Source organism: Mycobacterium sp. NGS56 (assembly GCF_059812425.1).
This window is the reverse complement of the sequence record NZ_JCALCQ010000012.1, coordinates 1-57,671: the sequence shown is the minus strand read 5'-3', so window position 1 is coordinate 57,671 and position 57,671 is coordinate 1. Positions and strand designations below refer to the sequence as shown.

Here is a 57,671-nt window from a genome sequence, read left to right as displayed (position 1 = left end):
CCCCCGAGCGGGTCACCTATCGTCCCGAGCTCGGGGTGCTCTACCCGTCCCACTTGGCCACCGGGATGCGGATCTACGTCGAGTACAACAAGAACGATCCGAACCTGGTGCGCGTGCAGCATCGCAATGCCGGGCTGGCGATCATCCCCGCCGGATCCATCGCGGTGGTCGGCTGGCTCGCCGGGGCGGCGATGCTGATCGCGCTGGCGCTGCTGGACAAGTGGCTCGACCGTCGCGACGTGCCGCCGGACGCGGCCGAAAACCAGGTAGCTAAAAGCGCCGGACCTGCAGATTTCGCGTGACGTATGCCCGCAGGCAACCTTATCGACAGCCGAGACTGACACGGTGGTGCCGTGCGCGTTGCCATCGTCGCGGAATCGTTTTACCCCGAGGTCAACGGTGTCAGCAACTCGGTGATCCGGGTGCTCGAGCATCTGCGCCGGACGGGTCACGAGGCCCTCGTCATCGCGCCCGACACGCCTCCTGGCCAGCGCAGGGCGGATCGCATCTACGACGGGATCCGCGTTCACCGGGTCCCGTCCCGGATGTTTCCCAAGGTGAGCACCCTGCCGCTCGGTGTGCCCACGCCCCGGCTGGTGAAGGTGTTGCGCGGGTTCGATCCCCATGTGGTGCATCTGGCTTCGCCGGCGCTGCTGGGCTATGGCGCGGTGCGGGCGGCCCGCTGGCTGGGGGTGCCGACGGTCGCGGTGTACCAAACCGACGTTCCTGGGTTCGCGGCGAGCTACGGCATTCCGATGACCGCGCGGGCCGCCTGGGCGTGGTTTCGTCATCTGCACGGGCTCGCCGACCGTACCCTGGCACCGTCCAGCGTGACCATGGAAGCGCTTGTCGCTCATCGGTTTCCGCGGGTGCACCGATGGGCGCGCGGTGTCGACGTGCTGCGGTTCGCCCCGTCCGCGCGTAGCGAGGCGCTGCGACGACGGTGGTCGCCGCAGGGCAAGCCCATCGTCGGGTTCGTCGGTCGCCTCGCACCCGAGAAACACGTCGAGCGTCTCATCGGGCTTGCCGCCGACGACGCGGTTCGGCTCGTCATCGTGGGCGACGGTGTCGACCGCAACAAGCTGCGATCGGCAATGCCGACAGCGGTTTTCACGGGTGCGCTATACGGCGACGAACTCGCCGCGGCGTACGCCAGCATGGACGTGTTCGTGCATCCCGGTGAGCACGAGACGTTTTGTCAGGTCGTGCAAGAAGCGCTGGCGTCGGGGTTGCCGGTGATCGCCCCCGACGCCGGCGGCCCGCGTGACCTCGTCACACCCTGGCGTACCGGCTTGTTGCTGGGTGTCGATGAGTTCGAGGCGAGGCTGCCCGCGGCCGTCACCCATTTGATCGACGAACGCCATCGCTACGCGCCGGCGGCCAGGCGCAGCGTGCTCGGCCGTAGTTGGCCGGTCATCTGTGACGAGCTGCTCGGCCACTACGAGGCGGTGCTGTCGCCGTCGGCTCGACGGCAGGTGATCGCCGGACGGTATGCGCAGGGCCAGTGAACGAGCGGTCGGCGCCTACCGTCCCGCGTCGAATTCGATTGGCAGCGTAGCCGGTCCGCTGATTGCGGTGAGCGGCTTCCACGGGGCGGGGCCGGTGCGACGGACATTGGGCATGCGGCGCGCCATGACCGTCAGGGCTTCGGCGAGCTCCAGTCGGGCCAGGTTGGCACCGAGGCAGTAGTGCATGCCGGCGCCGAACGTCTGCATCGGCAGGGGGTCGTCGCGGGTGATGTCCAGGCGGTCGGGGTCGTCGTAGACGGCGGGATCGCGGTTTGCGGCGGCGGTGTTGGCGATCACCAGCGTGCCGGCCGGGATCATGAATCCGGCGATCTCGACGTCCTCGAGGGCAACGCGGAGGGTGAGGCCTGCAATCGGCGAATGGCGCATTGTCTCTTCGACGGCGTTCGCCGCGAGTTCGGGACGTTCGGCCAGCAGCGCCCACTGGTCGGGGTGATCGCACAGCACCTGCACCGAGGCGGCCAACTGGTTGCGCGTTGTGTCCGTGCCGGCCATCAACAGGCCCGCTACCAGCATCCGCAGCTCTTCGGCGTTGAGGCGATCGCCGTCATCCTCGGCGCGGATCAGATCCGAGAGCAGGTCGTCGGTCAACGTGAGCCGGCGCTGAGCGACCATGTCGTCGATGTAGGCGTCGAGCTCATCCCATGCCGCCAAGATGGTCCGCTCATGCGTGGCGACCTCCCAGCTGAAGGCCTTGAAGATGTCGTCCGTCCATTCCGAGAACAGCTTCCAATCCTCGGCCGGGGCGCCCAGAAGCGCACAGATGATCGGGATCGGATATTGCCGGGCGATGTCACTGACCACGTCGCAGCGCCCGGTTGCGCTGTGTTCGTCCACCAGTTCGTTGATCACCTCGACGATCGTGGTGCTCAGCCGCGCGGTGGCTCGCGGTGTGAAGGCCTTGGATACAAGGCGGCGCAGCCGCTGGTGCGCGGGCCCGTCAAGGCTGATCAGGTTCGTTGCGACCCGCTCCCACAGCGGGCCACTGGTGATGCCTTGCGAGGCCAGGAACATGCCCTGGGGTACGCGGAATCGCGGGTCACGCAGGACGGTTCGAACCAGTTCGTAGGTCAGAAACTCCGGCCCATGGGGGCCGATGGCGATGGGCGCCTGTTGCCGCACCTGGCGGATGATCGTGTGTGCCTCTTCCAGGCTTTGGCAATGCTCATAGTCGATCGTCGGGAATCCGGCATCAAAGACGCTCGGGCAACTCGGCGCGTCAACTGTGATGGTCATGGTGGCCCCCAGAAGTCGTTGGTGCTTACCTTCATGTCCCAGCCTCGAGGTCTGGGCCGTCAAGCACACGCGTAGCCGACTACCTGTCTTGGGGTCCTGGTACTTATCTCACGCGATCACCGAGTGCGCACGGGGCAACCCGGCGTGAACCGAACCGGCATCGAATGGATGCCGTTGATCAAGGTCGACGCCATCCGTTCGACGGGACCGGCCGGCTCAAGGTTCTTCATCCGCGTCAACACCTCGGATATCAGCGCGCAAGCTTCCACTCGGGCCAAGTTCGCGCCGAGACAGAAGTGTGTGCCCCCCGCGCCGAATGCAAGGTGCCGGTTGGGGTTTCGGGTCAGATCGAGTCGGTCGGGATCGGCGAAGAGTTTCTCGTCCCGATTGGCCGACGGGTAGAACATCGCCACCCGATCGCCCTTCTTGACCGGCACCCCGCGCAGCTCGGTGTCCTCCATGGCCGTCCGGGTGAACGCTATCACCGGGCTGACGTAGCGCAACAGCTCCTCGACCGCCGTCGGCAGCAGTGACGGGTCGGCCTCCAGCTTGGCGCGCTGCTCGAGGTTCTCCATCAGCGCACACATGGCGCCGGCGACCAGGTTGCGGGTGGTGTCGCCGCCCGCGTTGATCAGCAGCATGAAGAAGGAGTTGAATTCCAGGTCGGTGAGGCATTGACCATCGACTTCGGCATGCAGCAGCGATGTGGCGATGTCATCCTCGGGATGCGCGCGCTTGCGGGCCATCAGGTCTGTGGAGTACGCCATCATTTCCATCGCTGCCTGGGTGGCGTGCTGGTCGCCGAGCAGCCCGGTATTCATGATTTCGGTCAGCTCGTAGAGTCGGTAACCGTCTATCAGTGGAATGCCGAGCAATTCGGCGATGACGTATGAGGGCAACGCCCCGGCGACCGCCTTGACGAAGTCGCACTCGCCTCGTTCGACGACGGTGTCGACCACGTCGCCCGCCATGTCCTCGATGCGCGCATTGAGTTTGGCGACCTGTCGCGGCGTGAACCCCTTGCTGACCAGGGTCCGCAGCGCGGTGTGGCGCGGCGGGTCCATCGTGATCATCATGACGCCCCGCGGGTCGAATAGGTCATCCGCACTGGGTGTTTCGAACCACACCGCCGTCGCCTCCGACGACCACGTGACGCTGTCGCGGGAGACGGCTAGAACCTCGTCGTAGCCGGTCAGGGCGAAAAACCCCGGTCCGTCCTGATACGGGTGCCATGCCACCGGCATGCGCTCGCGCAGCGCGCGGTACGCCTCGTGCGGTATGCCCGCCGCGTACGTGCGTGGGTCGGCGAGATCGACTCCACCAATGCTGATTGCGTCTTCGGTCACGGTCTACCTCCGGGCAGCTGTGCGCAATCTTCCTCCGAAGTTGACCGGATGACTCGGGTATTCGACTACCTGATACGGGTCAGTACCGCGGGAACGACCCAACCGCCTATCCTTTGAGGACTCTAAAAACCTTGGGGGCCCGATCGGCGGAGGGTCGAATGACGGCCATAGCGGCGTGCCAAACGTGTGGCACTGAGCCTCTGGAGAACGCTCGGTTCTGCCACGGCTGCGGCTCGCCAGTCAAAGGACCCGATACCCGCGCGGAGTACAAGCAGGTCACGGTCTTGTTCGCCGATGTAGTGCATTCGATGGACATCGCCGCGGCGGTGGGCGCGGAGCGGCTCCGAGAGATCATGGCGGATGTCGCCGACCTCTGCGCGGCGGTGGTGCAGCGATATGGCGGCACCGTGGACAAGTTCACCGGCGACGGCATCATGGCGGTGTTCGGCGCGCCGGTTGCGTTGGAGGACCATGCCGTTCGCGCCTGCTTGGCGGCGTTGGGGGTTCAGGAGGACACGACGCGGCTTGCCGTCGACGTCGGCGCCCGCGACGGGGTAGATCTGCGGTTACGGGTGGGGCTTAACTCCGGGCAGGTGATCGTCGGCGAAATCGGCTCGGGGCCTTTCGGTTACACCGCCATAGGCGAGCAAGTCGGCATGGCTCAGCGGATGGAATCGGCGGCTCCGCCGGGCGGGGTGATGCTCAGCGCGTCGACGGCCCGACTCGTCGAAGGCGCGGCGAACCTCGGTGCACCCGAGTTGGTTCACATCAAGGGTTCCGACACGCCAGTGCCGGCCCATCGGCTGCTGGGCATGGGCGACGAGCAGCGCGATGACTGGCATGCCGAGTCGAAGCTGGTCGGTAGGCGCGAGGAGATGTCGGCGGTCGAGGGTTTGCTGCAGCGCGCACTCGAGGGCGACGGCGCGGTGGTGGGCGTGGTGGGGCCACCGGGTATCGGCAAGAGCCGTCTGGCGCGTGACGTCTCCGCGATGGCAGCAGTTCGCGGCGTCGACGTGTTCGTCGCCTCCTGCGAATCACACACCAGCCAGATCCCCTTCCACGCCGTGGGGCGCCTGCTGCGCGCGGTCACGGGCATCAATGGTCTTGACCCGCCCGCCGCCCGGAAGCGGATCCGGTCTCAGGCTCGCGACGCGGAACAGGAGGACTTGCTGCTCTTGGACGACCTACTGGGCATCGCCGACCCCGACGTGGGACTGCCCAAGATCGATCCGGATGCGCGGAGGCGGCGGTTGACCGGGCTGGTCAACGCAGCGTCGCTGGCCCGCGAAACGCCGGCGCTTTACGTCATCGAAGACGCCCACTGGATCGATGAGGTCAGCGAGTCACTGCTGGCCGATTTCATCACCGTGATCCCGCAGACACGCACGCTGACATTGGTCACCTACCGTCCCGAATACCACGGTGCGTTGAGCCGGGTTGTTGGCGCCCGAACCATCGCCCTTCCGCCACTGAGTGATCCGGAAACCGCAGGATTGGTCTTGCAGCTGCTCGGAACACACCCGTCAGTCGGTGAGTTGGCCACCAGGATCACCGAGCGGGCCGCGGGAAACCCGTTCTTCGCCGAAGAAATGGTGCGAGAGCTTGCTGATCGCGGCGTGCTGCAGGGCACCTCGGGCGCGTACAGCTCGACGGCGGACGGGGCCGCGGTGCGCGTGCCCGCCACGCTGCAGGCCACCATCGCCGCGCGCATCGACCGGCTGGACGTGAAGGCAAAACGCACCCTGAGCGCGGCGGCGGTCATCGGCTCGAACTTCAACCGGGACCTGTTGGAGACGTTGGGCATCGAGCCCGCGCTCGAGGAGCTGGTGTCGGCCCAGCTCATCAATCGGATCGGGTCCGGCCAGCGATCGGAGTATGTGTTCTACCATCCGCTGATTCGGACGGTGGCCTACGAATCGCAGCTCAGGTCGGATCGCGCCGAGCTGCACCGGCGCATTGCGGCAGCGATCGAATCACGTGCTCCGGCCGTGGCCGATGAAAATGCCGCCTTGATAGCCGAACATTTGGAGGCCGCCGGTGACGAGCACGGCGCTTATGGCTGGCACATGCGGGCGGCGGCATGGGCGACCAACCGTGACATCGCCGCGGCCTGGCTGAGCTGGGAGCGCGCCCGAACGATCGCCGACGCGCTACCCGCGGACGATCCCAACCGATTGACCATGCGCATCGCACCCCGAACCATGTTGTGTGGCATCGCCTTCCGGGTCAACGAGCACGTGGCCGGTGAGCGCTTTGAGGAATTTCGCGAACTGTGCGCCGCCGCGGGAGACAAGGCCTCACTGGCCATTGGCATGGTAGGGCTGGTGATGGATCATGCGCTTGACGACCGGCTGCGGGAGGCATCGCGGCTGGCATCGGAGGCCATGGCTCTCATCGAGTCGATCGACGAGCCCACCCTGACAGTGGGGCTGTCCGTCGCGCCCATCTTCACCAAGGGTGAGAACGCCGAATATTCGGATGTATTGCGGTGGTCCCAGAGAGTCATCGACCTGGCCGCCGGTGATCCGGCGAAAGGCAACTTCATCATCGGATCTCCCCTTGCGCTCGCCTTGACGAACCGGGCGATCGGTCGTTATGCCCTCGGCCGCGGCGGATGGCGAGAAGGCCTGGAGCAGGGTCTGGCCATGGCCCGCAGCACCGACCCCATGTCCTACGTCACGGTCGTGGCATACGTATACTTCGCGGGAATAGCCTACGGCGCAATGAGATCCGACGACCGTGCGGTACGCGAGATCGAAAACTCATTAGTTATCGCCGAACGATCCGGTGATGATATGGCACTGGCAATCGCGCGGATGACGTTGGGTGTTGCGCTGGTGCACCGAGAGACGGCCAAGGAGCGGGACCGAGGGCGAAAGCTGCTAGCCGAGTCCAACAATGGGTCGGTACGCCGTAGATATCTCCTGTCGCAGTTATCGATCGTCGAGGTGTACTTGGCGCGGGAGAAGGTTCGCCGTGGAGACCGCGATGAGGCCATACCGCTCATGCTTGCCGCGGTCGACCATCTGTTCCGCAAGGGGCTGGGGCTGGGTTGGGGCCTTCCAGCCACGGGCGCTCTGGTGGAGACATTGCTCGATTGCGCACCCGTCGATCACGTGGCCGAAGCCGAGGCGGCAATCGAGCGGCTGGCGAACGAGCCGGCCGAAGAGTTCCTGGCGATACGTGAGGTCTGGGTACTACGACTGCGGGCGCTGCTGGCGCGAGCGCGCGGTGAGGACGCCTCCTATCAGGACTTCCGGGATCGGTATCGCGCCATGGCCGACGAACACGGGTACGAAGGCCACATCGCGCGGGCCGCGGCGATGCCATGACGGCGGCGAGAGACTCTAAAGACTTTGCCCAAAGGCGGTGCAGCGATATTGCAGACATCGTTGACCAGCGGTGACACGATACTGACGTGGATGACGGTAGTCGCGGTGCACTGCCAGCTGCGGGCCTGCAATGTGGGTCGTGCGGTACCGAACTGCCACTGAGTTCCAAGTTCTGTAACGAGTGCGGCGCGCCGGTCACAAAGGTCAGTCGATCGGCGGAGTACAAGCAGGTAACGGTGCTATTCGCCGACGTGGTGCATTCGATGGACATCGCGGCGGCGGTTGGTGCTGAGCGGCTGCGCGAGATCATGGCCGAGCTGGTGGACCGCTGCGTGGCGGTCGTGCAGCGCTACGGCGGCACCGTCGACAAGTTCACCGGCGACGGCATCATGGCCGTGTTCGGCGCTCCGGTGGCGATGGAGGATCACGCGACCCGGGCTTGTCTGGCGGCCTTGGGTGTCCAGGAGGAGACCAAGCGGCTTGCCGTCGAAATCCGGGACCGCGATGGCGTGGACCTCCAGTTGCGGGTAGGACTTAACTCCGGTCAGGTGATCGCGGGCGAGATCGGTTCGGGGTCTTTGGGTTACACCGCCGTCGGTGAGCAGGTCGGGATGGCTCAGCGGATGGAGTCGGTCGCCCCGCCGGGTGGGGTGATGCTCAGCGAGTCCACCGCCGGCCTCGTCGAGTACGATTTCGCCTTGGGCGCAAAGGAATTCGTCCGCATCAAGGGTTCCGTGGATGCCGTGCCAGCGCGTCGGCTATTGTCCGCGTCGGCCGAACGCCGGGTGGGTCGTCGGCGCTCTCGCCTCGTGGGCCGCGAGTCGGAGACGGTGGCGATCTCGGCGATCTTGGATAGGGCGCTCGATGGGGTCGGATCTGTGGTCACCGTCTCGGGGCCGCCGGGCATCGGCAAGACGCGATTGGTCCGCGAAGCCGTTTCTGCCGCGACAAGCCGTGGCTTCGAGGTGTTTTCCACCTACTGCGAATCGCATACCCGGGAGATCTCGTTCCACGTGATCTCACGACTGTTACGCGCAGTGTTCGGACTCGGCGGTCTCACACCACAAGCCGCCCGGATGCGGGTGCGCGCAGCCGTGCCGCATACCGACGCCGAGGACCTGCTGTTGCTCGATGAGCTGCTGGGCATCCGTGACACCGATATGCTGGCGCCCGACATAAGCCCGGACGCCCGGCGGCGGCGGCTCATCGAGCTCATCAACGCAGTTTCGCTGGGTCGGGCGAAGCCCGCCGTATATGTCATCGAAGACGCGCATTGGATAGACGGCGTCAGCGAATCAATGCTCACCGATTTCGGGGCCGCCTTCGTTCGAATGCGAGCCACGATGTTGATCACGTATCGCCCCGAGTATCAGGGGACCTTGTCGGAACTCACCGAAGCCGCGGCCATCGTGCTTGCACCGCTGAGTGATTCGTACATCGACGAGTTACTGGGTGAGCTGCTCGGTGGGGATTCGTCGGTTGGCAGGTTGTCCACGGTGGTGGCCGACCGCGCGGCGGGCATACCATTCTGCGCCGAAGAGATCGTGCGCGATCTGGCGGAGCGGGGTGAGATCGAGGGCGAGCCGGGTGCCTACGTGTGCCTAAGAGAAGTAGGCGACGTGCACGTACCTCCCACTTTGCAGGCCGCCATCGGTGACCGTATCGACCGGCTCACTCCCTTGGCGAAGCGGACGTTGAACGCCGCAGCGGTCATCGGCGCTCGATTTCGCGCCGAGCTATTGGAGCGATTGCTCGAGCGGACAGACCTGACGCCACTCATCGAAGCCGAGCTGGTCGACCAAGTCACCTACGGAGACGATGCCGAATACGCGTTCCACCATCCGCTCACTCAGAAGGTGGCATACGAATCACAGCTCAAGGCCGCGCGCTCGGACTTACACCGGCGCGTGGCGGCGATGATGCTGCAGACGAGCGCCGCAGCCACCGGCGAGGGGGCGGCCATGATCGCTGCTCAATATGAGTCCGGGGGTGAGCTGGCCGAGGCATATGATTGGTTTATGCGCGCCGCGACGGGTTATGGGCCGCGCGACATCCGTGCGGCACGCGGAAGCTGGGAACAGGCCGCACGGGTTGCCGACCAAATGTCCGACGATCGTCCAAACTGTTTGGCGATGCGGATCTCACCGCGGGCTTTCTTGTGCGGCAGCGCCTTTCGCGTGGGTGGGGTTCCAGAAACCACTGGCTTCGATGACTTGCGCGATATCACGGCCGCGGCTGGCGACAAGAAGTCACTGGCAGTGGGCATGGCGGGCTACCTCAACACGCTGACGTTCAATTCGCGCCACCGGGAAGCCGTGCATGCGGCGTCCGAGTTCGCCGTGCTGGTTGAGTCGATCGGAGAGCCAAATATGGTCGTGGGCCTCCTCTATGGGGCGGCCCAGGCGAATTGGGAAGCCGGTGAGGCGGCTGAAAGCCAGCGGCTGGCGCAGCGCATTATTGACCTCGCAGACGGTGACCCCGTCATGGGGAACTTCGTCATCGGATCTCCGCTCTCCTGGGCCATTACCTTGCGGGGCGCATCGGCGATGTTCTTGGGCCGCGCGGGGTGGCGGGCCGACATCAAACGAGGCATTGCGACCGCGCGGTCGTTTGACGCGACGACCCGAATTCTGGCGCAGGTGTACAAATTAGCGGTCGCGACGGGAAACGATGCCATAGTGCCCGACGCGGAGGACATCTCGTTGACATCGGAGTCACTGGAGATCGCGCTCCAGTCGGGGGACAACGCCGCCGTCAGCTTCGCATACCTGAATCGAGCGATGGCATTGCTGCACGGTCCCGAGGGTGACCACACGGCCGGCATTGAGGCATTGACCGCAGCGCGCGAAATGATCGTTCGCGAGAAACTCACCGCCACATTGCGGAGGCTGACCGATCTCGAGTTCGCTCGGGCAAGACTTCGGTCCGGCGAGTTCGACGGCGCCATCGCTTTGGCACGCCGGGTTCTCGACGAGCAGTTCGCCACCGACGAGATGGTCTTTCGTGGTCCTGCCACCGCGGTGCTGGGCGAGGCATTACTTGATCGCGGCACAGAATCCGACATCGATGAAGCCCAGGAAGCCGTGGACAGGCTGGCTGCCGTGCCGACTGAGCCGGGCTTCGTCCTGCACCAACTGCCCATTCTGAGGTTGCAGGCGCTCCTTGCCAGGAACAGCGGAGACAAGCTCGGCTACCAGAAGTTCTTGGCTCGCTTCCGGGAGAACGCCCTCGCTGCAGACTTCGAGGGATACGTGGCGCAGGCCGACGCGATGGCCTGAAACGCCGTCTCGAGATAGCCGCGAATTACCCCTGCGCGAGCTCCGCGACGGGCTGCCATTCCTCCCAGTTCGCGAGCCGGCTTTCGTAGTCGGCCTTGGCCGTCTCCAGGGGGGAAGCTCCGAAAAACACTCGCAGTGGCGGCTTTTCGGCGTCAACCACCTTGAGCAGCGCGGCCGCGGACGCCGACGGGTCACCCGGGCTGGCCCACCGGCGGCTGCGCTCCGCCTGTACGGCGGCGCGAACGTCGTCGTAGGCCGCCAGCGGCTCGGCGTGCCCGGCAGAGTCACCGGCCCAGTCGGTGTCGAAGCCACCCGGCTCGATCAACGTGACGTGCACACCGAACGGAGCGACCTCCTGCGCCAGCGCTTGCGAGAAGCCCTCCAGCGCCCACTTCGACGCGTGGTAGATACCCACCAACGGAAAGGCTGTGATGCCTCCGATCGAGGAAACCTGGATGATGTGCCCGCTGCCCTGCTCGCGCAGGTAGGGGAGTGCCGCCTGCGTGATCCACAATGCCCCAAAGACATTGGTCTCGATCTGGTTCCGCGCGTCCTGCTCGGAGAGCTCCTCGATGAACCCGAATTGACCGTAGCCGGCGTTGTTCACCACGATGTCCAGCCGGCCGAAGTGGTCGTGCGCCTGCCTGACCGCCGCGAAATCCGCCGCCCGGTCGGTCACGTCCAGACGGATGGGCAGCAGCGCGTCGCCGTACTTCTGCGCCAGGTCGTCCAGCGAGGCGGTGTTGCGCGCCGTGGCGGCGACCTTGTCACCGCGCTCTAGCGCCGCGATCGTCCACGCCCGTCCGAAACCTCGCGATGTACCGGTGATAAACCAAACTTTTTCCGTCACGCAGTCATACAACGCCTACCGCGCGACCGCATTCCCCTAACGGGTAGCGTTTCTCGCGTGAGTCGTGCGGAGTTGGACAAGGATCCCCGCGATGTCGCGTCGATGTTCGACGGCGTCGCCCGCCGGTACGACGTGACCAACACGGTGCTGTCGATGGGGCAGGATCGGTACTGGCGCAAAGCCACCCGGTCGGCGCTGGGCATCGGGCCGGGTCAGAAGGTGTTGGATCTCGCCGCGGGCACCGCGGTGTCCACTGTGGAGCTGAGGAAGTCCGGGGCGTGGTGCGTGGCCGCCGATTTCTCGGTCGGCATGCTGGCGGCGGGCGCGGCGCGCGACGTTCCGAAGGTCGCCGGCGATGCCACCAGGCTGCCGTTCGGCGACGATGTGTTCGATGCCGTGACAATCAGTTTCGGGCTGCGCAACGTCGTCGACCCCCGGGCGGGGCTGCGCGAGATGGCCCGTGTCACGCGCCCCGGCGGCCGGTTGGTGGTGTGCGAGTTCTCCACGCCCACCAATGCGCTGTTCGCCACGGTCTACAAGGAGTACCTGATGCGGGCGCTGCCACGGGTGGCGCGGACGGTCTCCAGCAATCCCGACGCTTACGTGTACCTCGCGGAATCGATCAGGGCATGGCCCGATCAGGCGGAACTGGCGCGGCAGATAACGCAGGCCGGATGGTCCGGAGTGCGCTGGCGCAACCTCACCGGCGGCATCGTCGCCCTACACGCCGGATACAAACCGTTGCGTTGACGACGTTCTAGTGATTGCCGGCGGCTTGCACGAAGCCCACCTGGTCGGGGCAGTAGTGATCGACAGCCGCGCCGAGGAACTGAAACGCCTGGCCCTGAGTGGTCCCGCGGGGCAGGTTGCGCTGGATGAAAGTGGCCGACTTGTACGCGTCGCCGTCCACGCCCCTGCCAATCCGATCGCAGGTGATCTTGCCCAGCCACGCCAACTGGTCCTGCGGCTGGTAGATGCCGAAGCCGTTGACGGTGTTCTTGAACGGCGCGTCGTAGTCGCTCGGGGGCGACGGCGTCCGCGGGGTGGGGTATGGCGCCGTGGGCGGCGGATCCGCCTGCGCCGGCACGGAGAGCTGCGCCGACGTAGCCAGCGCGGCGAGCGCGATGGCGGCGGCGGCCGAGATAGTAGCCAGCCTCGTTCCCTTCATCAGGGGGACTATACACGCCTCTCTCGGGGTGCGCGGGCGAAAGTGAATCGCCGATTTCGGCCCCCGCCTTGCCCGCCGAGGGCCGTCGACCAGCGGCGATGCGGGACGCGGAGTCAGCTGAACGGCGTTCGACGGTCGAGCAGGCGCGACAGCCGCCCGCCGCCCCGCCAGGCGCGCGCCACCCAGTCCGCGTCGTCCTCGGTGACCAGATTGGCCATTACCCGCACGGCGATGGTCATCAGGGTCGTCGAGCGCATCGCGATCGGTCCGGTCGACGGCAGGAACCGCTGGAACGTGAGCAGCAGCGCCAGCCTGCGCGCCACCGAGAAGCCGCGGCCGTAGTGCTGCTGCAACAGCGACGGCCACACCTGCGACAGGTCGGGGTGATCCAGCAGCGCCGCGGCCAGCCGCCCGGTCTCGAGCCCGTAGTCGATGCCCTCGCCGTTGAGAGGGTTCACACAGGCCGCGGCGTCACCGATCAGCATCCAGTTGGCACCGGCCACGCCGGACACCGCGCCGCCCATCGGCAACAGCGCCGAGGCGACCGCCCGCGGTCGGCCGGTAAAACCCCACTCGTCGCGGCGCAGATCGGTGTAGTAGTCGATCAGCGGCCGCAGTGCCAGATCGGCGGGCCTCTTGGACGTCGACAACGCCCCGACGCCGATGTTCACCTCGCCGTTGCCGAGCGGGAAGATCCAGCCGTAGCCCGGCAGCACTTTGTCCTTGGAGCCATCAGGTCCGCGCAGTTCCAGATGTGACGTCAGCCAGGGGTCGTCGGCCCGCGCGGTGGTCAGATAGCCGCGGACGGCGACGCCGTACACCGTCTCCTGATGCCAGCGCCTGCCCAGCTTGCGGCCCAGCGACGAGCGGGCGCCGTCGGCGACGATCAACTGGCCACAGCTCACCTCGGTGCCGTCGGCCAATGTCACCGACGTCACCCGGCCCGATGAATCATGTTGCGCGGCAACAGCCTTGGTGCCGAGCAGCATCCGCGCCCCGGAATCTTCGGCGACTTTGCGGATCCGGTCGTCCAGCTCGAAGCGGGCCACCGCGCTGCCGGTCGACGGAAATGACGGGCCGGGCCAATCGACTTTTACCTCGCCGCCGAAACCGCTCATCCGCAGTCCTCGATGCCGAATTCGGGTGTCCAGCCAGTCGCCCAGCCCCAGCCGTTTCAGCTCGGCGACCGCGCGGGGGGTCAGCCCGTCCCCGCAGGCCTTGTCGCGGGGAAAGCTCGCCGAATCGACGACCAGTACGTCGTCGCCCGCGCGGGCCGCCCAGGCCGCCGCCGCCGAACCGGCGGGTCCGGCGCCAACGACCAGCACTTGGGCTCGGGTCGCTCCCGTCTTCATGCACACCAGTATGTTTGGTCCCGTGAGTACTCCGGTAACGGTGGTGGCGGGCGTCGACTTCGGCAACCCCGCTTTCGCGGCGGCCGTACGGGACGGTGTGGGGCGGATCGAGCAGCTCATGGACACCGAGTTGCGCGGCGCCGACGACATCATGACCGAGTCGCTGACGCACCTGTTCAAGGCCGGCGGCAAGCGGTTCCGGCCGCTGTTCACCGTGCTGTCGGCGCAGATCGGACCCGACCCGGACAGCGTGGACGTGACCATCGCGGGCGCCGTCATCGAACTGGTACACCTGGCCACGCTGTACCACGACGACGTCATGGACGAGGCGGAGGTTCGCCGCGGCACACCCACCGCCAACGTGCGCTGGGGCAACAACGTCGCGATCCTGGCGGGGGACTATCTGTTCGCCACGGCCTCCCGGTTGGTCTCCCGGCTCGGGCCCGAGGCGGTGCGGCTGATCGCCGAGACGTTCGCCCAGTTGGTCACGGGCCAGATGCGCGAGACACGTGGGCTCGTCGAGGGATCGGATCCGATCGAGCACTACCTGAAGGTGGTGTACGAGAAGACCGCGTGTCTGATCGCCTCGGCGGGCCGGTTTGGTGCGATGTTCTCGGGTGCGGACGCCGATCAGGTGGAGCGGCTGAGCCGGCTCGGCGGCATCGTGGGCACCGCGTTCCAGATCTCCGACGACATCATCGACATCGACAGCGACTCCCAGGAGTCCGGCAAACTGCCCGGCACCGACGTGCGCGAAGGCGTGCACACCTTGCCGATGCTCTACGCGCTGCGTGAACCCGGCCCCGAGGCGGACCGGCTGCGTGAGCTGCTGGTCGGGCCCATCGAGGAAGACGACGCGGTGGCCGAGGCGCTGGCGCTGTTGCGGACGTCGCCGGGCATGACCAAGGCCAAGGAATCGCTGCACGAGTACGCCGAGCAGGCCCGCCGGGAGCTGGCCCTGCTGCCGGACGTCCCCGGCCGTCACGCGTTGCAGACGTTGGTGGACTACACCATCAGCCGGCACGGGTAGCGGCGCCCGCAGCGGCCCTGCGGAACCAAAAAGGCCGTCTCGGGCGTTCAATGAGCTGTAATCGGCAATAACGCGCTGTTGAGTGTTCCGAGGAGGACACCGATGACCTGGCATCCGCACCACAACACGTTCAAGACGTTCGCGTTGCTGGTTGGCATGTCCGCGTTGATCGTGTTCGTCGGCTCGCTGTTCGGCAGGACCGCCATGTTCCTCGCGGTGCTGTTCGCCATCGGCATGAACATCTACACCTACTACAACAGCGACAAGCTGGCGCTAAGGGCGATGCATGCGCAGCCGGTCTCGGAGGTGCAGGCGCCGGGCATGTACCGAATCGTGCGGGAGCTGGCCACCGCCGCGCACCAGCCGATGCCCCGGCTGTACATCAGCGACACCAACGCGCCCAATGCGTTCGCGACCGGCCGCAACCCGCGCAACGCGGCGGTCTGCTGCACCACCGGCATTCTGGACATCCTCACCGAGCGCGAGTTGCGCGCCGTCCTGGGCCACGAGCTCTCGCACGTCTATAACCGCGACATCCTGATCTCGTGCATCGCAGGCGCGCTGGCGTCGGTGATCACGGCGCTGGCCAATATGGCCATGTTCGCCGGCATGCTCGGCGGCAACGATCGCGACGGCGAGAATCCCTTTGCGCTGCTGCTGGTTTCGTTGCTCGGTCCGATCGCCGCGACGGTGGTGCGGTTGGCCGTGTCACGGTCACGTGAATACCAGGCGGACGAATCGGGCGCGGTGCTGACGGGCGACCCGTTGGCGCTGGCGTCGGCGCTGCGCAAGATCTCCGGCGGGGTCCAGGCGGCGCCGCTGCCGCCGGAACCACAGCTGGCCAGCCAGGCGCACCTGATGATCGCCAACCCGTTCCGGGCGGGCGAGCGGATCGGGTCGCTGTTTTCGACACACCCGCCGATCGAGGACCGTATCCGCCGGCTGGAGGAAATGGCGGGGCGGTAAGCGGGGTCTGCAAGTACCATTGGGCGTGGATGGTGATGGCGATGACTGAACCCAACTCGATGGACATTCACGAAGCCGGGCTGGCGCTGGATCTCCCCGACTTGATCTTCGAAACGCGTGCCGGCGCCGGCATGAACCAGGCCCAATTGGCCGAGGCGCTGGGCACCACCCACGAAGCCGTCGCGGCGTGGGAGGACGGGACCGAGGTACCCCGCGTCGACGTGCTGCAGCGGCTGGCGCAGGTATGCGGCAAGCGGTTGCACATCCGCATCGACGTCGACTGACCGACCCTGCCGGCGGGTTCCTTGCGGAATTGAGTCACATTCGATTGCGGTCGCGCATGCGCTATCGCATCCGGCGCGGGCAGTGGCCAACCAATTATGCTGCGGCTTCGGATCTTTCGGCGTCGACCGGCGATTCGTCCGGGTGGCGGCGACCCGCCTCGGTCACGCCCTGGATCTGCACCGTCCCGCCCGTCGCCTCATGCTGTCGCTGCCAGTCGGTAATAGCCTGATGGGCAGCGTGATCGAGGTAGTGGACCGCAACGGCGACCGTCACGGTCGCGCCCTGCGGCACCGATGTCAGCATTCGCGTGAGCCTCGGCAGCGCCAGGAAGGTGCATGCCGCACCCTCGATGCTGACCCGCCATTCGTCGTCCACGGGCGTGGCTTCGATCTTGGCCCGGATGACGCGCCATCCGGTCAGCGCGATCGCCAGCGCGAGCCCGATCATGACCCCGTGCAGCAGGTTGAGGAAGATGACGCTGACTGCCGTCACGATGTAGACCCCGAGATCACCGTGCTTCATTGCGGTTTCGATGTGAGCCGGCTGCAGCAGCTGAATCCCGATGACGATGAGCAGTCCGGCGAGGGCGGCGGTCGGAATCTCCTCGACCAGCCCGGCGAACGGGATGGTGAACAACAGGATCCAGAATCCGTGCATAATCGCTGAGGCGCGGGATTGGGCGCCCGCGTTGACATTTGTCGAGCTGCGGACGATCACTCCGGTCACCGGCAGCCCGCCGACGGTGCCCGACACGATGTTGGCGGCTCCCTGCCCCACCAGTTCGCGGTTGAAATCGGTGCGTGGCCCGCGGTGCATCCGATCGACCGAGACCGCCGACAGCAGGCTTTCGACGCTGGCAATGAGCGCCACCGTGATCACCCCGATCGCGATCGCGCCCCAGTTCCCGTGGGGCAGCTCAGGCAATTGCAGCGCATCCAGCGGTGACCCCTCGAGGTTGATCCGGCGCACATGGAACGGGAAGACCACCGAGATCAGCGTCACGGCCACAATGGCGACCAGCGGACCCGGAACGCGGCGAAGTTTGGCCGGCACCCATCGCCAGCCCACCAGGATGACGATCACCAGCATCCCCAGGATCGCCCCGGGGCGGTGGGCACCGATGATCTGGCCGGGTAGTCCGACAAGGTTGTGCCAGGCCGTGCTCTTGGATTTCCCGCCGAGCAGCACATGCGCCTGCTGCAGGGCGATCGTGATGCCGATGCCGGCCAACATGGCGTGCACGACGACCGGTGAGATCGCGAGGGCGGCGCGCGCAACACGGCTGAGCCCCAGCAGAACCTGCAGGACTCCGGCGGCAACGGTGATCAAGCACGTTATGCCCCAACCGAAATCGGAGATCAGGTCGGCGACGACAACCGTCAGGCCGGCCGCGGGGCCACTGACCTGCAGCGGGGATCCACCCACCGCGCCGACGATGATTCCGCCGACGATCGCTGCGATCAGGCCGGCCAGCACCGGGGCGTTCGAAGCGATTGCGATGCCCAGTGACAGGGGCAGCGCAACCAAAAAAACCACGAGTGATGCCGGCAAGTCGTGCCGGATGATGCCGCGCAACCGTTTGCTACGCGGTGCGGACCGGTTTTGTGCACCGGTTTGCTCACCCGGTTGTTCGACATTGTGCATCGGTAGCGTCCCTCGGTAGCTGTTAGGGGGGCTATGTTCCGATATCCGCCCCATTGCGCGCTCATTACCTCGTCGTAAAGCGCTGGCGTACAGACGATTACGACCGGACCGACTCACAGGATCACAGCCGAAAACCACTGCCCGCCTGGACCGACGGTATTTTGCTGGCAATGGTCGGTCAAGCCGACGGGCGCCGCCCATAGAGAACGCAAAGATTTGAATTTTCAAACCTTTGAAACCAGTTCAAAAACCGGAGCCGTGCACCTCGTGACCGGGGACCTCGGCAATCAGGCCCCGATAGGCCTCCTCGACGGTGGAGCCGTGGTTGATCACGGCGTCGACTTCACGGGCGATCGGCATGGTCAGGCCGAACTCGTTGGCAAACTCCATGATGACGCTGGCGGCCTTGACACCCTCGGCCACCTGGTTCATCGAGGCGATGATCTCGTCGATCGGCTTGCCCGCCCCCAGTTGTTCACCGACGTGTCGGTTGCGGCTGCGCTGGCTGGTACAGGTGACGATCAGGTCGCCCAGGCCGGCCAGGCCCGGGAAGGTGTCGGGGTGGCCGCCCAGGGCGACGCCCAGCTTGGTCATCTCGCGCAGCGCGCGGGCGATCACCAGCGCGCGGGTGTTCTCCCCGATGCCCAGCGAATAGCCCATCCCGACCGAGATGGCGTAGACGTTCTTCAGGGCGCCGGCCATCTCCACCCCGATGACGTCGTCGGTGGTGTACACGCGGAAGCGCCGCGTGCGGAACAGGCCCGACAACCGGGTCGCCAAGTGCTGGTCGGGCATCGCCAGGACCGCCGCGGCGGCATAACCCTCGCCGACCTCGCGCGCGATGTTCGGCCCCGCCAGGATGCCGGCGGGATGGCCGGGCAGCGTCTCCTCGATGATCTGCGACATCCGCATGTTGGTGCCCTGCTCGAGCCCCTTGACCAATGACACCACCGGTACCCACGGCCGCAGTTCCTTGGCCAGCTCGCTCAGCACGCCCCGAAAGCCGTGCGAGGGAACGCCCATCACGACGACGTCCGCCGAGTTCGCCGCCTCGGCGAAGTCGGTGGTGGCGCGCAGGGTGTCGCTCAGCACGACGTCGTTGCCGAGGTAACGGCTGTTGCGATGGTTGTCGTTGATGTCGGCGGCGGTCGCCTCGGAGCGCACCCACTGCAACGTCGGCCCGCGGCGCGCGCAGATTGACGCCACGGTGGTGCCCCAGGAACCGCCACCGAGGACAACGACTTTGGGTTCGCGCTTCTCAGATGCCATGGCGACCAGCGTATTGCGGACACCTGCGATTTTGTAGCAGTTCCTCGTTTAGCTTCTCGCGAGCTCCGAACGCAAGCTGAACGGCAGAACGGTATGGCTGTGAGTGTCCATCCAGGCGAACGTGTAATCGCCGCGGGCTATCCGGCCAGCGGCGCCCGGTCGTCGACCCGGCCGAACACCATGGCCTCTTGGATGCGGTCGAACCGGTAGTCCAGGGCGTCGGCCAGATAGTTCTGCCGCACGTTCCACGGTCGTTTGGTGCCCGACTTCGGCAGCGCGTGCACCGAGCGCAGCACGTACCCGGCGTTGATGTCCCACGACGGCTTCTCGGTCATGGGCTCGTTGCCCCGATGCGGTGCGGCGTGGGTATAGCCGTGAGCGGCCATGTGTTCGATCAGCTTTGCCGTCGCCCGGGCGGTGATGTCGGCGCGCAGCGTCCACGACGCGTTGGTGTAGCCGACACACCAGAACAGGTTCGGCACGTCTTCGAGCATGTGCGCTTTGTAGACGAAACGGTCGCTGACCTTGATCTCGTTGCCGTCCAGGCTGATCGCGGCCCCGCCCAGCGCCTGCAGCTGCAGGCCGGTGGCGGTGATGATGATGTCGGCGGCGAGGTGCCCACCGGATTTCAGCGCGATACCGGTCGCGTCGAAATGGTCGATGTGATCGGTGACCACCTCGGCGCCCCCCGCAGCGATGGCGCTGTACAGGTCCGCGTCGGGGATCAGGCACATCCGCTGGTCCCACGGGTTGTAGCGCGGCTTGAAGTGGGTGTCGACGTCGTAGCCGGGGGGCAGGCTGCTGATCGCCTTGCGCCGCAGCAGCCACCGCACCAGCCCCGGCGCCTTGCGGGACAACGCAAAGAACACCGCCTCGGTCAGGGCGCTGTACATGCGGATGACGAGATGAGCGGGCTTGCAGGGCAATAGCTTTCGAGCCAGCGGGGCGACGGCGCCGTATTTGGACGCCGCAATGAGATAGGTCGGCGAGCGCTGCAGCATGGTCACTTTGGCGGCGCGGTCCGACAACGACGGCAGGAGCGTGACCGCGGTCGCCCCGCTGCCGATCACCACGACCTGCTTGCCGCTGTAGTCCAGGTCTTCGGGCCAGTGCTGCGGGTGCACCACCGTGCCCTCGAACTGTTCGATGCCCGGGAAGTCGGGGGTGTAGCCCTCGTCGTAGTTGTAGTAGCCGCTGCCGAAGAACAGGAAGCGGCCGCGGTATTGCTTGCGTGCCCCGTCCTGCTCGACGGTGACCGTCCAGGTGTCGGTTGCGGAGTCCCAATCCGCCGATCGCACATAGCTGTTGAACCGGATGTGCCGGTCGATGCCGTACTTGTGTGCGGTGGCGGCCAGGTACTCGCGGATGTGCACACCGTCGGCGACGCCCTCTTCACGGGTCCACGGCTCGAACGGGAAGGACAGCGTGAAGATGCTGCTGTCCGAGCGCACACCGGGATAGCGGAACAAGTCCCACGTCCCGCCGATCTGCGCGCGCCGCTCCAGGATGGTGTACGTCAGGTGCGGATTGCGCTCGCTGATCCGATACGCCGCGTCGATGCCGGAGATGCCGGCACCGACGATGATCACGTCGGAGTATCCGGCCTCGGTGGCACCGCTATCGGAGGCCTCCTGAGGAGTCACGGTCATCTGAACCTCGCTCAAATTGTGGGACTCGTCACCAGCGTAGAGACCCACCGGTTGGTCGGGCTAGTAACCCGCGGATCCGCGCCAGAGGTCCCCACCGGTCAGCGGTAGTTGACGAACTGCAGCGCCACGTCCAGCTCGGCCTGTTTGAGCATCGCGATCACGGCCTGCAGGTCGTCGCGCTTTTTGCTGGTGACCCGGATTTCCTCGCCCTGGATCTGGGTTTTGACGTTCTTGGGGCCGTCGTCACGGATCAGCTTGGTGATCTTCTTGGCGTTCTCACTGCTGATGCCCTGCTTGAGGGAGCCAGTGATCTTGTAGGTCTTGCCCGAGGACTGCGGTTCGCCGGCGTCGAAGGCCTTCATCGAGATGTCCCGGCGGATCAGCTTCTCTTTGAAGACGTCGACCGCCGCCTTGACGCGTTCCTCGGTGGACGACGTCAGCTCGATGGCATCGTCGCCCTTCCAGGCGATTTTGGTGTCGGTGCCGCGGAAGTCGAACCGGGTGGCCAATTCCTTGGCGGCCTGGTTGAGCGCGTTGTCGACCTCTTGGCGATCCACTTTGCTGACGATGTCGAACGATGAGTCCGCCATGCCTTTCGTCCCTTCATCCGGTGATAGGCGTTTGTGCTTTGTCTACTCGCTCGTTGTAACCTGTCTGGCGGCAGGTTGCCCGAGCGGCCAATGGGAGCGGACTGTAAATCCGTCGCGAAAGCTTCACAGGTTCGAATCCTGTACCTGCCACCAACAGGTCTGGGGCCGTTTGCGCCACTACGACTGGCTTAGGCGCACGGTCAATACGCAGTCGACGTCGCAGCGGTGTCGAGGCACTTCGCCACCGCGTCACAAACGCGCGCCCACTGGCTGTTCAGCGTCAGCACCGCCGTCTTGCATCCACATGGACGCGGGGTCTGCACTGATCAGCCGTCAATTAGCAAGAGCCAGTGCGGATTCCGCTTGGTTGGTGGTCAAACTTGGGTTTTTGGCCAGGCGCCCCTAGCAACCGGCGCGAACTGCGGCGCAGTTGATGGCACCGCCCTCGATCATGATGCAGCTCGACGATCCCATCATCACACCGATTAGTACTACGGCCAGTGCGGCGGCTTTCAGCGTCCTCGTCTTGCTCTTCGTGCCCATCGCTCACGCCCTTCTGCTAGTTAAAACGCCGTCGCATTTAAAGCCGACGACTATTCGATGCTATCGCCGTCATTGGGCGTGTGTGCAATATCGCGTAAATTGGTGGAAAGGCTCGAGTGCTTTGCGCTCGAGTCTTCGCGCGTCCGGATTTTCATCAGCTGATTTCGAACCTGGATGTCAAGGCAGTTCTTGTTCGTTATTCGAACGAGGAAACGCTCGCCTTGACGACCTGTGGCGCACGGAGCTTATGGGTCAGCTCATCCACTCGGGTTGCCTGCGCGTAGCCACGGAACCGTCACCTAGGTGGCAATAGATCGTACCTGTGCGCGGATGAGTCCATGATCTGCCGCCGTCGTGCGACGCGATGGGCTCGGTGTGACAGTTCGCGCACACGTCGGTAAGCGCAACGGCATACCTGCGCCGCCCTCGCCACATGCTGGGGAGACCTTCGTGTTGGTGGTGATGTTTCCCGATTTGTCGACGAGAGTTTATGCCCCTAGGTATTTGCTCACAAGCGTTCGCAGGTTGGCGAGTGGCAGCAGTAATGGTGCGCATTTATCGAGCGATTCGCTTGTCAATGCAATGACAAATCGACCCAGTTGGCGAGGGCGGGGCGGCGGCGGTACGGGTGCAGACAACTTCGGTGCGCTTCGACTTTGCGCGCATATTCGAACAGCCGAGCCGGCACTCCGTGTCCGCTGTTGAGCGCCATTCAGCCGACACGCAGCAAGTATGCAATTGAACTTTAGAAGCGGTGATCCTGGCGTTGTACCTAGATCTTCCGTTGAACGATGAAGCCAGCTTGATTAGGCAAACGGAAACAGCAGCGGTATGTAAATCCGTCGCGAAAGCTTCACAGGTTCGAATCCTGTAGGTGCCTCCACGAGGTGGGGGCGTTTGCCCCGATCGGGTCCAAGGGGCGTCCTAACTGGGTATGGCTTCGATGACGCAGAGCGGCCCTGCCGTCTGCACCACGCGCTGCAGCCGGAAGCCGCCACGGTCAAGTAGGTCGGTCCACTGCTTGAGGCTGCGTTCCAGTGCGCCCCCCATCACCAACATCTCCATATCGGCGTAGTACCCGAGGAACTCGCGGTCATGATCGGGAAGGACCATCTCCAACAGCAACAGCTTCGCACCTGATGGGGCCCCGGCTTTGATGGTGCCCAGGATCGCGATGGCTTTGTCGTCCGGCCAATCGTGGATGACGTTCTTCATCACGTAGGCGTCAGCGGCCGGCACGCTTTCGAAAAACGACCCGCCCTTTACAGTGACCCGGTCGGCGACACCGAGCGCGGTCAAAATCGGCGGCGCACCCTCGACCGCCTGCGGCAGGTCGAACAGCACGCCGCGGGCAGCGGGTGCCGCGGCGAGAATGGATGACAGCAACCGGCCGTGACCGCCACCGATATCGGCGATGACGCCGAAGTTGCTGAAGTCGTAGGCGGCGACCACCGCCGCCTCCAACACCGACGACGTGGACGTCATCGCGTTGTTGAACATCTCCGCGAACTCCGGGTCTTCGGGGAGGTAGTCGAAGAAGTCCTTGCCGAACACTTTTGGGGGATTCGGCTCCCCGGTGCGCACCGCGTCGGCGAGCCGCGTCCAGTTTGCCCGGTGTTGCGCCGAGCCATAAAACAGCGCGGCTCCGTGCATCGAGATCGGCGAGTCGCTGCGCAACGTGTCGGCCAGTGCGTTGAGTGCGAACCGACCGTCGCGGCGCCTGCGAAACACGCCGCGGCTGATCAGTAATCGCATCAGCCGCGCCACCGTGTCCGGGTCGGCCCCGACGCGGCGCGCCAATTCCTCCTTGGACAACGGACCGGCGGCAAGCGCGTCGGCGATGCCTAGCTGTGCGGAGGCCGAGACAGCCTGCGACAAAAACGCACCGAAGATGATGTCGAGCACCGTGATCGGCGGAGGTGCCAGTCGCTGGTATAGGCGCCCCGCGTGATGGCGGGCTCGTTCGACCGCGCGAGCCACCCGGGCGGGCGGCAGCTTCGGGGTTGATGTCGGTGACGGCATCTTGCTGCTCCTTCGCAACGAGCCTTCGCTCTCGATCTGCTCTCGGTTGACGCCGAAAGCCTAGAGGTGGCGTCGTTTTTGGTCCAATTCAACGACCGGCTGGGAAAGACCGTCGTCGGCGTCGCGTCAGGACGTCGCCGCGGCTGCATTGATCGGCGAATCTGCGGCGGTAACTTTCCTCGAGCGGGGCAGGGGTGGCGATGCACCTGGAAACCCGCACGAAGGCTCGGGTCCGGGCTGCGAACGAACATACGCGTGCCGCCACGATCGGCCCTACTCGAGCTGACCGGGGCGAGGCAGGTGACTGGCACGTGTGGCGCCGGCCTTAATATGCTTGGCCAGCAAAATCGCCGTCCGCGTGGGCGACATGTCGGCGGCGATGGTCGTGAACCGCGGGGAGGGATTGCATGTCGCTCGACACCCATTCCCGGCGTCGGTGCGGCCATTCGGGGCTGCGATGCAGCTGAACTATCTCAGCATCGCCGAGCTCGTCGCGGGGGCCGGCGGCGACCCCTGGGAGATCAACCGGACTCTGCAGGCGGGCCAGCCCGGGCAGATTTCCAGTCTGGCCACTGCGTTTCATGCCGCGGGCCGCTCCAGCTCGGAAGCCGACGCGACTTTCGAGCAGGCCCGCAAACGTTTCGAGGCAGCCTGGAACCACCAGAACGGTGACAGCCCGATCAACACCTCCGCCGAAGTGCAGCGCACGGCCCAGGCGCTGGGCGCGCAGTCCCAGCAGCTGCCCAAGATCGGCGCCGATCTCGAAAACATCGCCGCCGCCCTGGCCGACGCGCAAAAAACCGGCGCCCAGGAAATCGCCACCCTGGAAGGTCGGTTACTACTGCTCGACAAGATCATCGGCGCCGCCACGAAGGACCTGCAGGATCCCAACCTCGACCCGAAGGACCGCCACGCCCTGGAGACGTTGATCACGGACGCGAAAGCCGACGCGGTCGACGACACTCGAGACGCCCTTGACCAGTTGCGTGCCACCCGCGACAACTACACGAAATCACTGCACGGGGCGCAGAAGAATCTGGCTGACGACGGGTACGACCCGGCGCGCGTTCTGAGTGTCGACGGGCACGCCGCCGAGACGCCCGAATCTGCGGAGCAGGATGTGAAGGCCGCGCTCGCCGGCGATAAGGGTGCCGCCGCCCGGGTGAACGGAGTGCTCGGCTCTGTCACCGCCGACCAGGTGGCCGGCAAGGCTCCGCTGACCGCCGAGCAGGCATCGGTGTTGAGCCAACTGCAGGCCCAGGAGCATGGCATGAGCATCGATGCGCTCAAAACCGCCGAGCAGCGCCTCGGCGACGAGAGGGGATTGATCGGCAACTCCTGGCAGCTGATGAGCAATCCGAACATCACGTTCCCGAAGACGCCGACAACCATCGGTGCCAAACAGGGCACCGACACCGTGAAAGGCGGGACCACGCAGTTGCCGGACAGCGTGCAGGAGGTGTTGCAGGCGCCGGGCTGGTTGTACGCCGACCAGACCAGGACGATCGCCGACATCGTCAAGGACGGTAACCCGTTGCTGCAGCGCAACACTGGGGTTGATCAGGGCTTGCTGCACAAGGGTGCGCAGATCATGACCCAGGACTGGGCGCGCAACACCTACGACCAAACGGTCGAGTCGGTGTTCTGGGCTGCCGGCCGCGACCACGGGGCCGTCAATTGGATTGTCAATCAGCAGGGAATCTGCGACCAGTCGACCCAGGACTTCTTGCAGAACATCACCCACCACGCCTGGTCCGACGGTGGCGACGCGGCCGGCTCGTTGTTCAGCTGGACCAAGGACGCGGCGGGCCCGGAAGCCCAGATCGCGGGGCAGACCGCGCAGACGTATGCGGCCTACCTCGGTCAGCATTCGCACGAGCTGCTCGATCTGCCAGGTCATCACACGCTGGGCCAGATCGATCCGAAGCTGACGCAAGCCATGGCCACCGGGCTGTCGCCCTACGTCGCCAACATCGCCGGCGGAACCAACGACCTGTCACCCTTCTTCCACGCGCCGGACTCCAATCAGGACGTGGAATCGAGACTGCCCATCGCTAAAGGCATTTTCTCCGTGCTCAGCACGGACAAAGACGCGTCGAACACCTTCAATGGTGCTGCGATGCAGCAAATCATGCAGGACCAGAACCGGTACGCCGAAGCGATCGCGCATCATGTGCCGGGCGCCGTCGCCAACGACGCCGATCTGCAGCAGGCCGCCACCTTGAAGGGATTGGTCGACGTCGGGGTGAACAACGCCGTGCACGCCGAGGGACTCAACGGCGCCCAACAGGCCACCGAAGCCTATAACCGAAAGACGTCGGCGTACGACAGCCTGGTGAAGGGCGGCGGCACGGTGGCGGGCTTGGCGGGCAAGGCGCTGCCGCCGCCGTATAACATGATCGGCACACTCGGCGGCCCGGCGCTGTCCATGGGCGCAGATGCGTTGAAGCAAGACATCATTGGTGCCGCGCCATCGTCGACCGCGCCGCCCGAGGTTCAGATACCGCACATGCAAGACAGCGCCGCGTATTCACAGGTGCTCGACGGCCTGATCGCCAACCGCGTGCCGATCGGATTGACGCAACAATTTTTTGCGCCGGACGTTCCCGGTGACCCGCACAGCCCAATGCACATCGCCACGTATGACGAATACAAGGCGAACGGCGGTACGTGGGACAATTACAAATACAATCAAGCGCTAAAGGGTGCGGTGCAGAGGATATTGGGTGACGAGAGCGTCATCCCACACATGCAGCACCAATATGACGAAGTGACCCAATTACCCAACCCATAGGGAAGTTTCATGAGTCTCGGGCGACGGCGCGGATTTCTCGGTCGAATCGTCACTTTGACGCTGTGCGCCGTTGTCGCGGGCTGCGGTCCCAAGGACGCTGCGCCTCCAGCGGAACCTGCGCCGAAGATTCCCTGGACGGGAATGCTGTCGGAGCTTCGCGCGGTGTGGAGTGCCGAGCCGGGAATCGATTTGCTCACCACACCGGCCGTGGTGGTGCGCGCCTACCTCGAATCGATTTTCGTGGCGGCCAACGCCGGCGACATCGGTTATGCCTACCCCGGATTCACCCATGCCGTCGCGCCGAATGCGCCACAGGGCCAACCGGACAGCGCCCGCGACCGCTGGCCCGACACCGAGCATCCATTGCGCGATCGACTGGTCGGCACCGATCGCTACCACTTCTTACGGCTCGACACCGCCGGCCGTCAGGTCACGGCCGTGGTGTGCGATTGGGCCTACGCCAGCGCGCTGGATCTCGGTGGCGGAAACTACGGCTGGAAAAGCGCGTTGCCCGCCACCGATCCCGCGGCCCGGATCGCCGTGCATCGCGTCGCGATGACCGCCCCGGAGGATGGTCCGGTAGCGCCAGTTGCACCGCAAAAGGGGACCGCGGCGGCTCCTGTCGACGATGTCTTCGGCGGTTGGCACGTCGTGGGCCACAATATGACTGCCGACCGGATCCCCGAGTCGAACACCGATCCGGTGGAGTGGCCCTCCGAAGTGGCCGATGCTCGATCTTGCGTCGACAAAGCGCCCGACCCGGCGGACCGCCGCCTGTATCTGCTCAACGGCGTGCACCCTCGCTCGGAATTTCCCACGTTGCCCCCATACCCGGGTTGGCCTGCTGGAAGTTCGTCGTAGATGATCGAAAGGCAATCTGTTGCGTAACAAGGCAATCAGCGTAGTGGCCGTCGTGGCGGCCGTCGCGTCGGTGGCAATGACGCTGATGCCGTGGATTGACGTAAGTCAACTGGGATTACCCATCAGGTGGAATGGTCTCGGCAGCTACGTCGGCGAGCACGGCGAATACTATGGCTCCTCGCTTACCGACATGGTGGACGGCACGCCGGGGTGGATCGTGGTGATCGCCTCGCTGGCGGCCGCCGGCGCGCTCCTCGGCGCTGCGCGAGTGCGCCGGCTTGGGCTCGTCGCATGTGGGTGCGCCGTCGTCGCGTTCGTGACCGCTGTCTTGTGTTTGGTGTATCCCGCGATCCTGGCCGGCGACGCCAAGAACGAGCTGGGAATATCTCTGGTCCCGGACCGGCAAGTGCTGAACTACGGTGCGTTGATCGCCGAGGTGGCGGCCACCGGCGTGCTGGTGGTCTGTGCCGCACTCATCGTTGTCCGAACGAGAAGCGGTGTCGGCGAAGACAATTGAGGGCACGCCGGTCGTCTGACGGCGAACGGGGCTCAGAACCAGGGCCCGGGGTAGTGGCCGTCCTGGTCTTGCACCATGACGATCTCCTTGCACTCGCCGTTGGACCCTGGCGCGGTCTCGCCGCGGCACACCAGCGTCCACCCGGAGATCCGCCCGAAAGGCCGTAGTGCCCAGTTCGATGCCACGGGATCGGTTGCGGGCAAGGCGATTACGGAGAACGTTCCGCCGGTGCCGGTGATGTAGAGGTGGTCTTCGAAATACGCCAGCTTGGAAATCGACAGCTTCTTGGCGTCGTCCCTGCTCTTCTGGAAGTCCCACTGCTGGCTGCGCAGGTTCCATACGCCGAAGCCGAGTTGGGAGGCGTCCGAGTTGTGGGCGTCGACGAACAGTTTGCCGTCGGACAGCACCGCGGTCACCCCACCGCCGGAAATCCGGTCGGAATCGCCGATTTTGATGATGGACTTGGCGTCGAGGTCGTAGAACATCGTCGACAGCACCGGGGGGTTGTCTGAATCCCGGTGCGTGAGCTGCACCAGTTTGCTTGGGCCGTCGGTTAATTCGGCATCGACGGATTGCACGTCGTTGTCCTGATAGATCGCTTCCCCGTTCGGCCGGCGCAGCTCCGCGCCGGAAGTCTTGCCGGGCTCGGTGTTGCGCGCAAACGCAAGCACGTCCTGCCAGACGCGCCCGGGCTGCGGATCGTTCCACATCATCGACAGATCGCCCCCGGACAGGACCACGGTCCGTGGTGGTGATGCGGTACGGCCGTCGGTGAAGGCGTTCAGCCACGCCACGCCCGAGGCGGTCGAGGCCAGGCCCCAATCCTTCGGCGCGGCCAGCTTCAGCTCCGGGGCCGGCGGCTGCAGCTCCTTGCTGGCCAGCTGCCGGCCCGACTTGGTGTCGAACACGTAGCCGGTGGTTTTGGCGGCTTCGGGGGCCGGGGCCTGCGCCGGCTTGACGGTGGTGACGACGTACACGACCTTCATGTCGTCGGCCGTGCCGGCCGGCGCGCAGATGGCGCCGGTGACGTTCTCGCCGGGGGGAACCGACGGGACGCCGGGCGCGACGTACTGCCCGGATTTCGGGTCGAAGATCTTCGGCCGGATGTCCTCGAGCGCCGACTTGCTGGCCGAAAACTTCTCCGGGCAACCGAAATACGCCGTTCCGCCGTAGCTTTTCCAATCCTTTTCCAGCGGGCCGGTTATCGGCGCGGGTGGCGCGGCCGCCCGTGTGCTGGTCTTCGAGACCGATGTCGAGGTGGTGGCGCTGAGCGGGGGCGGTGCAGCGGTTTCCGAACAGGACGCGATGGACAGGCAGGCAACCGACGCGACCCCGATCGGGGCAAACCACTGTCTGGACACGGTTCGCCCGCTGATCCCACCCATCAATAAACCCCCGTTGAGTTCGTGCAACCAACGAGCGTAAGGCCGCTGCGTCGGCACCGCGACTCGTGTGCGGGTGCGGGTGTGACGTTGACCCCGTGATACACCGGAAGCCATGACTGCTCTGGCCGACGAGACGCGCTGGATGGACGCCACGGATCAGGCGGCGCTGGTGGCCCAAGGCGAGGTCACGCCGAGTGAACTGCTGGAGGCGGCGATCGAGCGGATCGAGCGTGTCAATCCCTCGCTGAACGCCGTGGTCATCGAGTGGTTCGGGCACGCGCGTTCGGTGGCGGCCGACCCGGGCCTGCCCAACGGCCCGTTCCGCGGGGTCCCGTTCTTGCTCAAGGACCTCTACACCAGCTTCGCGGGCCAGACGCTGTCGAACGGAAATGTCGCGCTGAAAGAGGCCGCCAAGGTCGACGTCCGCGACACCACGCTCGTGGCGCGGTTCAAGGCGGCCGGGTTGGTGATCGCCGGCCGGACCAACAGCCCCGAGCTGGGCAGCCTGCCGACCACCCAGCCGCTCGCGTGGGGGGCGACCCGCAACCCCTGGGCGCAGGACCGCACGGCGGGCGGATCCAGTGGCGGCGCGGCCGCCGCCGTGGCCGCGGGGATGGTCCCGTTCGCCAACGCCTCGGACGGCGGCGGAAGCATCCGCATCCCGGCGTCCTGCTGTGGGCTGGTCGGACTCAAGCCGAGCCAGGGCCGGATCACCGTCGGGCCGGTGCGCGCCGAGGTGGGCCTGGGCGTCGAACTGTGCGTCAGCCGCACGGTGCGCGACACGGCGGGCCTGCTCGACGCCGTTCGCGGGCCCGGGGTCGGGGACACCGTGATCGCGCCGCCGCCCGAGCGCGCCTACCTCGACGAGGTCGGTGCCCAACCCGGCCGGCTGCGGATCGGGCTGCTCGACGTCCACCCGCGCGACGACTTCCTGCACCCCGACTGCGTCGCGGCGGTGCGTGCCGCCGGATCGATGCTCGAGGGGCTCGGGCACATCGTCGAGCCGGCGTGGCCGGCCTGCCTAGCCGACACCACCTTGACCGAGAAGTTCATGGCGCTATGGGCCACGCAGATGGCGATGGGGGTGCGCGGCTTCGGCCAGACGCTCGGGCGTGAGCTGACCTCCGGCGAGGTCGAGCCGGTGAACTGGGTGCTCGCCCAGCGGGCCCGCCAAGTGAGCGCGCTCGACTACGCGGTGGCGCAGGAGGCGGTCTATGCGTTTCGGCGGTCGCTGCAGCAGTGGTGGGCCGACGGCTGGGACCTGCTCCTCACGCCGACAGTGACCGAACCACCGCCACTGCTAACCGAATTCGAGAACGATCCCGAGCACCCGACGGCGCCGATGCGGCGCGCCGGCCGGTTCGCCGCGTTTACGCCCCCCTTCAACATGAGCGGGCAGCCGGCGATCAGCCTTCCCCTGCATCGCAACGCTGAGGGCCTTCCCGTCGGCGTGCAGCTCGCGGCCGCCTACGGGCGCGAAGATATCCTCATTCGTGTTGCATCCCAATTGGAATCGGCCCACCCCTGGTCAACCGATCGTCCGGCGACCCACTGATGCTGACAAGTCTGCGGCGGGCGATGAGACGAACTAGGCCGCTTCAATATCCCCACCGTGGTTCACCTGCTCGCTCGCCCGGCGCTTGTCACCCGCCGTTAGAGCGAAATATGTGTTGCCACACCGTCGTTCACTCCTGCGCGCGCAGCCGCACCATCCGCGTCGTCGACGTCTCATCCAGTTCGACGACATCCGAGCGCGAACGCAGGAAATCGCTGAACGAGCGGAATCCCAAAGATCTTTCGCTGAACGATGGGTCCATCCGCTTCATCTGTGCCTTCACGGCCGAGTTGTGCAGCCAGTCGACATCGTCCTTCTCCAAGCCGATCCGCAGGGCCCGCGTCAGCAACGCGGTGGCGGCGGCCTGCGGGTCGGGCTGCTCATCGGGCTCGTCCCCCTTGGCCGACTTGCTGCGAGTGGTCCGTTTTTTCGGCTTGTCCGCCTCCGCGCCGGCGGGCGCCGGTTCGGGCACCGGTACCCCCGGCAGTGCGTCGTAGATGACGAAATCGTCGCAGGCCGCCGCGAGCGCGCGGCTCGACGCACCTGCCACGCCGATGCCGACAACGTACCGGCCGAGCCTCTTGCAACGCTGGGCCAACGGAATGTAGTCGGAGTCGCCGGCCACGACCACCACGTGGGTCAGATCGGGTAGCCGGAACATGTCCTCGACCGCGTCGACGGCCAACCGGATGTCGGCGCCGTTCTTGCCGTAGGCCGCCGCCGGGAACAACTGCACCAGGTCGACCGCGCGGGCCACCAGCTGGCCGCGATACCCGGCGTTGATATCCGCCGACCAGTCCGCGTAGGCGCGGGTGAGCACCAGGGTGCCGAACGACGACGCGAAATCAAGGATTGCGGCGACGTCGACGGTCGCCGGGTCCAGCCGCTCCGCCTGCTGCTCGAGCCCCTTGGCCTTGTCCCGCTGAAACGAATTCCGTCCGTGAATCTGGTCGTAGCGGGAGATCACGATGTTGTCGAAGTCGAGGTAGACGGCCACTCGGGTCAAAACCGGTTCGGTCATGCATTAGATCATTGCTGAGCAGGACCAAAGCGGGTACACAACCCACATGAATGAGCTGAAGGTTCTCGAACTACACGGCGATCGCATCGCCTACCGCGACGAGGGTGACGGCGAGGTGCTGCTGCTCATCCACGGCATGGCGGGCAGTTCGGAGACGTGGCGGGCGGTCATCCCGCCGCTGTCGAAGAAGTTTCGCGTCATCGCCCCGGACCTGCTCGGTCACGGCGAATCGGCGAAGCCTCGCACCGACTACTCGCTGGGCGCCTTCGCGGTGTGGCTACGTGATTTCCTCGATGAACTCGGCGTCAGCCGGGCCACCGTCGTCGGTCACTCGCTTGGTGGCGGCGTCGCGATGCAGTTCGTCTACCAGCACCCCGACTACGCCCAACGGTTGATCCTGATCAGCAGCGGCGGCCTGGGGCCCGACGTGGGATGGGTGTTGCGGCTGCTCTCGGCGCCCGGGGCGGAGCTGGTGTTGCCGATCATCGCCCCGCCGCCCGTGCTGTCCGTCGGCAACAAGCTGCGATCCTGGATGAAAAGCGCCGGCATCCGCTCACCGCGCGGCGCGGAGCTGTGGAGCGCCTACTCGTCGTTGTCGGATGGCCAGACACGGCAGTCGTTCCTGCGGACGCTGCGATCGGTCGTCGATTACCGCGGACAGGCGGTCAGCGCGCTCAACAGGCTGCGGCTGCGCGAGGATCTACCGGTCATGGCGATCTGGGGCGAGTGCGACGGCATCATTCCCGTCGACCACGCGTACGCCGCGCACGAGGCGCGCACGGACGCCAGGCTCGAGGTGCTGCCCGACGTGGGTCACTTCGCCCAGGTGGAGGCGCCAAACCAAGTGGTGGAGTTGGTCGAGGACTTCATCGCCACCGGTGAGCGCCGCGACAACGAAAGCCCACAGCCGAGCTTGTGATCGATGGCCGGCCAGGTTGGAAACGACGGCACTCTCATGCATGATGTCGATCACCTCTGCCTCCAGATCGGATGTAGGGCGCGGGCTACTCAGCGTGCCGTCGCCGGACACTCTCCCCGGTAGTCGACCTGCCAGTGTTTGATGCCGTTGATGAAGGACGACCGCAGCCGTTGCGGATCGCCGGCAGAGCGCAGGTCGGGCATGTGGTCGGCGATCGCGTTGAACATCAGGTCGATCGTCATGCGGGCCAGGTTGGCCCCGATGCAGTAATGCGCCCCGGTGCCGCCGAATCCGACATGCGGGTTGGGGCTGCGCAGAATGTCGAACGTGAACGGGTTGTCGAAGACCTCTTCGTCGAAATTCGCCGACCGGTAGAACAGCACCACCCGCTGGCCCTTCGCGACGGGCACGCCGCCGAGTTCGGTATCCACCAGCGCGGTGCGCTGAAACGCCGTGATCGGGGTGGCCCAGCGGATGATCTCGTCGGCCGCCGTCTTCGGCCGTTGCTCCTTGAATAACTCCCACTGATCCGGGTGGTCGGTGAACGCCATCATCCCTTGGGTGATCGAGTTTCGGGTCGTTTCGTTGCCGGCCACGGCCAGCGTGACCACGAACATGCCGAACTCGGCCTCGGAGAGTCGCTGATCCTCGGAATCGGCCTTGATCAGCGTGGTGACGATGTCCCGATCTTTCGGGCCGGGTTCCTCGGCCTTGCGTGCCGCCAATTGCATGGCATACCACATCAATTCGCCCGCCGACGTCGTCGCATCATGGTCGGCGAACTCTGGGTCGTCGCTGCCGATCATGTTGTTGGTCCAGTCGAACAGTTTGTCGTAGTCCTCCGCCGGTACGCCGAGCAGACCCGAAATAGCCTGCAGCGGAAGCTCGCACGCCACCTGACGGACGAAGTCTCCCGACGCGTGCGCGGCCGCATCGGCAGCGATGCATCGCGCGCGTTCGGTGAGTTCGGCGCGTAACCGTTCGACCGCGCGAGGCGTGAAGCCACGCGAGATGATCTTGCGCAGCCGACTGTGCCGGGGATCATCCATCATGATCATCGAGGATCGCCCCGCCTCGATCTGCCGCTGCGCCAAGTCTTCTCGATAGCGCGGCACGATCGACTTGCTGGCCGATGAGAAGACATCGCTGCGCAATGACACCTCACGGATGTGGCGGTGCTTGGTCACCACCCAGTAGCCGCCGTCGCCGAAGCCCCCTTGCTCGAGCGGCTGCTCGTTCCACCAGATGGGTTCCGTGGCCCGCAATTCGGCGAACTCTCGCACGGGAAGCCGATGGGCGTAGATGTCGGGGTCGGTGAAATCGAAGCCCGGCGGGAGGTGCGGTGTCGCCATGGGTTTCTCCTCGACTCCTGCTTGCCGGCCGCGGCGGCTAGCAAGATGGTAGCCGCCCACGTTCGGATTGCGTAGCAAATCGAGGCCCCTCAACGCGAGGGCGCGGGGCTGGCCGTCCTGACGCGTTCGCGCCCACCGAGATTGGTGGCCGCGGTGATGACGGCGCGCTCGATCTGGCGCAGGGCGTGCACGGCGGTCAGGAAGCGACGGGTGTCGTTGGCCGTGTCGCCGGGGCCGTTGCCGTCGCATTGCCGGGCCACCGTCTCGGCGGCGTCGAGCTCGTCGGTCGCCGAGACCAGGGTCGGGGCGTGGCCGCCCTCGATGGCTTCCTGCAGGGCATCGATGTTGCGCCTCGTCTGGGCCGCGGCCGCGCAAAAGGCTTGCGCTAGTTCCGAGGATGGCGCCCCGACCGGGTCCTGATACTGCTCGGCGCTGCGCGCCAGGCTCCGGCCGTAGCGGTCGCAGGCGGTGAAGATCCGCAGGGCGCGGCGGATGCTGCGCCGCCCGGCAAGTCCGGCGACGCCGGCCAGCAACGGTTTGGCGGTGACCCGGAACTGCTGCAGGTCCCGGTCGAGCCGGCGCGCCTGCTCTGATGGGCTGACGCTGAACTTGTCACCGAACATCGTCGCGGCCGAGGTCTCGATCAGGACGGACAGGCTCGTCAAGAAGGCGCGAGCTTCGCTGCGGATCGCCGTTCTGGTGTTGGTGGGCAGCACCAGGACCGCGACCGTAACCCCGATGACGGCACCGATCGCCGTTTCTTCGATCCGCAGCATCAGCACGGCGAACGAGAACTGGCCGAGCAGGCCGTACAGCAGCGCCAGCATGGTGGTGATCCAGAAGGTCATCAGGCTGTAGGTGACCGTCATGAAGTAAAAGGCGCAGAACAGGCACACGAAGATGCCGGCCAATGCCGCTCGCTCATGACCGGTCAGCAGCGTGGCCACCAAGACGCCGCAGGGCACGCCGAGCAGCGTCCCGAGCAGGCGTTGCCAACCCTTGGTCAGGGTTTCGCCCCACGAGTTGGTGCCCGCGAAGATGACGAACGCCGCGATCACCGCCCAATACCAGCGCGCCGGCGAAACCAGCTCGCCGACCACGATGGCCAAGGCTGCGGCGACGGAGACCTGAATGGCCTGCCGGGTGGTCGGCCGCAGCCCGGTGGCCGGCTCGTCCTCGGTGTTGTCGGGGACGGCGTCGGGTGGCTGGGGCGGGGTGTCGGCGTCGTCGAGAGGTCGGCCGGCGGCCACCCGGTCGACGATCGCCCGGACGTCGGAAGTCGCCGACGCGGCGTTGATGATCGCCAGTGCGAGGCGGCGCACGGCCGCGCCGCCCTCGTCGTCGCCTGCGGGCTCGTGCTGCCCGTCGAGCAGCCGCTGCGCGCGCTCGGCGGCCCGGCGCAGCCCGTCGGGTTCAGGAAGCCGGATGGCGCGCGACAGTTGATTGAGCGCGTCGACGACCGCGGCCCGGGTGGGCGCGGGCATGGAATCGGGGTCCTCGCAAGCGAGGACGGCCGCCCGCCGGCCTGCGGTGGCCACCCATTCGATGGCGAGCTCGGCATCCAGCAGCCAGGGGGCCAATTGTTCGGCGGTGACCCCGGGCCACAGGGTGCCCGGGTCGGCCTTGTCCTCGATCTGGCTCTGCACCATCAGGGCGGTCTCGTTGAGCCGGACGGTGCGGGCCCGCATGCGCCGTCGCCGTCGTTCGTCTAGGCGGCCGGTCCGCACCGCTTCGGCGGTCGTGTCGAGGACGATCGCCATCCGCGCCCGCAGCGCCCGAATGGTGGCACTCAGCACCCGCTCGGGTCGATCGGGCATCACGTAGGTGCTCATCACGTACGTGCACACGGTGCCCACCGCGACCGCCCCGATCATCCAGGGCAACTCCGCGACGCGGGCGTGCAGATACAGCGTGAAGAAGTAGGACATGAATGCGACCATGCCCAGCGCCCTGCCGCGTGCGCCGAATCGCCGGATATATGCCGCGGTGAACACGACCACCACGAAGACGGCGTCGCTGACCACCGCGTGCGGCGCCAGCACCGCGGCCGCGGTGATGGACGCCGCCGCGGGCAGCGGCAGCAGCGCCATGGTGATCCGCTGCTGGCGCGGGTCGGCTTCGTTGACCGAGCGCGACGCGACCATGGTGATGACGACGCCCAACAGGGCGACCGTCAGTGGTTGTCCCGTAGCCCTGGTCAGGATGAAAAGCACCAGCAGGGAAAGGCCGAGCGCGCCCGTGGTCCGGGTCGCCATTCGCAGCCGAAGCAAGCCGGGATCGGAGCCGATCACCCAATTGCGCGCGCGCTCCTCAAGAACACTTATCGACAGACCGCCTCTCTTGCGCTTACGCATCATGGTTACCCGAACCGCGCCGCGGCGACCAAGCTAGTCTTCGACATCGTGACTGAGCCGACCCGCGCGAAGCTGGCTGACGGTCGTGACCTGCTGTTCTTCGCGCTGCCCGGGCATCATCCGGCACCGGTCGAGGACCGCCGGCCGCTGCCGGCGCGATCCACCGAGCAGCAGTCGCAGTTGCGGTTCGACCGAACCACCGGGCAATGGGTCATCATCGCGGCGCTGCGCCAGGACCGCACCTACAAGCCGCCGCCGGAGGCGTGCCCGCTGTGTCCGGGACCGACCGGGCTGACCAGTGAGGTGCCCGCCCCCGACTACGACGTCGTCGTATTCGAGAACCGGTTCCCCAGCCTGTCCGCCGCGCTGCCGTCGTTGCCCGCCGTCGCGCCGGTGCCCGCCGAGGACGGCTTCGTGACCGCGCCCGGGCATGGCCGCTGCGAAGTGATCTGTTTCTCCGCCGACCACACCGGGTCCGTCGCCCAGCTGGAGCCGGCGCACGCGCGGCTGGTCGTCGAGGCGTGGCGGCATCGCACCGCCGACCTGTTGGCCAGGCCGGGCATCGAGCAGGTGTTCTGCTTCGAGAACCGCGGCGAGGAAATCGGGGTGACGTTGACTCATCCGCACGGCCAGATCTACGGCTATCCGTACCTGACGCCGCGCACCGTCACCATGCTCGAGCAGGCGCGTCAACATCGAAAACGGCACGGCACCAATCTCTTCGGTGATTTGCTCGCACGTGAGGCCGCCGACGGCAGCCGCATCATCGCGCGCAACGAGCTGTTCACCGCGTTCGTGCCGTTCGCGGCGCGCTGGCCGGTAGAGGTGCACATCTACCCGAACAGGCTCGTGCGCAACCTGACCGAACTCAGCGGGAGTGAACTCGACGCGTTCGTCCTCGTCTACCTCGACGTGCTCGGGCGCTTCGATCGGATGTATTCCGAACCGCTGCCCTATATCTCGGCGCTGCACCAATACTCCGACACCGCGGCTCAGGCCGAGGGCTACTTCCACGTCGAATTGATGTCCATCCGGCGCAGCGCCACCAAGCTCAAGTACCTGGCGGCATCCGAATCGGCGATGGACGCCTTCATCGGTGACGTCACTCCGGAGAATGTGGCCCAGCGGCTGGCCGAACTGCGATGACGATCCGTTACGCCGCGCCGGGGCGGATCAATCTGATCGGCGAACACACCGACTACAACCTTGGTCTAGCGCTGCCCATCGCCCTGCCGCAGCGCACCGTCGCGACCTTCACACCCGCCGACGACGACGCGATCACCGTGGTCAGCGACCGCGCGGATGCCCCGGTGCGTGTTCGGATCGGCACGGCTCCAAAAGAGGTGGGCGGCTGGGCTGCCTACGTCGCCGGGGTGGTGTGGGCCCTGCGCCAGGGCGGCTACCCCGTGCCCGGCGGCACGATGTCGATCACCAGCGATGTGGAAATGGGATCGGGCCTGTCCTCCTCGGCGGCGCTGGAATGTGCGGCGCTGGGCGCGATCGCGTCCGCGGCCGGGCTCCACATCGACTCGGCGGAACGGGCCCGGCTGGCCCAGCGCGCCGAAAACGAATATGTGGGCGCGCCAACGGGTTTGCTCGACCAGCTTGCTTCGCTATTTGGCCGCGACGCGACGGCGGTGCTGATCGACTTCGCCGACCTCAGCGTCACGCCGGTGGTTTTCGACCCGGACTCCGCGGGTGTCGCGTTGTTGCTGATCGACTCCCGGGAGCGCCACAGCCACGCCGATGGCGACTACGCGGCGCGGCGCGCGTCGTGCGAGCGGGCGGCCGCCGATCTGTCGGCATCGTCGCTGCGTGAGGCGCAGGACCTCGCGGGTCGACAGGGCCTCGCCGTCTTGGCCGGCGTGCGTGACCCGGTCGACGCCCGCCGCGCCCGCCACGTGCTCACCGAAAACCGGCGAGTCACCGATTGCGTTGCGGCGCTGTGCGACTCGGACTATCCCGAGGCCGGGCGAATTTTCACCGCCTCGCACGCCTCCATGCGCGACGACTTCGAGATCACCACCGAACGCATCGACCTGATCGCGGACACCGCGGTGGGCGCGGGCGCGTTGGGCGCCCGGATGACCGGCGGCGGCTTCGGCGGCTGTGTGATCGCCCTGGTGCCGCTGGACCGTGTGGATACGGTCGGCGCGGTGGTGCGGCGCGCCGCGGCCGGCGCCGGCTTCGAGACACCTTCCGTCATGCGAACCCGCGCGGCCGCGGGTGCGGGAATCGTGTGAGCGAACCCGCGGAGCCTGCCGGTCTTTGCGGGCGCGCAGCCGGGTTCAGCCGGCGCTGATGGTGGTCTGTTCGTCGATGACGTTGGTGGCGTCCATCAACGGACCTTGATCGGTCTCGAGCCCATCGGCGTTGAGTTGCAGCACGTAGACCGCGCCCTGACTGGGGATGACCACCGTTTTCTGCGCGATGGCGCGAGTCTGACCGCTGCGCTGGTACGTGCCGCCCACCTGCCAGGCCTGGTAACCGCCGAGCGTGGAGGCGGAGCCGTTTCCGCTGCCCTGGAATCCGGGCAGATTTTGCACCTCGCCGGGCGCGTACTCGATGAGCTTCGCCGGGTCGACGTTGCCGCTCAGCCTGGAGAACAGTGCCGAGACCGTGGGCGGATCCGAGGGATTGGCGGGCGCAAGTTGCACGATGCCGCCGTAGGAGGTACCGGAGTCCGCATTGAGCTGCCAGCCCGCAGGCACCGGCAGGTCGACGTTCGGGCCGGGATCGCCGTGGTGCACCGGCGTCTCGGAGATGTTGTTGTCTTTCACGTAGTCGGCGATGGTGTATTTGGCTTTGGCCGCCGCTGCCGCGCTCGTGTGCGACGACGTTGACGAGGCCGTCGACGTGGTCGACGAAGTGGACGTCGACGTTTTATCGCCGGATTTATTGTCCTGGCCGCAACCGACGAGCACCAAACTCAGCGCTACGGAAATGGTTGCTAGCGTCAAATGTTTCATCGATCCAATCTCCCGAAAATTGGGCCGGTACCAGCGCCAGCCGTGGTGGGCTGACAGTAACCGAAATACCTTGCAGCTTTGCCGGTATTTTTCTGATCTGGCGACGCGGCGACACCGCACCGCCGATCGTTATCGAAATTCGTCGGCCAAAACGCCATACGAATATGGCGTTATGCGGTCTTTTTCGGAGTATTAGACAGGTATGCGCTCGCGGCGGGCCCTCATCGCAGTCATCGCGGCGTCGGCTGTCTTCATGGTCTTCATTGCCGCGGCGCCACCGAAGGGATACGACGGTCCGCCCGTGGTCGTGGCGAACCCGGTCGACCATGTCGCGACCCTCATCGGCACCGGGACGGGCGGCGAGACGGTGGGGGAGATCAACAACTTCCCCGGCGCCACCGTGCCGTTCGGGATGGTGCAGTATTCGCCGGACACGGTCGGCAACTACGCCGGATACAACTACGACAATCCGCGCGCCACCGGCTTCAGCATGACCCACGCGTCGGTGGGATGCGCTGCCTTCGGCGATATCTCGATGCTGCCGGTCACCGGCGCGATCGGCCTGCAACCGTGGAACGCCGCCGAGGAGATCGCTCACGACGACACCGAGCAGGGTATCCCCGGCTATTACACGGTGCGGTTCCCCGGGACCGGGGTAAAGGCCGAACTCACCGCCACCGCGCGCACGGGCGTGGGCCGTTTCAGCTACCCGCGCAACGGCCGTGCAGCCCTTCTCCAGGTGCGCTCCGGCTCGTCCTTGGCGGGTAACTCCCGAGCGACCATCCAGATCGGTGAGGACAACACCACCATCACCGGGTGGGCCACCAGCGGCGGCTTCTGCGACAAGCCGAACGCCTACACGGTGTATTTCGCAATGAAGTTCAGCCAGCCTTTCACCTCGTACGGATCCTGGGATGGCAATGTCGTCAACGCCGGCGCCCGCAGTGCGAACGCGCCGTACAGCGGCGGCTATGTGGAATTTCCGGCCGGCTCGACGCTCGAGGTGCGCACCGCGATCTCCTACGTCGGCATCGACGGGGCGTGGTCGAATCTGGCGGCCGAGGGCGCGGCGGGCTTCGATGACGTTCGCGGCGCGGCTTCGAGGGAATGGAACGCCGCACTGTCCCGTGTGACGGTGGCCGGCCGCGACTTCGACGATCTGACCACCTTCTACACCTCCTTGTATCGATCGCTTCTGCACCCCAACGTCTTCAATGATGCCGATGGCCGCTACGTGGGGTTCGACGGCTCCATCTATACGGTGGCCGCCGGCCACACGCAGTACGCCAACTTCTCCGACTGGGACACCTACCGGTGCCTCGCCGCGTTGCAGGGGTTGCTGTTCCCCGACCGGGCCAGCGACATGGCCCAGTCGTTGGTGAACGACGCCGAGCAGAGCGGTGCGCTGCCGCGCTGGGCGTTTGCCAACGCGGCAACCGGCGAGATGACCGGGGATAGCGTGATACCGCTCATCGTGACCCTGAATACGTTCGGGGCCAACGACTTCGACACCAAAACGGCGCTGCGCTACATGGTCGATGGGGCGACCAAAGGCGGGATTGGCCTGAGCGGTTATGTGGAGCGTCCCGGCATCGCCACCTACCAGCGGTTCGGGTATGCGCCCTTCACGTTGGAGTTCGGCCGCAATGGCTGGATCGCCGACGCGTCGATCACCCTCGAGTGGTCACTCGACGACTTCGCCATCTCACGATTCGCCGAGACGCTGGGCGACGCCGCGACCGCCGCCGCATTCCAGAAGCGGGCTCAGTATTGGCAGAACCTGTTCAACCCGACCACGCGATACATTTCGCCGCGCAGCTGGTCCGGCTTCTTCCGGCGCGGTCCGGGGGTTGTGGTGGCGCCGGGGAACTTCGGCCAGGTCGGGTACGACGAGGGCAATGCCGAACAGTACGTCTGGTCGGTACCGCACAACGTCGCGGGCCTGGTGACGGCCCTCGGCGGCCGCGCCGCCGTCGCCGATCGGCTCGACCGCTTCACCAAGAAGCTCAATGTGGGGCCCAACCAGCCTTACCTGTGGGCCGGCAACGAACCGAGTTTCGGTGTGCCGTGGCTGTACAACTACATCGGGCAACCGTGGAAGACTCAACGCACGGTCGACCGGGTACGCGGGCTGTTCGCTCCGACCGCCGACGGTGAGCCGGGCAACGACGACCTGGGCGCACTGGCCAGCTGGTACGTGTGGGCGGCTATGGGCCTGTACCCGGCCACCCCGGGAACGCCGATCCTCACCGTGGGCGCTCCGCTGTTCGACCGCGTCGAAATAGCTTTGCCTGCAGGGAAATCCATTCGAATCGCAGCGCCCGGCGCATCCGGGCCCCGGCACCTCAAGTACATCAGCGGCCTGAAGGTCGACGGCCGGGCAACCGACCGTACGTCGCTGCCCGAGTCGATCATCAGCACCGGCGGCACACTGCTATTTTCGCTGGCGGCCTACCCGGACAAGCGCTGGGGCACAGGCGAAGCGGACGCGCCGCCGTCGTTCGCGGCGGGCACTTCGGCGGTGGCCGTCAACGTTGCTGAGCCCGTCGTCACGATCGCACCCGGACACACCGGCAGCGTTACCGTCGATGCGCAACGCATGACGGAGGGCACCGACGGCTACGCCGTCACGGGAGCGTCCTCGGATGTCGGGATCGACGTGAAGCCCGCATCGGGTCGATTCGCCGCTGACGGATCGGCCAGGGTCACCGTTGCGATCACGGTCGCCCAGTCGGTACCCGAGGATTACTACCTGGTGTCATTGACCACCACGGTCGGCCAAAGCGTGCGTACCTCAACGGTTTTCGTAGTAGTTCAGGCGGAAAACTAGATCCTCAGACCATGTCATTGGTGGTCAGCCACCGCATCACCGGCCAGCCGACGAACACCGGCAGCCAGCAGGTCAGCACCCGGTACAGCAGGACCGACGGCACGCCGACGGCCGCCGGCACGCCGAACGCGGCCAGACCACCGATCAGGGCCGCTTCGACCGCTCCGACACCGCCGGGCGTGGGCGCTGCAGAAGCCAGCGTCCCGCCCACCATGGTGACCATGGTGACGGCAACGAAAGTCGTTCCGCCGCCGAATGCTTCGATGCTGGCCCATAACGCCAGTGCCGCACCGAGGGTGGTGCCCGCAGAACCCAGCAGGATCAGAGCCAGCCGCCGCGGTTCGCGCGCGAGCTTGACCAGATCGGTCACCACCTCGTTCAATTTGGGGCGCACTTCGGTCGCCAGCCATTTGCGCAGCGTGGGCACGAACAGGAACGTGCCGACGATGCCCAGCGCAACCCCCGCGATCAGGTACAGCAGGGTCGCGCTCGGGACGAAATGCCGCAGGTTCATCGATGCGCCGGCCGCCGCACTGAACAAGACCAGCAGCGCGATGTGCACGATCACCTGCACCGACTGTTGCAGGGCCACTGCGGCGGTCGCTCGCATCGCCGACAGGCCGCTCTTCTGTAAGAACCGCGTGCTCAGTGCCAACCCGCCGACGCCCGCCGGCGTCGTGGTTGCCGCAAAAGTGTTGGCCACCTGGGCGATTGACAGCGTCCAGAAGTTCACCATGCCGTCCGCGCAGGCCCACAATGCTGCGGCCGCTCCGACGTACGTCAGGGCCGATACCAGCAGGCCCAGCAGCGCCCACGACCAGTTCGCGGTCGTGAGTTGAGAGAAGAACGTCGGCGCCGTGCTGATGAAGGGGTACGCGACATAGACCAGCGCGCCGAAGAGCACCAGCTGAACCAACTGGCTGCGAGTGAACCTGGTGATGGTCTGGGGCTTGATCTTGTCGGCGCCGGTTTGGCGCTTGACCTCGGCCCGCGCGCCGGAGATGACGGCACCGGCGTCCGGCACTGACCGCCGAATATATTGCGGCACAGCGACTTTGGTGAGCCGACGAGAGGCGGCGAGGATGGTGTCCTTCCCGAACACTTCGATCGCCGCGCCCACCGCGGACTTCGGGTCGTAAAGGGCGGAGGCGGTCACCAGGAGCTGTGCGATGTCGGATTGGAGTTGGGCGTCGGTCGCACCGTATTCGGCGTTGCCGAACCCACCGAACATCACGGTGTCGTCCTCCACCGTGATGTGGTGGCTGCGTAGGTCGCCGTGGGCGATCCGGCGGTCGTTGAGGACTCGCAGCGATTCCCACAGCCGGGCAACGGGAATCGTTTTCGCGCATTGGTCGATGGGCGTCCCGCCAGGAGGTCGGTGCGAGTAGAGCATCCAGCCCCGGTCCAGTGGGGCGACTGCGACCGTCGCCGTGTTGGCCAGGCCCGCGTCGCCGATGGCGATCGCCATCAACGCTCGATGCTCCACGGCCCGGCGCATGGAGGTCACCAGGGGTGCGGTTTCGGCGTCGCGTAGTTTCAGCTTGTCCCACAGCTGGCGCAGGGCCCCGCCGCTGCGTTGATGCGGGCCGTACAGCTCGATCAGCGCCGTTTCCCCGAGATGTTCGCCATCGGCCGAAAGGATCAGTGGGCCGCGGCCGGCCGGCCGGACCACGGTGAGCCGCGTAACGGCGAAGCCGGCCTTGGCGAGCGCACGCACCGCGGCGTCCAGCGGTACCTCGAGCGCGGGAGTGCCGACGACGAGCACCACCAGCGCGCCGACGACCCATCCCACCGCCAGGCCCACCAACGAGCGCGCCGGGACGATGGCACTGACCACCAGATGGATGGGGACGAAGGCCAGCAGCAGCGCCCACCACCAGCGCCGCCAGCGCGCCGGCAGCCACGGCCCCGACACCGTCAGCACCGCCGCCAGCATCCCGATCCACCGGGGGTCGTCGAGCAGCTGCGCGGGCAGCGTGGTCAGCCGGTCGAGGGCGTCGAAGTGCCACCGCGGCGCGGAGAGGCCGGTGCCGCTGATCGACAACAAGACGATCGCGATCAGCCCCGCGGTGGCGTACGCGCCCAGCAGTTTCCACTGTCCGGCGACGATGAGGCCGATGAGGATCATGAACGGCAATGCCACGATCGCCAATCCGTAGATCAGGTACACCACGTCGGATTGCGTCGGCGACAAGACGCCGACGATCTGCGAAACGGATTTCTCCAACGCGATCCATTGCGGGCGGGTGATCACCGAACCCGTGATCACCAGCGCCAAGAAGAGCGACGCCAGCAGCACCCGCAGAATGTCATTGGTCCGCCGGGTCAATGGCTGCAGCAAGTTGCCGGAAACGACGACGTCGCGCCCGTCAACTCGCATGTCTCAACGATCCTTCGGGTTTGCGCCGACACCGTGCTTCCGGCCTGCTAAGTGGCCCGCCGACAAGTTAACTCAATACCCGGTTCGTGGACAGCTCCCACTCATCCGGCGCGCGTAGGGTCGGGTAAGTAGGCGTGCTGGCAAAAGCGGGAGGGAACCGGCGTGGCCACGACGGACAACGACAGCTCGGAGATCACCGAGAGCGTCGGGGCGACGGCGCTCGGCGTGGCCGCGGCCCGGGCGGCCGAGACCGAAGGCGAGAACCCGCTGATCAGCGACCCGTTCGCGTGGGTGTTCCTGCAGGCGGCCGGCAACGGCAGGTGGGAGGTTCGCCCCTGCGAACCTGCCCGCCCAGATCGCCGAGATGGAACCCGACCTCAGGCCGCGGATGCAGGGAATGGTCGACTAGATGGCCGCGCGGACGGCGTTCTTCGACAAGTTCTTCCTCGACACCACCACCGCGGGCGTGCGCCAGGTGGTGATTTTGGCTGCGGGACTGGACTCGCGGGCGTGGCGGTTGCCCTGGCCGGACGGCATCACGGTGTGCAAGCTGGACCAGCCGAAGGTGCTGGACTTCAGGGCGTCGACGCTGATGACAACGGCGCGCAGCCGACCTGCAAGCTGGCCAGCGTCCCCGTCGACCTGCGCCACGATTGGCCGTCCGCATTGCGGCGCGCGCCGGCACGGCTGGGCTGTGACGGTCACTGCGGCGCTTCAGCTGATGGCCGGCTACGACCGCAGGCCACCTCGGGACATCGACCACGCCACACCGCAGACGCTGTTTGTATCGGCGCGACGGACCAGAAAGGCAGGGTGACCGGATAGATGAGCGGAGCCAGAACCGACGACGACAGCTGGGAGATCACCGAAAGCGTGGGGGCGACCGCGTTGGGTGTGGCCTCGGCCCGCGCGGCGGAGACCCGCAGCGAAAACCCGTTGATCACAGATCCATTCGCCCAGATCTTCCTCGACGCGGCGGGTGACGGTGTGTGGAACTGGCACTCTGGCGCACAGCTACCGGACGAGGTCGTCGACGCCGAACCGACGTTGCCGTTGCAGATGCAGTCGATGGTCGGCTACATGGCTTCGCGTACCGCGTTTTTCGACAAGTTCTTTCTCGATGCCACCGGGGCGGGCATTCGCCAGGCGGTGATCCTGGCGGCCGGTCTGGACGCGAGGTCCTGGCGGTTGCCCTGGCCGGCGGGCACGACGGTCTACGAGCTCGACCAGACCCGGGTGCTGGACTTCAAGGCGGCCACGTTGGCCGAGCATGGGGCGCAGCCCGCCTGCAACCGCGTATCGGTGGCGGTGGACCTTCGCCAGGACTGGCCGACCGCGTTGCGGCAGGCGGGTTTTGATGTCCGTGCGCCCAGCGTCTGGTCGGCCGAGGGCTTGATGCCATATCTGCCGGCGGCCGCCCAGGACCTACTGTTCGAACGCATTCAGGAGTTGACCGTCCCCGGCAGCCGGGTGGCGGTGGAGGCATTGGGCCCGAAATTCCTCGACCCACAGGTCCGCGCCAACCGCCGTGAACGGATGGACCGGATCCGCGGGCTGATGGCCGGTATCGATCCGGACCGCGAGCTGCCCCGAACCGACGAGCTCTGGTATTTCGAGGAGCGGGAGGACGTAGGCGAGTGGTTCGGCCGCCACGGCTGGGAAGTGACGGTGACACCGTCCGACGAGTTGATGGCCGGCTACGGGCGCGCGGCGCCCGAGGAAGTCCGCGACTACGTGCCAGCGAATCTGTTCGTGGCAGCGCAGCGGACGTAGCTTTAGCCGAACGGAAAGATTGCGACACGCCGGTGGTCTGACCACCTGACTGGCTTTCGGCCAGCCACACTGGCCGCATGGCGCTCCAGCCGGTAAGTCGCCGATCCGTGCCTGAAGCGGTCTTCGACCAAATCGCGACCGATGTGCTCAGCGGCGAGATGCGGCCAGGTGCGGCGTTGCCCAGCGAGCGTCGGCTGGCCGAGGTTCTCGGGGTATCCCGGCCCGCTGTCCGTGAGGCGCTCAAGCGGCTCTCGGCGGCCAGCCTGGTCCAGGTGCGCCAGGGCGGCGTCACCACGGTGCGAGATTATCGGCGGCACGCCGGCCTCGATCTGCTGCCCCAGTTGTTGTTTCGCGACGGCGAACTCGATGCCGCCGTTTTCCGCAGCCTCCTCGAGGCCCGGTTGCGCATCGGCCCGAAGGTCGCAGAACTGGCAGCCGAACAACACGGACCCGAACTGGTTGGGTTGCTTGCACATTCGCTGCTCAGCCTCGAGGCCTCGGCCGGCACGCTCGAGTGGCAGCGAGAAACCCTCGCTTTCTGGGATCATCTGGTCGACAGCTCCGGTTCGATCGTGTTCCGGTTGATGTACAACCCTTTTCGGCCGGCATACGAGCGGGCTTTGACCGCCCTGGCCGACGCGATGAAGACCGAGGCCAACCGAACGGACATGTACCGGACGCTGGCCCGGGCGGTCTTTGACGGCGATGCGGCCGAGGCGGGCAAAGCCGGCCAGGACGTTCTCGAACTCGCCAACTCCACCATGATCACCGCGCTCGAATGGCGGGAGAAGCGGCGATGAGCAGCCACGCGGTGATTGCCACGTATCTCCGCGGCCAGGTGCAGCCGGGGGTCGACGCGGTCGGCGGTTTCTTCCGGACCTGCGTGCTGACCGGCAAGGCGCTGTTCCGGCGGCCCTTCCAGTGGCGGGAGACGATCGAGCAGGGCTGGTTCATCACCAGTGTCTCGCTGCTGCCGACCCTCGCGGTCGCGATTCCGCTGACCGTGCTGATCATCTTCACGCTCAACATCCTGCTGGCGGAGTTCGGCGCGGCCGACATCTCCGGCGCCGGTGCGGCTTTGGGCGCGGTGACGCAGCTGGGTCCGCTGACCACCGTGCTGGTGATCGCCGGTGCCGGATCCACCGCGATCTGTGCCGACTTGGGCGCGCGCACCATTCGCGAGGAGATCGATGCGCTCGAGGTGCTCGGCATCGACCCGATCCACCGGCTGGTGGTGCCCCGCGTCGTTGCCGCGACCATCGTCGCCACCCTGCTCAACGGCGCGGTGATAACCATCGGCCTGGTCGGTGGATTCGTGTTCGGTGTTTTCATCCAGCACATTTCGGCAGGCGCCTACGTGGGAACCCTCACGTTGATCACCGGCCTGCCCGAGGTGGTCATCTCGGTGGTGAAGTCGGCCATCTTCGGAACCATCGCCGGTCTGGTCGGCTGCTATCGCGGACTGACCACGAAGGGCGGTCCCAAGGGTGTCGGCACCGCCGTCAACGAGACGCTGGTGTTGTGCGTGATCGCGCTGTTCGCCGTCAACGTGGTGCTGACCACGATCGGCGTGCGGTTCGGGACGGGCCGCTGACGTGGCCGTGATATCCGCGCCCGGCGCGCTACGCGCCCGCTACCCGCGAACGGCAGCCAACCTCGACCGCTACGGCGGCGGCACGGTCCGAAGGCTTTACCAGATCGGGATTTTCGCGAGGTTCGCCCGGATCAGCGTCGGCCAGATCGGGTGGGCGTTGCGCCATTACCGGCGCGAGACGCTGCGCCTGGTCGCCGAGATCGGCATGGGTACCGGCGCGATGGCCGTGGTCGGCGGCACCGTCGCGATCATCGGGTTCGTGACGCTGTCCGGCGGATCGCTGATCGCCATTCAGGGCTTCGCGTCGCTGGGCAACATCGGCGTGGAGGCGTTCACCGGCTTCTTTGCCGCACTGGCCAACACCCGCATCGCCGCACCGATCGTCGCCGGGGTCACCCTGGCGGCCACCGTCGGCGCCGGTGCAACCGCCCAGCTGGGTGCCATGCGGATCAGCGAGGAGATCGACGCGCTGGAAGTCATGGGCATCAAGTCGATTTCGTTTCTGGTCTCCACGCGAATCCTGGGCGGGCTGGCGGTGATCGTGCCGCTGTACGCCCTCGCCCTCGACATGGCATTCACGTCGGGCCAGGTCGTCACGACGGTGTTCTATGGACAGTCAAACGGCACCTACGAGCACTACTTCCGCACCTTTCTGCGCCCCGAGGACGTGGGCTGGTCGGTTCTGGAGGTCGTCATCATCGCGGTGGTGGTGATGATCACCCACTGCTACTACGGCTATACGGCCAGCGGCGGTCCGGTCGGCGTCGGCCAAGCGGTCGGTCGATCGATGCGATTCTCACTGGTTTCGGTGGTGATTGTGGTCCTGCTCGCCCAGTTGGCGCTCTACGGCGTCGACCCGAACTTCAATCTGACGGTGTAACCGATGACGCCGGTGCCGCGGATGGGTCGACGCGCCTGGGTGTACGTCGAGGGTGTGATGTTGCTGTTGGTCTCCGGACTGGTTTTGGCGCTGGTGTACCTGCAATTTCGCGGGGACTTCACCCCTAAGACCGAGCTGACGATGGTCGCCACCAGGGCCGGCCTGGTGATGGAGCCGGGATCCAAAGTCACCTACAACGGGGTCGAGATCGGCCGGGTGGCCGGTATTTCGGAAATCGAGCGTGACGGCGCTCCGGCCGCCAAGCTGGCGTTGGAGGTGAATCCGCGCTACATCAAGCTGATTCCGGTGAACGTGGTGGCCAACATCGAGGCGGCGACACTGTTCGGCAACAAATATGTATCCCTGATTGCGCCGGAAAACCCGTCAAAGCAGCGCATCTCGCCGCATGATGTGATCGACGCGCGCTCGGTGACCACCGAATTCAACACGTTGTTCGAGACGGTCACCTCGATAGCCGAAAAAGTCAGTCCGATCGAGCTGAACGCGACGTTGTCCGCGCTGGCGCAGGCGCTGGACGGACTGGGAAGCAAGTTCGGGCAGTCCATCGTCAACGGCAATGCAATTCTGGCGCAGCTGAATCCGCGAATGCCGCAGATCCGGTATGACGTGCGGCGATTGGCGGACCTCGCCGACGTGTACACCAAGGCCGCACCCGACCTGTGGGCCTTTCTGCGCAACGCGATGACCACCGCACGCACCCTGACCAGGCAACAGGGCGACCTGGACGCCGCGCTGTTGGCGGCCGTGGGTGTGGGTCACAACGGGGAGGACATCTTCGCCCGGGGCGGGCCGTATCTGTCGCGCGGTGCCGCGGATCTGGTGCCGACGGCCGACCTGCTCGACACCTACAGCCCCGAACTGTTCTGCATGATCCGCAACTTTCGTGACGCCGCTCCGGAAGTCGCGAAAGCGGCTGGCGGCAACGGTTATTCGCTCGCAGCGGCCGGTTCGATCATCGGTGCGCCCAATCCCTATGTCTATCCGGATAACCTGCCGCGGGTGAACGCTCATGGTGGCCCCGGCGGGCGGCCCGGCTGTTGGCAGAAGATCACCCGGGACCTGTGGCCCGCACCGTATCTGGTGATGGACACCGGCGCCAGCCTCGCGCCCTATAACCATTTCGGACTCGGCCAGCCGCTGGCCACCGAATACGTCTGGGGCCGCCAATTCGGGGAGAACACGATCAATCCATGAAAATCACCGGTACAGCAGTAAAACTCGCCATCTTCTGGTCGGTGCTGGCGATGTTCACCGTGATGATCGTCATCGTGTTCGGCCAGGTGCGATTCGATCGCACCACCGGATACTTTGCGGTGTTCACCGACGCGAGCGGGCTACGGGCGGGGCAGTTCGTGCGCGCTTCGGGGGTGGAAGTCGGCAAGGTCGCCAAGGTGACATTGATCGACGGTGACACCCGGGTGTTGGTGGAGTTCAAGGTAGATCGCTCACTACCGCTGGACCGCGGGACGACCGCGTCGATTCGCTACCTCAACCTGATCGGTGACCGCTATCTGGAGCTCAAACACGGCGAGAGCGCCCACCGACTGGCCCCCGGTGGCCAGATCCCGCTCGAGCACACCCAGCCGGCCCTGGATCTCGACGCACTGATCGGCGGATTCCGGCCGCTGTTCAAGGCCCTGGACCCCAACAAGGTCAACAGCATCGCCCAGTCGATCATCACCGTTTTCCAGGGACAGGGCGCCACGATCACCGACATCCTCGACCAGACGGCGACACTGACCAGCGCGCTGGCCGACCGGGACAGGGCGATCGGCGAGGTGATCAACAACCTGAACACCGTGCTGGCCACCACCGTCAAGCACGAGAAGGAGTTCGATCGCACCGTCGACAAACTCGAATTGCTCATCACCGGCCTGAAGAACAGGGCCGATCCGCTGGCCGCGGCGACCGCGCACATCAGCGAGGCCGCGGGAACCGCGGCCGATCTGTTGAGCGAGGACCGGCCAGTGCTACACGACACGCTCGGGCACCTCGAGGGCATTCAGCAGTCGCTCATCAACGACCTGCCGACGGTTGACGACGTGCTGGGAAAACTGCCGGGCGCGTTTCGCGTAATCGGCCGTGCCGGCGGCATTTACGGAGACTTCTACAACTTCTACCTGTGTGACATCTCGATCAAGGTCAATGGGTTGCAGCCTGGCGGTCCGGTGCGCACGGTAAAGCTGTTCGGGCAGCCGACCGGGAGATGCACGCCGCAATGAGAACGCTGACGGAGTTCAATCGCACCCGCGTCGGCCTGATGGGCGGGCTGGTGACGCTGCTCGCCGTCGGTGTGGGGCAGAGCTTCACCAGCGTGCCGATGCTGTTCGCCACCCCGACCTATTACGCACAATTCGCCGACACCGGTGGCATCAGCGTCGGCGACAAGGTGGAGATCGCCGGGGTGAACGTCGGTTTGGTGCGTTCGCTGGTGATCAGCGGCGATCGGGTCCTGGTTGGCTTTTCGATGCCCGGCAAGACGATCGGGACGCAAAGCCGTGCCGCGATTCGCACCGATACCTTCCTGGGCCGCAAGAACATGGCGATCCAGCCTCGTGGTCCGGATGCGCTGCGGCCCAACGGGATCATCCCTTCCGACCAGACCACTACCCCGTATCAAATCTATGACGCGTTCGTCGATGTCACGAAGGCGGCGACGGATTGGAACATCGACGTCGTCAAACGGTCGCTGAACGTCTTGTCGGAGACGTTCGATCAGACCGCACCGCACCTGAAGGCAGCGCTGGACGGTGTCGCCAAATTCTCCGGCACCATCGGTAAGCGCGACGATCAGATCAAGCGGCTGCTGACCAACGCCGACAAGGTCACTCGCGTGCTCGGCGACCGTAGCCAACAGGTCGACAGTTTGCTGGTCAATGCCAACACTTTGCTGGCCGCGTTCCGGCAGCGCAGCCAGGCGCTGAGCATCCTGCTGAGCAATGTGTCATCGGTGTCGACACAGGTGTCCGAATTCATCAAGGAGAACCCCAATGCACATCACGTGCTGCTGGAGCTGGGCACGGTCAGCGACGAGCTGGTCAAGCGCAAGCAGGAACTGTCCGATGTGCTCTTACTGGTCAGCAGATACACCGCATCCCTGACCGAAGCGGTCGCGTCGGGACCGTTCTTCAAGGCGATCGTGGCGAATCTGATTCCCGCTCAGGTACTTCAGCCGTGGCTCGATGCGGCGTTCAAGAAGCGGGGCATCGACCCGGAGAACTTCTGGCGCAGCGCCGGGCTGCCGGCATTCCGCTGGCCCGACCCCAACGGCACAAGGTTTCCCAATGGCGCACCGCCCCCGGGGCCGCCGGTGCTGGAGGGCACCCCGGACCATCCGCGGCCGGCCGTACCGCCGGGATCGCCCTGTTCGTACGCGCCGGCACCCGACAGTCCGCCGCGGCCCGGAAACCCCTTGCCCTGTGCGCTTTCCGATCAAGGACCGTTCGGCGCGGTGCTCGGCGGTTTTCCGGCGCCGCTGGATGTCGCGGCGTCGCAGCCAAACCCCGACGGACCGCCGCCGGCGCCCGGTATCCCGAGCGCGCGCCGGCCGGGTGAGGCGCCGCCGGACATTCCCGGCACCGTGGTACCGCTTCCCGAGCATGCGCCACCGGGGGCACGTACCGAGAACCTGCGCCCGGCAGGTCCGACCCCGCCACCGTCGACGTTGGCCCCGGGCCTGCCCCCCGGTCCACCGGCGGCGCCGGGACCGGGACCGCAGCTGCCGGCACCATTCATCACGCCCGACGGAACAGGGGACCGATGAGCACCATCTTCGATATCCGCAACCTGCGATTGCCGAAAGTGTCCGCCCGGGTGGTGGTGGTCGCGGCCTTGGCCGCGGTCTTCGTCTTCGTCGCCGCGGCGGCCGGAGTGCAGCTCTACCGAAAACTGACCACTACCACGGTCGTCGCGTACTTCTCCGAGACTCTGGCGCTATATCCGGGCGACAGAGTCCAGATCATGGGTGTGCGGGTCGGTTCGATCGACAAGATCGAGCCGGCCGGCGACAAGATGCGAGTCACCTTGCACTACAACAACAAATACAAGGTGCCGGCCAAGGCCACCGCATCGATTCTCAACCCCAGCCTGGTGGCCTCGCGCACCATTCAGTTGTCACCGCCCTATACCGGCGGACCGGTGCTGAATGACGGCGCGGTCATCCCGATCGAACGCACTCAGGTGCCTGTCGAGTGGGATCAGCTACGCGACTCCATCAACGGGATCCTGCGGCAGCTGGGCCCGACCCCCCAGCAGCCGGCGGGGCCGTTCGGCGACATCATCGAATCGGCCGCGGACAACCTGGCCGGCAGGGGCCAGCAGGTCAACGACGCCCTGAACAACTTGTCGCGGGCGCTGACCGCGCTCAACGAGGGACGAGGGGACTTCGTCGCGATCACCAAAAGTCTGGCCCAGTTCGTCACCGCGCTGTATCAGCACAAACAACAGTTCGTCGCGCTCAACGACAACCTCGCTTCGTTCACCGACTGGTTCACCAAATCCGATCACGACGTGAGCGACACCATCACCCACCTCGACGACGTTCTCGGCGCCGCCCGAAAGTTCTTGAACGACAATGGGGCCGCGCTGACCCACGATGTCGACAACCTCGCCGACGTGACCACCACCATCCTGCAACCCGAGCCGCGAAACGGCCTGGAAACCGCCTTACACGTGCTACCGACCTTTGCGGGCAACTTCAACAACCTCTACCAGCCCGCCCACAGCTCGCTGGTGGGCCTGTTCGTGTTCCCCAACTTCGCCAACCCGATTCATTTCATCTGCAGCGCCATTCAGGCCGGCAGCCGGCTGGGTTATCAAGACTCGGCCGAGCTGTGCGCACAATATCTGGCGCCGGTCCTGGACACCCTCAAGTTCAACTACGCGCCCGCCAGCCTGAACCCGTTCAACTCCGCGGCCACGCTGCCGAAGGAAGTCGCGTACTCCGAAGAGCGACTGCGCCCGCCGCCAGGGTACAAAGACACCACCGTTCCGGGCATCTTTTCGCGCGACACCCCCTTTTCGTATGGCAACCATGAGCCGGGCTGGGTGGTCGCGCCCGGGATGCAGGGCACGCAGGTCCAGCCGGCTACCGCCAACATGCTCACCGCCGAATCGCTCACCGAGCTCGTGGGTGGTCAAGACGTCGCGCTTCCGCCGGCGGGGACCAATTCACCCGGGCCGCCGAACGCCTACGACGAGTCGAATCCGGCGCCCCCGCCGTGGTTTCCGCCGCCCGCACAGGCGGGGCCGGCCCGGTGAGCGCGAACGGCACACCGAAGCCATCAAGGCGGCCCGCCGCCCTCGCTGCCCTGCGCCGCCAGCTCGTGCTGCTACTGGCCGCGGTGATGTTGACGTCCTGTCATTGGCGGGGCATCGCCGATATGCCGCTGCCGGTCGGCCACGGCACCGGCAGTGACCACATGACGATTTACGTGCAGATGCCAGACACGTTGGCGCTGAACACCAATAGTCGGGTAAGGGCCGCCGACGTGTGGGTCGGCACGGTGCGGGCCATCACCCTGAAGAACTGGATCGCCACCGTCAGGCTGGATCTCGATCCAGGCGTGCAGCTGCCGGCGAACGCGACCGCAAAGATCGGCCAGACCAGTCTGCTGGGCACCCAGCACGTCGAGCTGGCCGCGCCGAGAAACCCGTCCGTGCGGCGATTGAAGAGCGGCGACACGATCCCGCTGAAGAATTCCTCGGCCTACCCAACCGTCGAACGGACGCTGGCAAGCGTCGCGGTGATCCTCAATGGCGGCGGCATCGCGAACCTCGACGCGATCCAAACCGAGGTCGTCAACATCCTAGATGGTCATGCCCAGCAGATGCGCGAATTCCTCGGGCGCCTCGACACTTTCATCACCGCTTTGAACCGGCAACGCGATGACCTCACCCGCGCAATCGATTCGACCAACGAACTCCTGACCATCTTCGCGAATCGCAAAGACACGCTCGACCAAGTCTTGACCGACGTCCCGCCGCTGATCCAGCATTTCGCCGACACCCGCGAACTGTTCGCCGACGCCACCGAATCCCTGGGGCGCTTCAGCAGTGCCGCCAACCGGGCGTTGACCGATACCCGCCCTAACCTCCGCCGGAGCCTACAGTCGCTGCAGCGGCCGCTGCGCCAACTCGTCCCGGCCTCCCCGTTCGTGGCCGGCGCGCTGAAGTTGGGACTCACCGCGCCGTTCAACATCGATGACGTCTCCCAGGTGATCCGCGGTGACTACGTCAATGTGTCTGCCGTGCTCGACCTGACGCTGTCCACCATCGACAACACGACGCTGACCGGTACCGGATTCTCCGGGGCGCTGCGGGCGCTCGAGCAATCCTGGGGACGCAATCCGGACACCATGATCCCGGACGTGCGCTACACGCCGAACCCCAACGACGCCCCGGGCGGGCCGTTGGTGGAAAGGGGTGAATGAAATATGTTGCCCCGCTTGATCAAAACCCAGCTGGTGCTTCTGACGGCGGTGGCCGTGGCCGCGGTGGTGGTCCTCGGCTGGTATTACCTCCGGATACCGAGCCTGGTCGGCGTCGGTCGTTACACGCTTTATGCCGAATTGCCGCAGTCCGGGGGCCTGTATCGAACGGCCAACGTGACCTATCGGGGAATCACCATCGGCAAGGTCACCGGTATCGAACCGACCGAACGCGGCGCGCGCGCAACGATGAGCATCGAGGACGGCTATCGCATACCGGCCGACGCGGCGGCCAATGTGCATTCGGTGTCGGCGGTGGGCGAGCAATACGTCGACCTGGTGTCGACCGCCAACCGGGGTCCGTACCTGGCGGACGGTCAGACGATCACCAAAAGCACGGTCCCCAGCCAGATCGGCCCTGCGCTGGATGCCGCCAACCGTGGATTGGTGGTGCTCCCGAAAGACAAGGTCGCCTCACTGCTGTACGAGACGTCGCAGGCCGTGGGCGGGCTGGGGCCATCGCTGCAACGCCTGGTGGACGCGACCCAGGCGATCGCCCACGACTTCCGGGGCAGCATCGACGACGTCGACGAGATCATCGAACGTGCGGCGCCCATCGTCGACAGCCAGGCCGATTCCGGTGAGACGATTGGGCATTGGGCCGCCAATCTGAACACGCTGGCCGCGCAGACCGCGCAGAACGATCAGGCGGTGCGGAGCATCCTGGCCGGCGCGGCGCCGACGGCCGCGCGGGTGAACAGCACATTCGGCGACGTGCGGGAGTCGTTGCCGCAGACGCTGGCCAATCTCGAGGTCGTAATCGACATGCTCAAGCGCTATCACAACGGCGTGGAGCAGGCGCTGGTGTTCTTACCCCAATCCGGTGCGATCGCCCAGTCGGTGACCGCGCAGTCTCCGGGCCAGGCCGCGCTCGGTGTCGGCGCCATCTCGCTCAACCAGCCGCCGCCGTGCCTGACCGGCTTCCTGCCGGCATCGCAATGGCGGTCTCCAGCCGACACCAGCACCGCGGCGCTCCCGGCGGGCACCTACTGCAAGATCCCGATGGATGCGACGAATGTGGTTCGCGGAGCGCGCAATTACCCCTGCGTGGATGTACCGGGGAAGCGAGCGGCCACCCCGCGAGAATGTCGGAGCACCGAACCCTATGTGCCGCTGGGCACCAACCCCTGGTATGGCGACCCCGATCAGGTACTGACCTGCCCGGCGCCGAGCGCGCGATGTAACCAGCCGGTGAAACCGGGGCTGGTGATCCCGGCACCGTCGGTCAACAACGGCCTCAACCCGGCGCCCGCCGATCAGGTGCCGGGTACACCGCCGCCGATAAGCGATCCGCTGCAGCGACCCGGATCGGGCACCGTGTTGTGCAATGGGCAGCAGCCGAACCCGTGCACCTACACCCCGAGCGGGCTGCCCACCGCGCTTTACGACGTGCGCAGCGGCAAGGTCGTGGGTCCCGACGGTGTGGTTTATTCCGTTGCGAATTCGGCCACCATCGGAGACGAGGGGTGGAAGACGATGCTGGGGCCGGCAGCGTGAGACGGGAAGGCACGCCCGGTGCGACGCTCGCGAATTCGTGACATCAAATCCGTTGTGCCACTTCACTTCAATGGCTGCAGAGGCCGGCGATTTGTTTTGTCGGTGGTGACTCCTGGACCTGAGGCGGTCCCGATGGCGTCCGACAACCCCGAATGTAGGAAATCGGTTGACCCATTTCGATGCAGGCCCGCGAAATGCCGATCCCGGCTGCGACATGTGCTATTGGGACACGCCGTAACGCGCGACGAAGTGCCGGGCGCCTCCTACGGCCAGTGGCGCATCACGGTGCGCGATCGTTCAGCCTTGACAATAGCTTGAGCCTGCTTTCGCGCCCACCGCACCCAATGTGTCTGCACCTCAACGTATTTCGGGTATCAGCCGCAGCGGTAACGACG

Annotated in this window: 42 protein-coding genes, 1 tRNA gene and 1 pseudogene (1 of these 44 running past the window's edge); 28 read left to right on the top strand and 16 right to left on the bottom strand. The window is 66.0% G+C overall.

Annotated elements, in window-relative coordinates; genetic code table 11:
• Both AC5Y4F_RS22130 and AC5Y4F_RS22125 read left to right on the top strand, forming a co-directional pair.
• Positions 1 to 302, top strand: the 3' portion of a protein-coding gene (locus AC5Y4F_RS22130) for a DUF3592 domain-containing protein (RefSeq protein ID WP_156750022.1). The gene continues 253 nt to the left of window position 1, outside the view; 302 of the gene's 555 nt are visible here — the last part of the coding sequence; the start codon falls outside the window, past its left edge; its stop codon occupies positions 300 to 302.
• Between the two features lie 51 nt (positions 303 to 353).
• Positions 354 to 1,508: a glycosyltransferase family 4 protein gene (locus AC5Y4F_RS22125; protein ID WP_067933605.1), complete on the top strand. Its 1,155-nt coding sequence runs from the start codon at positions 354 to 356 to the stop codon at positions 1,506 to 1,508.
• Between the two features lie 15 nt (positions 1,509 to 1,523).
• On the opposite strand, the gene AC5Y4F_RS22120 is transcribed toward AC5Y4F_RS22125, so the two are convergent.
• Both AC5Y4F_RS22120 and AC5Y4F_RS22115 read right to left on the bottom strand, forming a co-directional pair.
• Positions 1,524 to 2,762, bottom strand: coding sequence for a cytochrome P450 (locus AC5Y4F_RS22120; protein WP_067933603.1), 1,239 nt, complete (start codon positions 2,760 to 2,762; stop codon positions 1,524 to 1,526).
• Positions 2,763 to 2,878: 116 nt separating this feature from the next.
• Positions 2,879 to 4,108 (bottom strand): cytochrome P450, encoded by a 1,230-nt coding sequence (locus tag AC5Y4F_RS22115; RefSeq protein WP_082947568.1) that lies wholly within the window; start codon positions 4,106 to 4,108, stop codon positions 2,879 to 2,881.
• Between the two features lie 158 nt (positions 4,109 to 4,266).
• Here AC5Y4F_RS22115 and AC5Y4F_RS22110 point away from each other — a divergent pair, with 158 nt between their 5' ends.
• Together AC5Y4F_RS22110 and AC5Y4F_RS22105 are read left to right on the top strand one after the other, a co-directional pair.
• On the top strand, positions 4,267 to 7,440 hold the full coding sequence (locus tag AC5Y4F_RS22110; protein WP_499998659.1) for an ATP-binding protein: 3,174 nt from the start codon (positions 4,267 to 4,269) through the stop codon (positions 7,438 to 7,440).
• An 86-nt stretch (positions 7,441 to 7,526) separates the two neighbouring features.
• On the top strand, positions 7,527 to 10,718 hold the full coding sequence (locus tag AC5Y4F_RS22105) for an adenylate/guanylate cyclase domain-containing protein (protein WP_499998653.1): 3,192 nt from the start codon (positions 7,527 to 7,529) through the stop codon (positions 10,716 to 10,718).
• Positions 10,719 to 10,743: 25 nt separating this feature from the next.
• Here the strand turns inward: AC5Y4F_RS22105 and AC5Y4F_RS22100 are convergent, their stop codons facing one another.
• Positions 10,744 to 11,568 carry an SDR family oxidoreductase gene (locus tag AC5Y4F_RS22100; RefSeq protein WP_067933599.1) on the bottom strand — a complete coding sequence of 275 codons (825 nt, stop codon included), beginning with the start codon at positions 11,566 to 11,568 and terminating at the stop codon, positions 10,744 to 10,746.
• A gap of 57 nt (positions 11,569 to 11,625) precedes the next feature.
• Here AC5Y4F_RS22100 and AC5Y4F_RS22095 point away from each other — a divergent pair, with 57 nt between their 5' ends.
• Positions 11,626 to 12,318 carry a demethylmenaquinone methyltransferase gene (locus AC5Y4F_RS22095; RefSeq protein ID WP_067933595.1) on the top strand — a complete coding sequence of 231 codons (693 nt, stop codon included), beginning with the start codon at positions 11,626 to 11,628 and terminating at the stop codon, positions 12,316 to 12,318.
• 7 nt (positions 12,319 to 12,325) lie between these two features.
• Here AC5Y4F_RS22095 and AC5Y4F_RS22090 read toward each other — a convergent pair whose 3' ends face one another.
• On the bottom strand, positions 12,326 to 12,736 hold the full coding sequence (locus AC5Y4F_RS22090) for a DUF732 domain-containing protein (RefSeq protein ID WP_067933594.1): 411 nt from the start codon (positions 12,734 to 12,736) through the stop codon (positions 12,326 to 12,328).
• A 113-nt stretch (positions 12,737 to 12,849) separates the two neighbouring features.
• Entirely contained in the window at positions 12,850 to 14,088 is a 1,239-nt protein-coding gene (gene menJ, locus AC5Y4F_RS22085; RefSeq protein ID WP_067933592.1) for a menaquinone reductase MenJ, read from the bottom strand.
• 22 nt (positions 14,089 to 14,110) lie between these two features.
• Between menJ and grcC1 the strand changes: the two genes are divergently transcribed.
• The 3 genes from grcC1 (at position 14,111) to AC5Y4F_RS22070 (ending at position 16,368) form a co-directional block, all read left to right on the top strand.
• Positions 14,111 to 15,118 carry a nonaprenyl/(2E,6E)-farnesyl/geranylgeranyl diphosphat synthase gene (grcC1, locus tag AC5Y4F_RS22080; protein WP_499998648.1) on the top strand — a complete coding sequence of 336 codons (1,008 nt, stop codon included), beginning with the start codon at positions 14,111 to 14,113 and terminating at the stop codon, positions 15,116 to 15,118.
• Positions 15,119 to 15,220: 102 nt separating this feature from the next.
• On the top strand, positions 15,221 to 16,084 hold the full coding sequence (htpX, locus tag AC5Y4F_RS22075) for a zinc metalloprotease HtpX (RefSeq protein ID WP_067933590.1): 864 nt from the start codon (positions 15,221 to 15,223) through the stop codon (positions 16,082 to 16,084).
• 29 nt (positions 16,085 to 16,113) lie between these two features.
• The gene (locus tag AC5Y4F_RS22070) at positions 16,114 to 16,368 is read left to right on the top strand and encodes a helix-turn-helix domain-containing protein (RefSeq protein WP_067933588.1); all 255 of its coding nucleotides are present in this window, start codon (positions 16,114 to 16,116) and stop codon (positions 16,366 to 16,368) included.
• Positions 16,369 to 16,462: 94 nt separating this feature from the next.
• On the opposite strand, the gene AC5Y4F_RS22065 is transcribed toward AC5Y4F_RS22070, so the two are convergent.
• The 4 genes from AC5Y4F_RS22065 to AC5Y4F_RS22050 all read right to left on the bottom strand — a co-directional run bounded on the left by AC5Y4F_RS22065 (position 16,463) and on the right by AC5Y4F_RS22050 (position 21,521).
• On the bottom strand, positions 16,463 to 18,013 hold the full coding sequence (locus tag AC5Y4F_RS22065) for a SulP family inorganic anion transporter (protein ID WP_067933586.1): 1,551 nt from the start codon (positions 18,011 to 18,013) through the stop codon (positions 16,463 to 16,465).
• A gap of 243 nt (positions 18,014 to 18,256) precedes the next feature.
• Positions 18,257 to 19,282, bottom strand: a complete 1,026-nt coding sequence (locus tag AC5Y4F_RS22060; protein WP_499998646.1) for an NAD(P)H-dependent glycerol-3-phosphate dehydrogenase — start codon at positions 19,280 to 19,282, stop codon at positions 18,257 to 18,259.
• Positions 19,283 to 19,419: 137 nt separating this feature from the next.
• Positions 19,420 to 20,931 (bottom strand): flavin-containing monooxygenase, encoded by a 1,512-nt coding sequence (locus tag AC5Y4F_RS22055; RefSeq protein ID WP_499998644.1) that lies wholly within the window; start codon positions 20,929 to 20,931, stop codon positions 19,420 to 19,422.
• Positions 20,932 to 21,029: 98 nt separating this feature from the next.
• A complete protein-coding gene (locus AC5Y4F_RS22050; RefSeq protein ID WP_067933580.1) occupies positions 21,030 to 21,521 on the bottom strand; it encodes a YajQ family cyclic di-GMP-binding protein in 492 nt (163 codons plus the stop codon).
• Between the two features lie 69 nt (positions 21,522 to 21,590).
• On the opposite strand from AC5Y4F_RS22050, the gene AC5Y4F_RS22045 reads away from it, so the two are divergent.
• Positions 21,591 to 21,674 (top strand) — tRNA-Tyr (locus tag AC5Y4F_RS22045).
• Between the two features lie 1,314 nt (positions 21,675 to 22,988).
• Here the strand turns inward: AC5Y4F_RS22045 and AC5Y4F_RS22040 are convergent.
• Positions 22,989 to 24,086, bottom strand: a complete 1,098-nt coding sequence (locus AC5Y4F_RS22040) for a methyltransferase (protein ID WP_082947567.1) — start codon at positions 24,084 to 24,086, stop codon at positions 22,989 to 22,991.
• 457 nt (positions 24,087 to 24,543) lie between these two features.
• Here AC5Y4F_RS22040 and AC5Y4F_RS22035 point away from each other — a divergent pair, with 457 nt between their 5' ends.
• Genes AC5Y4F_RS22035 through AC5Y4F_RS22025 form a run of 3 tightly spaced genes read left to right on the top strand, consistent with a single transcriptional unit; the run spans position 24,544 to position 28,258 of the window.
• A complete protein-coding gene (locus tag AC5Y4F_RS22035) occupies positions 24,544 to 26,880 on the top strand; it encodes a putative alpha/beta hydrolase (protein WP_499998787.1) in 2,337 nt (778 codons plus the stop codon).
• A 9-nt stretch (positions 26,881 to 26,889) separates the two neighbouring features.
• Positions 26,890 to 27,741: a hypothetical protein gene (locus tag AC5Y4F_RS22030; protein ID WP_067933578.1), complete on the top strand. Its 852-nt coding sequence runs from the start codon at positions 26,890 to 26,892 to the stop codon at positions 27,739 to 27,741.
• Between the two features lie 19 nt (positions 27,742 to 27,760).
• Positions 27,761 to 28,258, top strand: coding sequence for a hypothetical protein (locus AC5Y4F_RS22025; RefSeq protein WP_067933577.1), 498 nt, complete (start codon positions 27,761 to 27,763; stop codon positions 28,256 to 28,258).
• Between the two features lie 32 nt (positions 28,259 to 28,290).
• Here the strand turns inward: AC5Y4F_RS22025 and AC5Y4F_RS22020 are convergent, their stop codons facing one another.
• Entirely contained in the window at positions 28,291 to 29,643 is a 1,353-nt protein-coding gene (locus tag AC5Y4F_RS22020) for a hypothetical protein (protein ID WP_499998640.1), read from the bottom strand.
• Positions 29,644 to 29,755: 112 nt separating this feature from the next.
• Between AC5Y4F_RS22020 and AC5Y4F_RS22015 the strand changes: the two genes are divergently transcribed.
• A complete protein-coding gene (locus AC5Y4F_RS22015; RefSeq protein ID WP_499998639.1) occupies positions 29,756 to 31,198 on the top strand; it encodes an amidase in 1,443 nt (480 codons plus the stop codon).
• A 130-nt stretch (positions 31,199 to 31,328) separates the two neighbouring features.
• Here AC5Y4F_RS22015 and AC5Y4F_RS22010 read toward each other — a convergent pair whose 3' ends face one another.
• Positions 31,329 to 32,219, bottom strand: a complete 891-nt coding sequence (locus tag AC5Y4F_RS22010; protein WP_067933572.1) for an NYN domain-containing protein — start codon at positions 32,217 to 32,219, stop codon at positions 31,329 to 31,331.
• Between the two features lie 46 nt (positions 32,220 to 32,265).
• Here AC5Y4F_RS22010 and AC5Y4F_RS22005 point away from each other — a divergent pair, with 46 nt between their 5' ends.
• A complete protein-coding gene (locus AC5Y4F_RS22005) occupies positions 32,266 to 33,138 on the top strand; it encodes an alpha/beta fold hydrolase (RefSeq protein WP_067933570.1) in 873 nt (290 codons plus the stop codon).
• Positions 33,139 to 33,227: 89 nt separating this feature from the next.
• On the opposite strand, the gene AC5Y4F_RS22000 is transcribed toward AC5Y4F_RS22005, so the two are convergent.
• Together AC5Y4F_RS22000 and AC5Y4F_RS21995 are read right to left on the bottom strand one after the other, a co-directional pair.
• Entirely contained in the window at positions 33,228 to 34,490 is a 1,263-nt protein-coding gene (locus AC5Y4F_RS22000) for a cytochrome P450 (protein ID WP_499998636.1), read from the bottom strand.
• An 89-nt stretch (positions 34,491 to 34,579) separates the two neighbouring features.
• Entirely contained in the window at positions 34,580 to 36,781 is a 2,202-nt protein-coding gene (locus tag AC5Y4F_RS21995) for an FUSC family protein (protein WP_499998785.1), read from the bottom strand.
• 111 nt (positions 36,782 to 36,892) lie between these two features.
• Between AC5Y4F_RS21995 and galT the strand changes: the two genes are divergently transcribed.
• Positions 36,893 to 37,990 carry a galactose-1-phosphate uridylyltransferase gene (galT, locus tag AC5Y4F_RS21990; protein ID WP_067933567.1) on the top strand — a complete coding sequence of 366 codons (1,098 nt, stop codon included), beginning with the start codon at positions 36,893 to 36,895 and terminating at the stop codon, positions 37,988 to 37,990.
• On the top strand, positions 37,987 to 39,087 hold the full coding sequence (locus AC5Y4F_RS21985) for a galactokinase (protein WP_067933566.1): 1,101 nt from the start codon (positions 37,987 to 37,989) through the stop codon (positions 39,085 to 39,087). Before galT ends, AC5Y4F_RS21985 begins: the two co-directional genes overlap by 4 nt.
• A gap of 45 nt (positions 39,088 to 39,132) precedes the next feature.
• Here the strand turns inward: AC5Y4F_RS21985 and lpqN are convergent, their stop codons facing one another.
• A complete protein-coding gene (lpqN, locus tag AC5Y4F_RS21980) occupies positions 39,133 to 39,813 on the bottom strand; it encodes an envelope biogenesis lipoprotein LpqN (protein WP_067933565.1) in 681 nt (226 codons plus the stop codon).
• Between the two features lie 202 nt (positions 39,814 to 40,015).
• Between lpqN and AC5Y4F_RS21975 the strand changes: the two genes are divergently transcribed.
• Positions 40,016 to 42,643 (top strand): GH92 family glycosyl hydrolase, encoded by a 2,628-nt coding sequence (locus AC5Y4F_RS21975; RefSeq protein ID WP_499998631.1) that lies wholly within the window; start codon positions 40,016 to 40,018, stop codon positions 42,641 to 42,643.
• 4 nt (positions 42,644 to 42,647) lie between these two features.
• Here the strand turns inward: AC5Y4F_RS21975 and AC5Y4F_RS21970 are convergent, their stop codons facing one another.
• On the bottom strand, positions 42,648 to 45,023 hold the full coding sequence (locus AC5Y4F_RS21970) for a lysylphosphatidylglycerol synthase transmembrane domain-containing protein (protein ID WP_499998628.1): 2,376 nt from the start codon (positions 45,021 to 45,023) through the stop codon (positions 42,648 to 42,650).
• 162 nt (positions 45,024 to 45,185) lie between these two features.
• Between AC5Y4F_RS21970 and AC5Y4F_RS21965 the strand changes: the two are divergent.
• The 11 genes and pseudogenes from AC5Y4F_RS21965 to AC5Y4F_RS21915 all read left to right on the top strand — a co-directional run.
• Positions 45,186 to 45,758: pseudogene (locus tag AC5Y4F_RS21965) on the top strand (SAM-dependent methyltransferase); the annotation flags it as partial.
• A gap of 90 nt (positions 45,759 to 45,848) precedes the next feature.
• A complete protein-coding gene (locus AC5Y4F_RS21960) occupies positions 45,849 to 46,796 on the top strand; it encodes a class I SAM-dependent methyltransferase (RefSeq protein WP_067933558.1) in 948 nt (315 codons plus the stop codon).
• 77 nt (positions 46,797 to 46,873) lie between these two features.
• Positions 46,874 to 47,596, top strand: a complete 723-nt coding sequence (locus AC5Y4F_RS21955) for a FadR/GntR family transcriptional regulator (RefSeq protein ID WP_499998625.1) — start codon at positions 46,874 to 46,876, stop codon at positions 47,594 to 47,596.
• Positions 47,593 to 48,390 carry an MlaE family ABC transporter permease gene (locus tag AC5Y4F_RS21950; RefSeq protein WP_067933640.1) on the top strand — a complete coding sequence of 266 codons (798 nt, stop codon included), beginning with the start codon at positions 47,593 to 47,595 and terminating at the stop codon, positions 48,388 to 48,390. Before AC5Y4F_RS21955 ends, AC5Y4F_RS21950 begins: the two co-directional genes overlap by 4 nt.
• Before the next feature lies 1 nt (position 48,391).
• Positions 48,392 to 49,270 carry an ABC transporter permease gene (locus AC5Y4F_RS21945; RefSeq protein ID WP_067933554.1) on the top strand — a complete coding sequence of 293 codons (879 nt, stop codon included), beginning with the start codon at positions 48,392 to 48,394 and terminating at the stop codon, positions 49,268 to 49,270.
• Positions 49,271 to 49,273: 3 nt separating this feature from the next.
• The gene (locus tag AC5Y4F_RS21940) at positions 49,274 to 50,485 is read left to right on the top strand and encodes an MCE family protein (RefSeq protein ID WP_499998621.1); all 1,212 of its coding nucleotides are present in this window, start codon (positions 49,274 to 49,276) and stop codon (positions 50,483 to 50,485) included.
• Positions 50,482 to 51,513: a virulence factor Mce family protein gene (locus AC5Y4F_RS21935; RefSeq protein WP_499998619.1), complete on the top strand. Its 1,032-nt coding sequence runs from the start codon at positions 50,482 to 50,484 to the stop codon at positions 51,511 to 51,513. The genes AC5Y4F_RS21940 and AC5Y4F_RS21935 overlap by 4 nt, the downstream gene beginning before the upstream one ends.
• A complete protein-coding gene (locus AC5Y4F_RS21930; RefSeq protein ID WP_499998616.1) occupies positions 51,510 to 53,054 on the top strand; it encodes a virulence factor Mce family protein in 1,545 nt (514 codons plus the stop codon). The genes AC5Y4F_RS21935 and AC5Y4F_RS21930 overlap by 4 nt, the downstream gene beginning before the upstream one ends.
• Positions 53,051 to 54,550, top strand: coding sequence for a virulence factor Mce family protein (locus AC5Y4F_RS21925; protein WP_499998613.1), 1,500 nt, complete (start codon positions 53,051 to 53,053; stop codon positions 54,548 to 54,550). Before AC5Y4F_RS21930 ends, AC5Y4F_RS21925 begins: the two co-directional genes overlap by 4 nt.
• A 50-nt stretch (positions 54,551 to 54,600) precedes the next feature.
• Positions 54,601 to 55,722 (top strand): virulence factor Mce family protein, encoded by a 1,122-nt coding sequence (locus tag AC5Y4F_RS21920; RefSeq protein ID WP_255405006.1) that lies wholly within the window; start codon positions 54,601 to 54,603, stop codon positions 55,720 to 55,722.
• Between the two features lie 3 nt (positions 55,723 to 55,725).
• Positions 55,726 to 57,276 (top strand): MCE family protein, encoded by a 1,551-nt coding sequence (locus tag AC5Y4F_RS21915; protein ID WP_067933541.1) that lies wholly within the window; start codon positions 55,726 to 55,728, stop codon positions 57,274 to 57,276.
• The last annotated feature ends 395 nt before the right edge of the window (positions 57,277 to 57,671 follow it).

Excerpts from the sequence above, each read along its gene's own strand:
- AC5Y4F_RS22010 (WP_067933572.1), bottom strand. The coding sequence starts at position 32,219 with ATGACCGAACCGGTTTTGACCCGAGTGGCCGTCTACCTCGACTTCGAC.
- AC5Y4F_RS22110 (WP_499998659.1), top strand. The coding sequence starts at position 4,267 with ATGACGGCCATAGCGGCGTGCCAAACGTGTGGCACTGAGCCTCTGGAG.
- AC5Y4F_RS21935 (WP_499998619.1), top strand. The coding sequence starts at position 50,482 with ATGAAAATCACCGGTACAGCAGTAAAACTCGCCATCTTCTGGTCGGTG.
- menJ (WP_067933592.1), bottom strand. The coding sequence starts at position 14,088 with ATGAAGACGGGAGCGACCCGAGCCCAAGTGCTGGTCGTTGGCGCCGGA.
- AC5Y4F_RS22035 (WP_499998787.1), top strand. The coding sequence starts at position 24,544 with ATGCAGCTGAACTATCTCAGCATCGCCGAGCTCGTCGCGGGGGCCGGC.
- AC5Y4F_RS21925 (WP_499998613.1), top strand. The coding sequence starts at position 53,051 with ATGAGCACCATCTTCGATATCCGCAACCTGCGATTGCCGAAAGTGTCC.
- AC5Y4F_RS21940 (WP_499998621.1), top strand. The coding sequence starts at position 49,274 with ATGACGCCGGTGCCGCGGATGGGTCGACGCGCCTGGGTGTACGTCGAG.
- AC5Y4F_RS21915 (WP_067933541.1), top strand. The coding sequence starts at position 55,726 with ATGTTGCCCCGCTTGATCAAAACCCAGCTGGTGCTTCTGACGGCGGTG.
- AC5Y4F_RS22000 (WP_499998636.1), bottom strand. The coding sequence starts at position 34,490 with ATGGCGACACCGCACCTCCCGCCGGGCTTCGATTTCACCGACCCCGAC.
- AC5Y4F_RS22040 (WP_082947567.1), bottom strand. The coding sequence starts at position 24,086 with ATGCCGTCACCGACATCAACCCCGAAGCTGCCGCCCGCCCGGGTGGCT.
- AC5Y4F_RS21970 (WP_499998628.1), bottom strand. The coding sequence starts at position 45,023 with ATGCGAGTTGACGGGCGCGACGTCGTCGTTTCCGGCAACTTGCTGCAG.
- AC5Y4F_RS22030 (WP_067933578.1), top strand. The coding sequence starts at position 26,890 with ATGAGTCTCGGGCGACGGCGCGGATTTCTCGGTCGAATCGTCACTTTG.
- AC5Y4F_RS22055 (WP_499998644.1), bottom strand. The coding sequence starts at position 20,931 with ATGACCGTGACTCCTCAGGAGGCCTCCGATAGCGGTGCCACCGAGGCC.
- AC5Y4F_RS22065 (WP_067933586.1), bottom strand. The coding sequence starts at position 18,013 with ATGCACAATGTCGAACAACCGGGTGAGCAAACCGGTGCACAAAACCGG.
- AC5Y4F_RS21960 (WP_067933558.1), top strand. The coding sequence starts at position 45,849 with ATGAGCGGAGCCAGAACCGACGACGACAGCTGGGAGATCACCGAAAGC.
- AC5Y4F_RS21955 (WP_499998625.1), top strand. The coding sequence starts at position 46,874 with ATGGCGCTCCAGCCGGTAAGTCGCCGATCCGTGCCTGAAGCGGTCTTC.
- AC5Y4F_RS22020 (WP_499998640.1), bottom strand. The coding sequence starts at position 29,643 with ATGGGTGGGATCAGCGGGCGAACCGTGTCCAGACAGTGGTTTGCCCCG.
- htpX (WP_067933590.1), top strand. The coding sequence starts at position 15,221 with ATGACCTGGCATCCGCACCACAACACGTTCAAGACGTTCGCGTTGCTG.
- lpqN (WP_067933565.1), bottom strand. The coding sequence starts at position 39,813 with ATGAAACATTTGACGCTAGCAACCATTTCCGTAGCGCTGAGTTTGGTG.
- AC5Y4F_RS22070 (WP_067933588.1), top strand. The coding sequence starts at position 16,114 with ATGGTGATGGCGATGACTGAACCCAACTCGATGGACATTCACGAAGCC.
- AC5Y4F_RS22090 (WP_067933594.1), bottom strand. The coding sequence starts at position 12,736 with ATGAAGGGAACGAGGCTGGCTACTATCTCGGCCGCCGCCGCCATCGCG.
- AC5Y4F_RS22060 (WP_499998646.1), bottom strand. The coding sequence starts at position 19,282 with ATGGCATCTGAGAAGCGCGAACCCAAAGTCGTTGTCCTCGGTGGCGGT.
- AC5Y4F_RS21930 (WP_499998616.1), top strand. The coding sequence starts at position 51,510 with ATGAGAACGCTGACGGAGTTCAATCGCACCCGCGTCGGCCTGATGGGC.
- AC5Y4F_RS21950 (WP_067933640.1), top strand. The coding sequence starts at position 47,593 with ATGAGCAGCCACGCGGTGATTGCCACGTATCTCCGCGGCCAGGTGCAG.
- AC5Y4F_RS22120 (WP_067933603.1), bottom strand. The coding sequence starts at position 2,762 with ATGACCATCACAGTTGACGCGCCGAGTTGCCCGAGCGTCTTTGATGCC.
- AC5Y4F_RS22005 (WP_067933570.1), top strand. The coding sequence starts at position 32,266 with ATGAATGAGCTGAAGGTTCTCGAACTACACGGCGATCGCATCGCCTAC.
- AC5Y4F_RS22015 (WP_499998639.1), top strand. The coding sequence starts at position 29,756 with ATGACTGCTCTGGCCGACGAGACGCGCTGGATGGACGCCACGGATCAG.
- AC5Y4F_RS22050 (WP_067933580.1), bottom strand. The coding sequence starts at position 21,521 with ATGGCGGACTCATCGTTCGACATCGTCAGCAAAGTGGATCGCCAAGAG.
- AC5Y4F_RS21985 (WP_067933566.1), top strand. The coding sequence starts at position 37,987 with ATGACGATCCGTTACGCCGCGCCGGGGCGGATCAATCTGATCGGCGAA.
- AC5Y4F_RS21975 (WP_499998631.1), top strand. The coding sequence starts at position 40,016 with ATGCGCTCGCGGCGGGCCCTCATCGCAGTCATCGCGGCGTCGGCTGTC.